Origin of the sequence: Cytobacillus oceanisediminis, from assembly GCF_004366035.1 — a bacterium.
Lineage (GTDB): Bacteria > Bacillota > Bacilli > Bacillales > Cytobacillaceae > Cytobacillus > Cytobacillus oceanisediminis_C.
This window is the reverse complement of sequence record NZ_SOEE01000012.1, coordinates 1-57671: the sequence shown is the minus strand read 5'-3', so window position 1 is coordinate 57671 and position 57671 is coordinate 1. Positions and strand designations below refer to the sequence as shown.

The window sequence follows — 57671 nt, the reverse complement described above, 5'->3', positions numbered from 1 at the left end:
TTTTTTACAAAAAAAGCTTGAGGAAACCCTTCCTCAAGCTTAGAAATTACTTTAACTTAAATGAACTCTTCAGCGATACAATCCTGTTAAAAACAGGTTTTTCTGCTGTTGTGTGTTTCGGGTCAACATTGAAATAGCCATGACGGAAAAATTGGAATTTATCCTGGGCTTTTACATCCTTCATGTTAGGTTCAATGAAACCATTAACAATTTCAAGTGAGTTCGGGTTCACATAGTCAAGGAACGTTTTTCCTTCAGCATCGTTTTCAGCAGCATCATCTGTGTCTGCCTCAGCGTTCCGATCGGCATCTTCGTCCAGAATCAATGGCTCGTATAAACGAAATTCAGCCGGAATGGCACTCTTTGCATCCACCCAATGAAGCGTGCCCTTCACTTTTCGGCCTGTAAAACCTGTTCCGCTCTTCGTTTCAGGGTCATATGTGCAATGCAGCTCAACAACATTGCCATCCTCATCCTTGATGACATCGTTGCACTTGATGAAGTATGCATGCTTTAAGCGTACTTCATTGCCAGGGAAGAGGCGGAAATATTTTTTCGGCGGATCTTCCATGAAATCGTCCTGTTCTACAAAAATCTCCCTCGAGAAAGGAATTTGACGCATGCCCATTTCCGGATTTTCCGGATTGATTTCCGCATCAAGCATTTCAGTCTGATCTTCCGGGTAGTTCGTGATCACAACCTTTAACGGACGAAGTACGCCCATTGTACGAGGGGCTTTCAATTTCAGGTCTTCGCGGACATAATGCTCAAGCATAGCTTCATCCACTACACCGGAACCTTTTGAAACACCCGTTTCTTTTACGAACTCGCGGATTGCTTCCGGAGTATAGCCCTTGCGTCTTAGACCGGAAATCGTAGGCATGCGCGGATCATCCCAGCCATCAACATAATTCTCTTCCACAAGCTGCTTCAGTTTTCTTTTGCTCATAACTGTATTAGAAATATTCAGGCGGCCAAACTCGATTTGCTGCGGTGTGCTTTCCATTTCACACTCTGAGACAACCCAGTTATATAGCGGACGCTGATCTTCAAACTCGGTTGTACATAAGGAATGGGTAACTCCTTCAATTGCATCCTCAAGCGGGTGGGCAAAAGCATACATCGGATAGATGCACCACGTATCACCCGTATTGTGGTGAGTTGCATGTGAAACACGATAGATAACCGGATCGCGCAAGTTCAGGTTCGGTGATGACATGTCGATCTTTGCTCTGAGAACTTTTGCTCCATTTTCAAATTCTCCATTCCGCATACGTTCAAATAAATCAAGATTCTCTTCAGCTGAACGGCTGCGGTATGGGCTTTCTTTTCCAGGCTCTGTCAGGGTTCCGCGGTATTGGCGGATCTCTTCCTGGCTTAAGTCATCCACATATGCTTTTCCTTTCTTGATTAAAAGAACTGCACGGTTATACATTTCCCCGAAATAATTCGAAGCAAAGTGAAGCTCCTCCCAGTCGTAGCCAAGCCATTTAACATCTTCTTTAATGGCATCCACAAATTCCTGATCTTCCTTTAGCGGATTCGTATCATCAAAACGGAGGTTCGTCCTGCCGTTAAAATCATCTGCCAGGCCGAAGTTGATGACAATCGATTTGGCATGTCCGATATGAAGATAACCGTTCGGCTCAGGCGGGAAACGGGTAATGACCTCTTTGCGCTTTCCCGACTCCAGATCCTCTTTAATAATCGTTCGTATAAAATTTGAATTGTTTTCCAAACCGGTATCAGCCTTTCTGTTTATGTAGTTAGTACTTATTTTAATAATATCGGGAAGGAAAATAAAGCGAAACTTCCCGTTGCTGCGCTCCTAAGGCTTGCTTTTTGTTTATAGGGCAATGCTGCTTTTTTCTTTATTCATTCTATCTATTATAAACAAGACGATGCTGGAAAAAAAGTTTTTATGAAGACTGGATGCGAAGTTTTACAAAAATGTTAAATACTTTCAAATAAGAAGGGATAGAGGGATGTGAAAAGAATATCTTTAATAGGAATTAATCTATTGAATGGAGGAAGGATCATGTCTGAAAAGTATCCGATTTTAGAAGGCGCGGAACCTTTTTATTTTGAGGGAAATGAGATTGGGATTCTGGTTTCGCATGGTTTTACCGGTTCAACTCAAAGTATGCGTCCGCTTGGGGAAGCTTATGCAAATGCAGGGTATACGGTCTGCGGTCCAAGGCTGATGGGACACGGCACTCATTATGAAGAAATGGAAACAACGACCTATCAGGATTGGATTCATTCTGTTGAAGAGGGCTATCAGTGGCTGAAAGAGCGCTGCAGTACGATATTCGTTACAGGTCTGTCGATGGGCGGCACCCTGACATTGTATATGGCCGAGAAATATCCGGAGATTAAGGGGATTATCCCGATTAATGCAGCTATTGAGATTTCTGATATGGCGGCAGCAGCCAGCCTGGAGGATGTCCGCTTCCTGGATGCAATTGGTTCAGACATTAAAAACCCTGATATAAAAGAGCTTGCCTATGAAAAGACACCGGTTAAATCGCTTGGTGAAATAACGGAACTGATGATGAAGGTCAAAGCCGATTTAAGAAAAGTGAATTGTCCTGCGCTGATTTTTGTCTCAAAAGAAGATCATGTAGTTCCGCCTTCCAATTCGCAGGAAATATACAGCAGCATTAAATCAGCTGCAAAGGAATTGGTCACCCTGGACAATAGCTATCATGTGGCAACATTGGATAACGATCAGGACATCATTATAGAAAGAACACTGCATTTTCTGCAGCGGGTACTGGAAACAAGCAGTCTGCAGGGGTGATGGGGGAGCTTAATCTGGCTCCTTTTTTTATTGACTTTAATTGAAGGTTTTCATTGTCTCAATAAAGTTCTATCCCTTGAAGTGATGCAAAATTCCCGTTCCTTTTTCCAATCAGTTATGGTAGTATTTAGTGATCCGAAATAATTAACTGATTTATTCTTTAGATAAAGGAAAGCGGGGGATGCAGATGGTAAAGGCTGTAAAAGAGACTTTGTGGACAAAGTCTTTCATTATGCTGATGGTCGGGAATTTATTTGTCTTTATGTCGTTTCAGATGCTGATTCCCACACTGCCTCCATATATAAAGTCCATAGGTGCAACTGGTCTTGAAATTGGGCTGGTTACAGCGCTGTTTTCGATTGGAGCCGTTCTGAGCAGGCCTTTCATCGGATTCATGCTTGAATATAGAGCAAGGAAGAAGCTGGTGCTGATTGGGGCAGCGGCACTTCTGGCCATAACGGTTATTTATCCGCTGTCAAGCGTGGTGATGATTTTTCTGCTGTTCCGGTTCATCCACGGACTCGCTTGGGGCTGGTCAACTACTGTGAATGGGACAGCAGCTGTGGATGTAGTGCCTAATTCCCGTCTTGGAGAGGGAATGGGTTACTATGGCCTCAGCGTTACGATCGGGATGATCATCGCTCCGAGTCTTGGTATCTATCTTTATCAGATTACCTCTTTTACCAATCTTATTTATATTTCGAGTATACTTGGCGTAATTGCCATTGGGCTCCTATCTATTGTTCGCTACGAAACACCTGAAGCTGTTCTGAAAACAAGGAAAGAGGATCTGAAATTCTCTTACTTAGGCTCTTTAATCGAAAAATCCAGCTGGTTTCCTGCCTTTATTACGATTATTGTGACATTTGGATATGGCTCCATCGTAACGTTCATCGTTATTTTTGGAGAAGAGCGCGGTATTGATCAGATTTTCCTTTTCTACCTGTTCAATGCAATTATGGCATCGCTTTCGAGGCCGATTGCCGGAAAATGGTTTGACCAGCGGGGGCCAAGGGGACTTGTACTGCTTTGCACGTTCCTGACCTTTGTCGGCATGTGGGTACTTTCTTTGGCTCACTCGAATTTGTTTATTATCATAAGCGGAATTTTGTTCGGAATTGGCTTTGGATCATTGATTCCTACTCTGCAGTCATGGACGCTATCAATGACACCATCCAACCGCAGGGGTGTGGCAAACGGAATGTTCTTCTCATCCATCGACCTTGGCATTGGGCTAAGCGGCCTTGTGTTTGGTGTGCTTGCACAGTTTGTGGAAACGGCAGCACTATTCCAAATATCAAGTGTGTTCCTGATTCTTGGCATGGCTGTTACAATCCTCTATGGCAGACGGCGCTCAGCTGCCCGGCCGCAGCAAGCCTCTTGATGAAGAATAAAAACTGGCAGGCATGAATATATATTTCTGTCTGCCAGTTTTTATTTTGATTGAGGTGGTATTAATATATAGAAGCTGGTTCTAACTATTAAGAATATTACACAGGAATACAGCAATGTTTCAAAAATGATAGAGAAATGAAATTTTTTGCAGAAAAATTTTTGTTACAATATAAGGATAAAGGATGAAAATTGGCGCATTATGCGTTTTTTTAAAGATAAGAAGGTAAATTCTGAAGTTAGATAACAGTCTAGCTCCAGGTGCCATCGGCTCGAGGTCATAAGCTTGTCTTGTTTCGGCTCCTAGGGACTCGAGGTCATAAGCCGCTCCCTTCCAGAAGGAAAAAACACCTTCTTACAGGGACCGTCTTATGCTAGTCGTCCCTGGGCAGTCGCCTCAACAGTTCTTTCAATCCGGCCAAAAGGTCAAAGAACAACCTTTCAGCCGGCTCGTCTTATGCTTGTCGCCGATAGGCGGGCGCCTTCCGCTTTTTTTATAAAGCATGCTGATAAAGCCTATGAAATTAGGGAATCAGCAGGCTATTCAATAAAACTCTTTTAAAAGCCGGCGCCTTTAGGCGTACTTTTAAAAATAGCACTGCGGGGGATCAAGATGACTTTAGAGAAGCAGCTAATCAGCAAAACCTTTTATGAGACCTTCATGGAATCTAATGAAAATGTGCATCCGATCAGGGTTTTGGGTGAACTGTATGTTGCTGAGCAGCAGAACGAAGTGCCCGATTTAACCAATATCCGTTTCGCCCAGGGTGAGGTGTATTTCCTTAACAAGGATTATGAAGCGGCCATTTTTAAATGGGAGAGCATTCCGAATGAATTGGGGCCATGGGCACAGAAAAATATGGCTGATGCCTATTTTGAATTGGATTTGCTTTCAAATGCAGAGGACTTTTACAAATCTATTGAGACAGATTCAGAAGTGCTAAAAACCGAGGTGCTCCTTCAGCTGTTTTCACTTTACATACAGCGCGGCAAGCTTGAAATGGCTGTTGAATCCATTAAGGAAGCGGTCCGATTAAATCCGGATTATCCGGATGTGACTGATCTGGCACGCGGATTCTTTGAAGAACACAGCGATTGGGGAAATGCGGTGGAGCTGGCTGTCAATGAAGCAATCAGGACGGAATCCCTATCCTGGTTTGAAGTTCTTCATTCGTATGTGGACCAGGGGCGGACAGCTAAAATGGAGCCAAACTATTTCAGTGAGGCGCTTTCGGTGTTATACCGTGTGGACCAGGCTCATTTTGAGAGTTTATCAGCCGCTCTGTGGAATAGCTACAAGAAATCAGATCTGTATTTCTCATGGCTGAAAGAATATAACCATCTTCTCCTTAATATGGAGCCAGGGCGCTCACATACATGGAGCCTGCTTTCCGAGCTTTACAAGGATACTTATTTTGAACTAATCAGCGGTAAGCATCTTATCAGGGACTTATCACACCTGATACCGAATCATATAACTAACTGGGTGAAAATAGCTTCACCTTCACATTCCCTTGTTTCGGCCTCAGCAGTGCTGGCCTGGAGCGAAATTTTCCCGTCTAATATTGATTCTTCAGCTGTCAGCGAGGCAGAAGGCCTTGTGAATCGCTCTGTCCGCTATCAGGATGGCTTGGAGGAAAGCTTCAAGCTATTTGAAAATGTCATGAAATGGGCGAAGGAAAAGGGCGTTCTGATGGGTGAACGCTTTGAATGGATGGTCCGTGAACTCCTTGATTTGGATGCAGGGCATTTGCTGATTGCCGGCGCGGCTTCAAATGGGAAATCCTCGTTTGTGAACACTCTTCTCGGTGAAGAGCTGATGGGGGATTCCACTTCTGCTTCAGTGCTGTTCAAGGATAGTGATGAAGCGGAAATTCATGCCGTTACGGACGAGGAAGTGCGGAGTATTTCTGACCTGGAGGACTTTAGGCAAAGCGCAGAAAAAAGCCAGCAGACGCTTATCCGCTGCAGAATGCCATTCGCCTTTTTACAGAATAATAGACTTGCTGTCATTGATACGCCAGGTCTTGCGGGGCAAAGCAAGTTCAGAAATGGTGTGTTCCAATATCTCCATTTCGCAGACAGCATGCTGTTTGTCCTGAATGCAGATTCGCCTCTGACAGATAAAGAGCTGGATCTTGCTGTAAGAATGAGAGAACAGGCTCCGGAATTGCCTATTCATTTCCTTCTCAGTAAAATGGACCGGATTCCAGACAGCCAGGATGCTATGGATCTTCTTGATGAAACTCAGTCCCGTGTTCATACCTACTTTCCAAAAGCAAAGGTGTTTGCTTTCTCCGCCTATTATGAAAGCGAAAGCCAGCTGAATGATTTAGCAGTCTTTATCAAGTCGATAATGGATGGACGGAACCGGAAAGAAGAGCGTACAGCAAAGGTTCTTTACTATATTAAAAAATCGATCAAATTCCTTCTTGAAAAGCGCGTTGAGATGGAAAACAGCTTGATTGATACTATTAAATGGAACGAAGAAATGGTAACAAAACTTAAGGGTGCTAACAATCAGCTGAGTGATATGGAAGAAGAAAAGATCCGGACAATTAAAAAGTCCTACAGCCAAATTAAAGATAAAATGAGACAGGATCTTGAGAAAAGGATTCCGGAACTGCTTCGGAATTGTTCAGAAATGGTGACAGAGGACAGTGATTTTGGAAAAATCCATACTGAACTCAATGACGAAATGAATAATCGGGTACATGAATATATTGAAGAGACTGTTTTGCCGGATTTCCATGTTTCCATTCAGGAATGGATTGCTGAAAGTGAAGGAGAGTTCAGAAGCAGCCAGGCATATCTGGATGAAATGAGCGAAAGCTTCAATGAGCTATATGATGGCGAAGAGAAAATCTCGCTGGACTGTGACTTCAGGGTTCTGGATGACTGGCGCCGCGACGCGGATCGAATGACGCGGGGAAGTGTTCAGCTGGATAAGGCAAACATTCTAAACCGCTTTTCTCCATCGCAGTTCCTGCTGAAGAGTGCAGGCAAGCTGCTTGGTGCGATCCAGCAGAATAAAGCCATGCTCCATAATAAATATAAACAGTTCATTGAACATGAAGACTATAGCGAGATCGCAGAATCCATCACCAATAAATTCATGCAGCAATTTGAACTTTTCGAGAAATCGCTTGAACGGGATATAAAAATGTTTTTCAGAAATCCGTTCGATGTATTGAATCATACGGTTGAAGAGACCTACAAGGACATTGCAGAAAATAAAGAAGCTTTAAGCGATATGCGCAAAAATCCTGAGATTTACCAGGATCCTCTGACACTATTTGACCTGAAGCTCCGCCAGTTTGAATGGATAACTTCAGCAGGGGAAAAAGTTAAGGAATATCGTTAAACATCAGGAAGGAGTTTTCCTTCCTTTTTTTTATGAAAAAAATAGAAAAGCAGGTTTGATTTATAACGGATAAGGGTAAAGAAGCTAGTCTATTAAAATCCTAAACTCATAAACGTGAACATGAACTTGAGAACGGAAACAAAGATAAAGAAATATTGGGGGAAAGAAGGAGAGAACAGGTGAGCTTTAAGAGAAAGCAAATAATGGGTTTGGGCCTAACCGTATTTTTTATGTTTATTCTAATGTTTGTCATTCTGTCTATGGTGAACGGAATGAAGGCAAATATGCTGGAAATTGTGGAGGATCGCTATTATAAGGTAAACCAGGCTACAGAGATCAGACAGCTTTTTTACCAGACAGATCAGCAGCTGCTGAGTGTGCTCACCGACATAGAATCGGCAGATCCAGCCATGACGGCTGAATTGATTGAGGCAAACCATGAAGGGATAAAAACCCGGATTTTTAAATTGGAAAATGAATTAAATAGACAGAAATCCAGCCTGCTATTAAAGGAAGTAGAACAGGCATATGAATCTTATGCCCAAATGCAAAACAGCTTCATTGGATTAATGGGAAGCGGAGATCTGGATTCCTTGGAAGATCTGTACAGGGATGAAAGGGAAAACCGAAACTCTCTTCTAGTAAAGCTGGCTGAATTTAAAGAATATCAGGAATCCATCATGGCTGATTCCCTGGAAAGTGCAAATGAAACGTATAGCCAGTTACTATCGACTTTGGTTGCTGCGGTTGCAATAGCCATTATTTTAATCATCGGAGTGACAGTTTGGGTGATTAGAAGTACAGGCAGAAGCATCAGCTTAATTATAAAAGGGATTAAGGATATTGATTATCAAGACCTTTCTTCCATTTCAAGGCTGAATATCGAAACAAAAGATGAGATTGGTGAAATCGCAATAGCCTTCAACTCTATGGCTGATTCACTCGAGAACTATTACGTAAAAGAACAGCGCTATTCGGCTGAAATCAGTGAGCAGAACTGGATTCAAAGCCAGTCTGCTGCATTAGTAAGCATTTATAGCCAGCATGTGACTATAGCAAATTTGGCAGATGATTTTATTTCCAGGCTTGCTCCTGCCGCCGGAGCCAATCTCGGAGTCTTTTACGTAAAAGATGACAGCGGAAGCAAACCTGTATTTAAAAAACAAGCTGCTTATGCCGATGGGGCGGAAGATGCGGGAAGAGACTTTTTCTTTGCTGGGGAAGGAATGGCAGGGCAAACAGTCAGGGATAAGAAAACAATATTCCTTCATGATGTTCCTGAGGACTACAAGGTCCTATCAACCGGTTTGGGAGATGTCAGGCCGAAAAGCATCATGATGGCACCCGTCATGCTCAAAGACGAGGTCGTTGCAGTTGTAGAATTGGCAAGTTTGAGGCAGTTCACTGATGTACAGATCAAGCTCCTGGAAAAAGTAATTGAAACATTAGGAATAGCCATTACGAATATTTCAGGAAGAATGGAGATCGAACGCTTATTGGCAGAATCTCAGGCACAGACAGAGGAACTGCAGGCACAGGCTGAAGAGCTGCAGTCCCAGTCGGAGGAGCTGCAGGCGCAATCTGAAGAAATGCAAAGTCAATCTGAAGAGCTGCGTATGATTAATGAACAGCTTGAAGAGCGCTCCAGAGATGCGGAAATGAAATCCGAAGAACTTCAGGCTGCCAAGGAAGAGCTGGAGGAAAAAGCAAAGCAGCTGAGTTTAAGCTCAAAATACAAGTCAGAATTCCTGGCAAATATGTCTCATGAGCTGCGCACGCCGCTTAACAGCATATTGCTTTTATCAGAGATGCTGACAGAAGACCCGGATCAAATGCTCACTGAGGAACAGAGGGAGTTTTCCAAAGTTATTCATACATCAGGACAGGATTTGCTTACCCTGATCAATGATATTCTGGACCTTTCAAAAGTAGAAGTAGGAAAATTGGAGATCAGTTTTGAGGAAGTCAATATGGGTGAAATGTCGCAGCGTATGAAGCAGCATTTTACACAAGTGGCAAAGCATAAAAACCTTGAGTTTACTGTAAGCTCTTCAGAAGAAGTGCCGCCTGTATTCAATACCGATGAGCAGCGGCTGCAGCAAATTGTGAAAAATCTCCTGTCAAATGCATTTAAATTTACGGAAGAAGGTTCAGTAGCAGTCACTTTTGAAAAAGCCGCACAGAGCGATTTCTTTGGTTTGCCGTTATCCACCTATACAGATGATTGGCTTAAAATAACAGTGCTGGATACAGGCATTGGCATTCCAGCAGAAAAGCAGCAGCTGATTTTTGAAGCCTTCCAGCAGGCCGATGGAGCCACGATGAGAAAATATGGCGGAACGGGCCTGGGATTGTCCATCTCCAAGGAATTTGCCCAGCTGCTCGGCGGCATTTGCAAAGTGGAGAGTGAAGAAGGAAAAGGAAGCCGTTTTACACTGGTCATTCCGAATTTGCCAAACGGCATGCCTGAAATTGAGGCAGGAACGCTTGCTTTTGAAGAAGCTGCAGTAACCGCTGAACCTCTGGAGGAAGTGTATGAGGCAGCAGAACCCCTAGCTGCTGAAGGAAATAGTGAAGCAGAGCATCAGCATACAGGTACTGAGCTTAAAGATAAAACAGTCATTGTCGTAGATGATGATCACAGAAATATATATGCGCTGAAAAATGCATTAAATAAAGAAGGCATGAATGTCCTTACAGCAGAAAACGGGATGCAATGTCTGGATTTACTAATGGGTACAGAAAAGATTGATATTGTGCTGATGGATATTATGATGCCGGTTATGGATGGTTATGAAACCATGAAGAGGCTTCGCGGGCTGGACAGGCATCAGGATGTTCCAATCATTGCCCTTACTGCCAAGGCAATGAAAGGCGATAGGGAAAAGTGCATGGAAGCGGGTGCAACAGATTATATCAGCAAGCCATTAAAACTGGACCAGCTGCTGTCCGTTATGAGGGTGTGGCTTTCATAGAAGGAACAGGAGGAGCGCCATTTCTAATGTACGGACAGAATGAGGAGCTTTCCCCGCAGCCATAATTTTATTCTCGAAAGTTGAGGAATGAATAGAATTGAAAAAGGAAGAATTAGAGATAGATTTACTTTTAAAGGCCATTTACGGTTTATCAGGGTATGATTTCCGGCAATATATGCGCTCTTCTATTGCAAGGAGGATCCAAAATCGCATTAGCAGGGATCGGCTGCCCAGCATAACAAGCCTCACAGAGAAGGTTATACATGAAGAAGGGTATCTGCAAAAGGTCCTGAGCGATTTTTCAATCAATGTTACCGAAATGTTCCGGGATCCTTCGTTTTTTAAAGCTTTTCGAAATGAGGTAGTCCCGATGCTCAGAGAATTGCCTGAGATCAGAATTTGGCATGCAGGCTGTTCGACTGGAGAGGAAGCCTATTCCATGTCTATTTTGATGGAAGAAGAAGGTCTGGGAGAACGAACTAAAATTTATGCCACAGACATCAATGAAAAAGTGTTAAAAAAAGCAGAGAGCGGAATGATCCCTCTGCAAAAAATGCAGCTCTACACAAAGAATTACATTATGGCAGGCGGAAAAAAATCATTTTCAGAATACTACACTACAGATTGTGAAGCAGCTTATTTAAAATCATCTCTGCTTAATCGAATGGTTTTTGCGCAGCATAATCTGGTGACCGATGGTTCTTTTAATGAATTTCATGTGATTATATGCCGCAATGTCATGATATATTTTAATACTGATCTGCAAAGCCATGTTTTTAATCTTTTCAATGAAAGCCTCAGCATGGGGGGAGTTCTGGGACTTGGAAGCAAGGAAGCGCTGAGGATGGAAGTGCCTGTATTTGAAGAAATCAACCTGCAGGAAAAGATTTTCAGGAAGACTGCTCCAGCATAAGAAAAGCGGAAGCCCCTTGCCCGCAAAGGAACGAAGATCATGAACGCCACGTCCTGTGGCAACGTCAGCATGACACGCATCATCCCAAAAGCTGCCGAAGCGTTCCTTATGGAGCTAAACAATATTTAAGGTTCAAAAATAATCACATTTTTATCTTTATATAAAAACAGAGTGCGGACCCTATTTGAGGGACTGTACTCTGTTTTTTTTGCAAAAATATTATGTATACACCCTAATCTGCCTGAACCAGAACAACACACATATCATCATCAGCGCTTGCCTGCTGCTGTTTAGTCAGAATCATATCGATTGGTTCTGCAGTTCTGGCTGCATTCCAATGGAAGGATGCGAAGCGCTGAAGGTATTCACAAGGGTTAAGATTATTCTGCTCCACTGCTTCTTCCACTCCGTCCGTAAACAGGAGCAGCTGGATGGAGTCTATATAGGGAATTGTTTCTTTTTGAATCGTAATATCTTCAAAAAAGCCTACTGCACACATATTGCTGGGTAAGCTGACCATTTCCTTCTTATCTGTTAGTGCGTATCCGGTTGGATGCCCGGCATTTACATACTCGACGGTTTTGTCTTTTTTATTAAGGACGAGGTAAATGGCTGTAAAATAATATGGAATCCGCTGATTGCGCTGATTAAGGGAATTCATCCACCGATTTAGTTCCTTCATGACGTATTCAGGATCGCTGCATGTTCTGATGGCATCCCTTAGAACAGAAGAGATAAACATGCATACAAGGGATGCTGAAATTCCGTGGCCCATCATGTCCAGCTGGATGGCAGCAAAGCGATGTTCATCGATTTGGTACCAGTAATACATGTCCCCTGCAAGTTTGTTGGCTGGGAGGTAGGAAGCTTTTAACAGTGTGTACTCATGATAAATCGGCTCGCTCAGCATGCTGGTCTGCACCTGCATGGATAAATCCAATTCATTCTTGATTTTATTTTCCTGCTCCTTATGCCAGTCCTTTTCATACTTAAGTCTTAATGCAGCACGAATCCGGGCAAGCAGTTCCGTTTTATTTATGGGCTTCATAACATAATCAGTTCCGCCCGCATCAAGAGCTTCTGCTACCTTATTTGAATCTTCCAATGCAGTTACAAAAATCACCGGTATATCCTTTAAATGTGGAATCTGCTGAAGCCGCCGGCATGCTTCAATTCCATCCATCTCCGGCATCATAATATCCATTAAGATAATGTCTGCTTTTATATCAGCTGAGAAAGGTGAATATCCCTGAAGATGCTGAAACATATCCTTTGCAGAAGAAAACGTTAAATGGTCTTTATACCCGGCGCGTTTTAATATATGCTGAATGACAAACAAATTGGCTTGATTATCGTCCACAACTAGGATTCCCATAGACTTTTTCCCTTCCCGTGTTTTTACGATTTAAATCTTTATATAAATATCCTTAACATATACCCCGTTTTGGAAAGGGAAAAACCATAATATTAATAGTTTTTTTGCTTTGGGCAATTCGGCAGAACGGGATAAAATAAAATGTTTCTTGTAAGCGTTTTCTTTTATTATTCTTAAATAATATTATGAAGCGATATAATCACACAAGTTAATCATATTTAATATATTTATATATTTTTGTGTGTTTTTATGGTGAACATATGTGTTTTCAGGATAGAATTTCTCTTGATTTCTATTCGGATAAGAGTAAAATAAAGATTAAATTTTCAGAGATTAGGAGATGTCAGGATGAAAGTCGTGAAGTTCGGAGGATCTTCTTTAGCATCCGGAAAGCAACTCGAAAAGGTTTTCAATATTGTAAATGCTGATCCAGAGCGGAAGATAATAGTCGTCTCGGCTCCTGGAAAGCGATTTTCAGCAGATAATAAGGTTACTGATTTATTAATTGCATGTGCAGAGAAACGGATTCTGGGAGAAGCAGCAGATGACTTGGCTGAAGCTGTATTGGATCGATATAGCCAAATCGCTGATGAATTAGAGCTGGGTCTGGACATTAAAGATATGATTAGGGAGGATCTTTTTACAAGGCTCTCCAGCGATACAGATGATCCTGAAGTTTTTATGGATCTAATCAAAGCGAGCGGAGAGGATAATAACGCTAAGCTTGTTGCAGCTTATTTTCAGCAGCAGGGAGTGGAAGCAAGGTATGTGAACCCGAAAGAAGCGGGATTGCTTGTAAGCCCGGAGCCTGGAAATGCACAGGTTCTTCCCGAGGCATATGAGAATCTATATTCCCTAAGGGAACAGGACGGGATTATCATTTTTCCAGGTTTCTTTGGGTATAGCAGGGATGGGCAGGTTTTCACATTTTCAAGGAGCGGATCGGATGTGACAGGTTCCATTTTGGCTGGAGCAGCCAAAGCGGACTTGTATGAAAATTTTACAGATGTGGATGCTGTTTATTCGGTAAATCCATTTATTGTGGAAAGTCCTAAAGAAATCAAAGAACTGACATACCGCGAAATGCGGGAGCTTTCCTATGCAGGTTTTACTGTCCTGCATGATGAAGCGCTAGTGCCGGCATTCAGGGCTGGAATTCCTGTGCAGATTAAAAATACGAATAATCCATCTGCTCCTGGCACGAGGATTGTGAACGAGCGCGATAACACAAACGGACCTGTGATCGGGATTGCCAGTGATCAGGGATTCTGCAGCATATACGTCGGCAAATACTTAATGAACAGGGAAGTCGGCTTCGGGAGGAAGCTGCTGACCATTTTGGAAGAGTATGGACTCAGCTATGAGCATACACCTTCAGGAATTGATGATATCTCCATTATTCTTCGGGAAAACCAATTTACTAATGGTGTGGAGGAAGAAATTCTGAGCCGCATTCAACATGAACTTCACGCGGATGAGGTGAAAATCCAGCATAGCCTGTCGCTTATCATGGTGGTTGGTGAGGGGATGCGCCAAAACATCGGAACAATGGCCCGGGCATCCAAGGCCCTCGCTAAAGCGAAAGTAAATATGGAAATGATCAATCAGGGCTCATCTGAAGTGAGCATGATGTTTGGCGTACAGGCAGTGGATGAAAAACGCGCGGTACAGGCGCTTTACAATGAGTTCTTTGCTGCGGCAGCAGTGGTGTGATAACTGTACAATAGTAATTTTGTTTATCCGAGGGGTTATTTATACGAAAGTATAATGATTTACCTGAAAGTAAAATATGCCTATATGCAAATTAGTGCAATAAAATTCCTATTCAGCAAGCTATGGCAAATAAATCAAACGTTTGATTGAAAAAGCTTGGGGCATTAGCCTCGAGCTTTATTTTTTTGGAATGAAAACTCTTAAGATAATCAAAATAAGAAGGAAACTTTTTCAATCTGGAAGGAGAAAAGGATATGAAGAAATTACTGATATTGGGAATAATGCTGCTGCTGCCGCTGAATACGCTGGCAGCTCCAGGCAATGCAGCTGCACAGAAACCGTGTATCACACAATCAGAGGTTAAGTTTGAAAATGAATTCCGCAGGTTATGGATGAACAATGTATTATGGACAAGCAATTATATTACAAGTGCCACAACAGCCGGTGCGGAGGATCAGAAGCAGGTTCTGGCAAGGCTTTTGAAAAATCAGGAGGAAATCGGGAATTCAATAAAGCCTTATTATGGAGATGCTGCAGGAAATAAGCTTACAGAGCTGCTTAAGGAGCATATTGTTATTGCCGGAGATATTGTTGAAGCTGCCAAAAGCGGGCAAGGCGCCAAAGTGAATCAGCTGAACAAAAAATGGCATCGCAATGCAGATGAGATTGCTGCTTTTCTAAGCGGAGCCAATCCGAATTTGCAAAATGAAGATGTAAAAAAATTGCTATACACGCACCTCGAATTGGTGACAGATGATTTAACAGCGAGCCTGGTTAAGGATTGGGATGCAAGAATTGTTTCAATTGATGATGGATTGTCGCATATTATCATAATGGCAGATGCCATTTCAAAAGCAGTTGTGAAGCAATTCCCGGACAAATTCAAAGGGTGAATACAAGAGGCTTCAGCATATGCTGGAGCTTCTCTTATTTTTCCTTTGACAAAGCAGCCTGTCTCATTATAAGCTATTTAGCGTGCTAAATAAATTAATGTAAATTTTTCACATATAGAAGGAGGGGTATCCGCTATGTCTGGGGATCAAAAGAAAAAGATGGTCATTTTAATGATCAATATGTTTATTGCGATCGGAAGCTTTGGGATTATTATTCCGATTTTGCCGGCTTATTTGGAATCCATTAATCAGGGTGGAACGGCAGCTGGCTTGATGATTGCCATTTTTGCGGGTGCCCAGCTGATTTTTTCACCCATTGCAGGGAAATGGGCAGACCAATACGGCCGAAGAAAGATGATTATTTACGGATTAGCTGGTTTGACATTATCCATGCTTGTCTTTTATGCAGTGGATTCCATTTGGCTGCTTTATTTTTCACGCGTAATCGGAGGCATTGGAGCAGCATTGCTGATTCCAGCTATTTTTGCTTACATTGCGGATATTACAACTATGGAGCAGCGTGCAAAAGGGAATGGCCTTGTCTCAGCTGCAATGTCACTTGGAATTGTGGTTGGACCTGGAATTGGCGGATTTTTGGCAGACTTCGGATTGAAAATGCCTTTTCTGATTTCAGCGCTTGTATCTCTAGTGGCAGTTATTTTTTCAATTGTGCTCCTCGAAGAAAGCAGCACATTGCAGACGGTGCCGGGAGAAATGCCTGACGAGGAACCAATGGTCAAGAAGCTGGCAATGTCTGTTAAGAAGCCATATTTTATTCCGCTTGTCATCACATTGGTGATGAGTTTTGGTTTAATGGCGTATGAATCAGTGCTGGGGCTGTACCTTGATAATGAGTTTGCTGCTACTCCGCAGGAAATTGCCATTATGGTGACTTCAACGGGGGTCATTAGTGTTATTGTTCAGCTATTTGTAGTCGATCGGGTGGTTAATAAATTCGGAGAAGGAAAGGTATTGAATATCTTTTTGGCTGTTGCGGCGTCAGGCTTCCTTGTATCGCTGTTTGCAGGAAGCTATGCACTTTTCTTTGTCATTTCGCTGATCATTTTCCTGGCCACTTCCATTCTGCGTCCGGTTTTAACCACGCTTATCTCAAAAATGGCTGGCAATGAGCAGGGATTTGCGATGGGGATGAATAATGCTTATATGAGCATTGGAAACGTGCTTGGCCCAACGATTGCCGGCGTACTTTACGATGTACGGATAACCTATCCGTTTGTGCTCGGTCTCGCCCTATTGATCGTTACATTGTTTATCACGATTGCCTGGCAAAAAAAGGAGCCGAAACCGAAAGCGGCTGTATAGAAAAAGGCTTGGAGACATTGTCTTCAGGTTTTTTTTATTTGCCCTTTATCCTATGCAAATGATATGGAAAAAAAATAGTTAAATTACAATTGTGGCAATTTTGTGAAAGAAACGCAGTTCGATTGACATAGTCTAAATAATGTATTATTCTGAAAATAACAAAAATATTGAGCGAATGACGGCTGCGGGAGAGAGCATTCAGTAGCCACCGAAGGAGCAAGCTTCAAAAATACCCTTGAAGCCAATCTCTCAGGTAGACAGAACCGCAGTCGGACGCATCTCTGGAGAGCGCGCAGGAATCCTGCGACACCAAAGGGGTTAAACTCTCAGGTAAAAGGACAGAGAAGGGGGATGAAGAAGCCGCCTTTTTTCTGTCCTTTTTATATGGATGGCAGCTTCGGGAAATGCAGATGGAGGAATCTATATGAATACAAATATCAATGCAAACAGGGCGACATTGCTGATATCCTGTCCTGAGAGGCCAGGCATAATCTCCACAGTCTCCAATTTCCTGCTGGAGCATAAGGCAAATATTGTCCATTTTGACCAGCATACAACCGATCCGCTGGCAGGCATCTTCTTTATGCGGATTGAATTCGATATGAACCATTTTGATGAGTCCTTTTCAAAACTGAAAGAGGATCTGCCTGAAATGGCCAGGGAATACTCAATGGAGTGGAAGCTGAGCGGCAAAGGCGAGCGCAAGCGGATGGCCATTTATGTCTCTAAGATGGATCACTGTCTGCTGGAGCTGTTATGGCGCTGGAAATCGAAGGAGCTTGAAGTGGATATTCCCCTGGTGATCAGCAATCATCCCGACATGAGGGAAGTGGTGGAAGGTTTCGGAATACCTTATCATCATGTTCCGATTACGCCTGACACGAAAGCTGAAGCTGAGCAAAAGTCTGTGGAGCTGCTGGATGGAAAAGTGGATTTCATTGTACTCGCAAGATATATGCAGATCCTTTCGCCCAGCTTTATATCCAAATTTCCAAACAGGATTATCAATATCCATCATAGCTTTCTGCCAGCCTTCGTGGGAGCCAATCCTTATGCACGGGCGTTTAACCGCGGAGTCAAGCTGATTGGGGCAACAGCTCATTATGTAACGAATGATTTGGATGAAGGCCCGATCATTGAGCAGGATGTCCAGCGGGTTAATCACCGCCACACTGCACAGGATCTCAAAATTGCAGGACGACATGTGGAAAGACAGGTCCTCGCCCAGGCAGTCGCCTGGCATGTGGAAAACAAAGTCATTGTGCATGGAAATAAGACGATTGTTTTTTAGGTGACAGACAGACACCATACTCTGTCAAAAAAATAGATCCAGCATCAAGGAGATTACAGACATCATGAGAGAAGGTGAACAGAAATGAAAAAGAAGAAATTATCAATGCTTGAAATGATTAAGGCAAATAAAGAAGAACTTTTAAAAGATAGCCGGGAGCTTGAAAAAATCGAAAAGAAAATAGACGATAAATATGCAAAAGCACAGTAAGAATGTACACCCGGCCTGGGAATAAAACAGGCCGGGTGTTTTTTTATGAAGCTGAGTTAAAAAGTGAAAATGGAGCGAGACGTATTAAGGATAAATGCCTGCGGGAAAAGCAGGAAATGAACGAAGGGAGCTAATGAGGATGAAGGGCATTGGAGGAGAGGCAAGAAGATGTGTAGGGAACTAATAAGGATGAAATAGTGTGCCCGGAAGAAGAGGAAAAGGGGACGAAGGAAACTAATCCTTCTTGATCGAAAGAATTAAAAACGCCCAGGGAGTCCCTGGGCGCCAACTTCTTATTTTTGTCTAAAGAAATCTGTGAAAGCATGATACATTTCCATTCCCTGATAAAAGAACAGACTGGAAGCTGTTAATGAAAATAAGCCAATCATTAAGAATCGAATCCACATTATTCGTTTCCTCCTTTAATTGTTTTGTTGGACAATTAAGGAGTGTGGATTACATAATTCGCCTCGTAGAAGATGGGGGTATAAAATATCTTTTTTCTGCGGGCGATGATGTGCAGGGCACTGTATACAAAAAGAATAATGGTTAGGTTTGTGATGGCTAAAGAAAGCAAACCCTGTGTGAAGATATATTTTTTAGGGTCATCTTTTAATAGAAAGCTCTCGTTAAAATCCGAAACCGTTACTGCTTTGCTTTGGTCCATAGGAATATCATTAAAATGGACACCAGGGTATTGGGTGATGAGGAAGGATAAAAATACAGACAGCATTAAAAGTGGCAGTAACTTCATTTTTTTCATTCCCTCACCCCTTTTCAATATTATAACTATCATCATAAACACTATTTATAGATTAGTAAACTAAAAGATTTTGACAGGATTCGTTAATCTTCTATGTATATATTGTAAAAATAGCTGGGACAAATGATACAGGGGCACAAAGGCATTTTGGCTGCAAGTCTGGATTATGGGTTGAATGAACAACCAAATCCTTACAAAGTCCTGATGAAATAGGCAGAGGTATTGTCATTCTCCTTTACATATCTTCATATTGCTTTAAAAATAGCCTCTTATAATCAACTGTGAATCCAGATTGAGTTAAGAGGTGAAGAAAAATGGGACATGAGAGATCGATTGATGATTTAATTAGGAAGTTTAATGAAGAGAACTTGAAGAGGGATATTGACCGCCGGAGCTTTCTATCTGGTGCAGGAAAAATAGCCGGTTTTTCGCTTGCACTGGCTTTGGCGCAGTCATTAGGGGCAGGTAATCTAACAGTTGATGCTGCTCCTAAGTTCAGCAAATATCCTTTTACCCTCGGTGTGGCATCAGGAGATCCGCTTTCGGACAGTGTGGTTTTATGGACAAGGCTTGCACCAGATCCGCTTAATGGAGGCGGGATGCCTCATCATGCGGTGCCAGTCAAATGGGAGGTTGCTGCAGATGAACACTTCCGAACAGTTGTTAAGCGCGGAACAGAAATGGCAGTGCCGGATTTGGCGCATTCCGTGCATGTGGAGGCAGAAGGCTTAATGCCGGACACTGTCTATTATTATCGTTTTAAAAGCGGCAATGAATTAAGCCCAATCGGCAAAACAAAGACGCTTCCGGCTGCGGGAGCCAAAGTTTCAGGGCTATCATTTGCATTTGCTTCATGCCAGCAGTATGAACATGGATTTTTTACAGCCTATCAGCATATGGCAAAGGAAAATCTGGATTTTGTTATTCACCTTGGCGACTACATATATGAATATGGACCAAATGAATATATTTCACCAACAGGAAACGTCCGCCATCATAGCGGGCCGGAAATTATCTCTATCGAAGATTATCGGAATCGCCATGCCCAGTACAAAACGGATCCGCATCTGAGAGAAGCGCATGCCGCTTTCCCTTGGGTAGTAACATGGGATGATCATGAAGTGGAAAATAACTATGCAGCAGGGATTCCAGAGAAAGGCCAGTCAGCTGAAGAGTTCATTAAACGCCGTGCTGCTGCTTATCAGGCTTACTATGAGCACATGCCGCTCCGATTATCTTCCATGCCAAATGGTGATGGTATGCAGCTGTATAGGGATTTCAGCTATGGCAGCCTAGCGTCATTCCTTGTGCTTGACTCCCGGCAATATCGGGATGACCAGGCAAATGGGGATGGCAGCAAGCCTCATACACCGGAGTCGCTTGATCCGAACCGCACTCTTCTTGGCAATCAACAGGAACAGTGGGTGGAAGGCAATCTAGCCAGCTCCAATGCGCATTGGAATGTACTTGCACAGCAGGTGTTCTTTGCCCAGAGAAATTTCGGGACAATTGCTTCGCCGAAGTTCAGCATGGATGCATGGGATGGTTACCCTGCTGCCCGAAAGCGTTTGGCTGATTTTGCTGTTTCAAACAATATCGGAAACCTGATTGTTCTGACTGGGGATGTTCATGCAAGCTGGGCTTCCAATATTCTAACAGACTATAATGATCCAAATGCAAAGCTAATTGGGGCCGAATTTGTCGGAACCTCTATCACATCAGGAGGAAACGGATCAGATGTGAGAGCGGATACGGAAAAGACGCTTGCAGAAAATCCGCATATTAAGTTCTTTAATAATTATAGAGGCTATGTCCGCTGCCGGGTAACACCAGAGCAATGGCGTGCAGATTATCGGGTTCTTCCTTTCGTAACAGAGCCTGGAGCTGATATTTCAACAAGAGCATCATTTGTTTTTGAAAAAGATCAGGCTGGCTTGAAGCAGGTATCGGCATCTGCTGTACCTCAGGGAGCTGGAATCTCTTCTGAGGTGGAAGAAGATCGCCATCAAGCTCACTCAAAGGCGCATGAAAAGCAGCTTAAGAAAAAGCGAGAAAAGGTATTACATTAATGGGACGGTGAGAAGATGATATCCAACATTGGCATTCCAGGCTTAATTCTGGTTCTTGTCATTGCCTTAATCATATTTGGGCCATCCAAGCTTCCCGAAATCGGGAGGGCATTTGGGCGGACCTTAACGGAGTTTAAAAGCGCGGCAAAGGATTTAGTTTCTGATGAGGGAAAGAATGAAGAGAAAAAGCCGGTACTTTCAGCTCTAAAAAAAGAAAAGTAGGGAATAAAAATACAGGCGAAGCGAATGAGCCTGTATTTTTATTGGGGACAATTTGTGAATGGTTTCACATATTGTTCATTTTTGAATAATCCACTGGAATGAAAGGTATTATATATTAATACTGTACTTATATTGTTTATCTAAAATGCCATCAGGGAGGCCCGATCATCATGAAAAAAATATTCCAGTTTTCATTAATAGCAGGGTTGGTCATGACGCCTTTTTTTGCAAACGCACATGTGAAATGGTTCACGAATGTGACGCCTCAAAAAGAAACGATTGAAAATATATTATCACCATTATTTATGGGACTGGCACTGACAGCTGCTATTGTACTTGCGATGCTGACATTGATTATCCCAAGGACAGCGCAATGGGGCAAGGTTAAAAAGCTGGATGACTGGCTCTCGGGATTCCGCAAATACAGCAGGCATATCCTTAAGTATGGTACAGCCGCGGCATTAATAATACAGGCGACGAATGGAACATTATTTGCGCCTGAATTTCATTTAACCAATACGATTGCAATGATTCTAACTTGGATAGCGATTGGCTTTCTGCTTATTCCGCATCACATCTCTACAAAGGCCGGAGCCGTTATTTTATTTGGGCTATTTGTGTACGTTACCCTACAGAATGGCATTTTCCATATGCTTGATTATGGATATTATGTTGCCATTATTGGAGTCTTGCTGGTCGGAAGCACAAAGCTTGAGCAGGTTGGCTTTCCATTCCTGTATTTAGGCACAGGTTTATCTTTATGCTGGGTAGCTGTTGAAAAATGGGTATATCCAAGCATGTCTCTCGATATTGTAGCCAATCATGGAGTTCCCACATTCGGCTTTGCACCGGCTGCATTCGTTGTTATGGCTGCCTTCATTGAGTTTGTTGTCGGTTACCTTCTAGTGGTAGGGATCCTTAATCGGGTAGTTGGCTTCGTGGTGACGGTTATTTTTATTACAACCACGATGCTGTTTGGAATGACAGAAGTAATCGGCCATTTTATGATCCATATTGTGCTGATTATCTTCATCATTGAAGGAGTGTCTTTCTATAACCCGCCTATTAAGCTTCATAAAACCAAGGCTGATCAATTTGTGTTTGTTTTCCTGAACTTTATTTTCGTCCTTGCGACCTTCATTCTGGTTTATTACAGATTTGCATAAGAGTTGACACCTTAAGAAAAATAGAATATGATTAGGGTATAGTTGAATAGTTTCTCCTAAAGGGGAGTAGCTTTTACAGCAGAGTCGTCATTTCGGAGTTAAGAGCTCCCGGCTTTGTTGGCAACCTTAACGTTGTTAGCAAGACCTTTGCCTGTTTCGGGTAAAGGTCTTTTTGTTTTTTTAAACCTTTACCGCTTGCTGGTAGAGGTTTTTTTATTGCCTGATATAGCTTGGCAATGGAAATCCTCAATCGACATAACTGCAGGGAAACAGTGCGAAGCTTTCAATACTTAATAAATAGAAAGAAAGGGGACCAAGATGAAAAAAGCTAAAGTATCATTTGCAGAATTAATTAAGAAAAACAAAGAAGAGCTGATGAGAGATCAAGAATTGCTGGCCAAAATTGAAAAACGTTTAGACGAAAAATACACAAAGGTGAAATAAGGGAGGGTGTTTAGATGGAATTATCATTAATACTTGAATATGGATGGGTATTGCTGCTGCTTGTGGCGCTGGAGGGTTTATTGGCTGCTGATAACGCGCTGGTGCTGGCGATTATGGTTAAGCACCTTCCGGAGGAGCAGAGGAAGAAGGCTTTATTTTACGGGTTGGCTGGAGCGTTTGTTTTCCGCTTTGGATCGTTATTTGCGATTTCATATTTAGTAGATGTATGGCAGGTTCAAGCCATTGGAGCACTATACCTTCTGTTTATCGCGGCTAATCACATATTAAGAAAATTCCTTGTGAAAAAAGGCGAGGAAGAAGCAGGAGTAACGAAAGAAAAGAAACAATCTGGTTTTTGGCTGACAGTATTTAAAGTTGAGCTGGCTGATATAGCTTTCGCTGTAGATTCCATTCTGGCAGCGGTAGCTCTCGCCGTGGCTCTTCCGGATTCAGGACTTGGCCATATAGGCGGACTTGACGGCGGAAAGTTCTTTGTCATCTTTGCAGGCGGTATGATCGGATTGATCATTATGCGTTTTGCTGCAAACCTCTTTGTGGATCTGCTTCACAGGAGACCTGGACTTGAGGTTGCAGCATTTGGTATTGTCGGCTGGGTTGGTGTCAAATTGGCTGTCTATACCATGTCCCATCCGGCGCTGGCGATCCTGCCTGAAGGATTTGCCAAGTCGACCGAATGGAAAGTTACTTTCTATGTAGTCTTAATTGGAATAGCACTAGCTGGATGGTTCCTTTCCAAGGAAAAACAGGAAGTGCCGGCTGAAGAAAAAGCAAGCTGAATCAAGCGGGGCGGAGTATATCCGCCTTTTTTTATGTAGATGATCATTCAATCAAACGTTTGATTGAATACCCATGAGCCCGGGGCTTGCCTGCCATTCAGTTTTCAGGATGCTCATTTCTATCAAGTTCCAATATATATTTCTAACTTTATTGGTCTGCCTAAGAAGTCCTTCTTTTTGGAACCCTGCCTGCTCGTAAATCTTAATAGCAGGCAAATTAAAATCGAAAACCCCGAGACTGACTCTATTTAATTTCAGCTCTTGGAACGCTAAGTTCAGGATTTGATGAATCATTTCTGAAGCATACCCTTTCCCCCGTGCTGCGGGGCAGATGAAAACCTTGCCGATCCTCGCAGTTTCGTTGATACGGTCAACTCTGCCAAGGGAAATGTGACCGACGATTTCATCGTTTGCCATAACTTTGTAGATATATTCCGAGCTGGTTTCCAGGTTTGCAGAGCTTATATACTTAGCAAGCTGCTCATGATTAAGGGGGAATTTAAAATGGGCACCGCTCCACTGAACCATTAATTCTGGTGTGCTGATCCAGCTGATGAGCAAATTGAAATCTTTTTCTGTAAAAGGTTCTAATTTTATCATGGGAATCTCCTTCTTATTATTAATCTGAATGGTTTTAATCTCAGTTGTTCAACCTTTTTCCCATGTTGTTAAATGACTTTATAAATGGGGAAATGGCTGTATCTATCGGCATGGTCTGTAAATAGCAGCAGGGCTTGAGGTTTATTTTCTTTATTGACCTCTATGCAGCACGTTACATGCGCCTGTAATAAACATTTGGATCCTCCTTTTCTATTGCTGTTTTTTACCTATTGCACAGAGTGCAGGAAAAATCCTTCTAATTATGCGTGAAATGAAAGTAATGAGTACATATTAATTTAAAGAACTATAAGGAAGGAGCGAATGAGTTGTCTAGAAAAGATGAGCAAAATAAGAAACAGACACAAGGCCCAAAAGAAGAGAGGGAACTTGTCAATGAGTTTGGAAAATATAAAGGGGATCAGCCGGTTCCGCAGCCTAAGGATTATGATGAGATAGAGTATTAAAAAAAGCAGGATAAGTCCTGCTTTTTTTATATTTAAGTCTCTGGCCTTAGATTATTTTAATGCTAAGGGAGCTTAATCCTCCTAGTATTATCCTCTAAACTATAGTTAAGAAAAGCAAGAAGGGGAAAATGTATGAATGGAAAAATTGAAGTTAGTTTTCATGGACTTATCATTTTAATAGCATTGTATACATTGTTTAATTATATGCCGACACTTTTGCCGGTTTATAAATGGATTATGATTGCAGGCATGGCTGTCATATTAGTGATGGACTTTTACTTTTTTGCTGCAGGCAAGTTATCCCGATTGAAATACAGCAGACTGGCACTGATTTATATGTTCAGTCTGCTGTTAATTGTTTTTATGACCTTTTATTTAACAAAGATACTTGTTCTGACTGATGCCTATGGGTTTGAGAGAATGCTGAGGGAATATGAAGCGGAGGGCAAGCTCATCTTTTTCTTGGTTTGCTTTTTACAGCCCATTCTTTTGCCGATTCCTGAAGCCGTAACACTGCCTGCCGGAAGTGCCGTTTTCGGTCCCGCTGCTGCTGCCTTTCTTGGATTCACAGGTACACTTTCGGGGATTATTGTTATGTTCTTGACTGCAAGGATAGGAGGATTAAAGCTTGTAGCTCGGTTTATTAATGAGCGGCATCTGATCAAATACCAAAAATACATGGAGAGAAATGAAAACACCATATTAATGCTGCTGTTTGTTATTCCGATATTGCCAGATGAGATCATTTGTGTTGGAGCAGGTATAGGTGGTGTTTCATTTAAAAAGTTCCTGGGAATTGCGTCTATTTCCAAAATGGCAACTTCCTTGCTGCTGGCATACTCACTTTCATGGGCCAATGCCTTATCTTTATCTGGCTCACAGCTTTTATTAGTCGTTTCGGCTGTGATAGGGGTATTCTACAGTGTATCTCACTTGTATAAAAAGAAGAAGAATAGGAACTATTAAGATTGTCTGTAACCTTTAATGGTTGTTTCTCCTATCTCTGTCAGCGAAACTATTCAGGCATCGATAGGATCACTCTAGATAGATGCGAAGATTCCCGATGCTTTGGCAACCAGCTGATCCTGGTCGTTATAAATCAGGCAGTCTGTGTGGTTGAGGGTGCGCCCTCTTTTCACAAGGTGAGCATTGGCGATAAGAAATTCACCTGTCGCACCCTTTAGGAAAGTGACCTTTAAATCAGCTGTTACTACGGATTGCATCTGGTTTTCATCCGGCTCGAAAATATTCCCCATCGCTACATCCGCAAGAGTGGAAATGATGCCTCCATGAACCAGCCCTGCGCTGTTAATAAAGAGCGGCTGGATTGGCAAAGTAACTTTCATTTTGCTTTCACTGACTCTTTCGTAATGGAATTTCAGAAAATCATCAAAAGGCTGTTTGATTTGCATTTTGTACACTCCAATTTCATTAAGTTAAAATATTTATTCACGATTTTTTGTGAAATCCCTGCTTATTGAGCTTAATTTGTATAGGAAAGGCTGCATTACTGCGAATTTATGATTTTATTACATGGTTTCTTAAAATCCAAAAAAGTGTTATTATTTTCAATAAATTCAAAAAAAGGCAGGGCTGGAATATGTCAAAAGTAGAGAATATTAGTTTCGCAGAAAACTTTCCTATTTCATTTAAGGAACTGGAAAAAGAAGCAGAGAAAGTGATGGGAGCTGGCGGATTTGGCTATGTCCAATCAGGAGCAGGCGGAGAAGAAACGCTGAAAAAGAATATCGAATCCTTTGCAAAATACTCAATTGTGCCGAGAATGCTTAGAGATGTATCAGTACCGGATACAAGTGTGAATTTATTTGGAAAAACATATCCTTATCCAGTTTTCCTGGCACCTATAGGAATGCAGCGCCTTGAACACAGTGAGGGAGAGCTTGCATCTGCCCGTGCAGCAGCTTCGTTTGGAATTCCTTTTATCCAGAGCACGGTATCCAGTTATTCCATTGAAGAAATCGCTGATGCAACAGGCACGAGTCCAAAATGGTTCCAATTATATTGGTCCAATTATGAAGATGCTGCGTTCAGTATGGTGCGCCGGGCGGAGGCATCAGGCTATGAAGCGATTGTGTTAACAGTAGATACGGTGATGATGGGGTGGAGGGAAGCTGATCTAAGAAACAATTTTTCACCTTTAAAGCTCGGCTATGGAAAAGCAAACTATGAGAGCGATCCAGTCTTTATGGCCACTCTCCATGACGGTGATGTAGTTCAGGGAATCCTTGATAATATCCATCATCCAACATTGAGCTGGGAGCATATTGCAAGGTTAAGAGAGAAAACAAGTCTGCCGATTCTATTAAAGGGTATTCTCCATCCGGAAGATGCCAGGCTGGCCGTTGAAAAGGGGATAGACGGAATCATAGTCTCCAATCATGGCGGCAGGCAGCTTGATGGAGTGATTGCGGCGATTGATGCGCTTGGACCGATCGTGAAGGAAGTCAAAGGACGAATTCCAGTATTGTTTGACAGCGGCATTCGCCGCGGTTCCGATGTGGTCAAAGCACTGGCATTAGGAGCCGACGCAGTTTGCCTGGGACGGCCGTATGTGTACGGTTTGGCGATTGGCGGGCAGGCTGGAGTTGAAAATGTGCTTGCCAACTTTATTGAAGAAACGAAAGTGTCGCTTTCTCTGGCAGGAGTGGGGAGTCTAAAGGAGCTGGCAGGTCTGCAGCTAATTAGATAGTTTCTCAGCAGAAATTGAAGAGCCCCTATTCCATTCCATCAAGAAATGTATTTAAGCAAAAAGAATGATGACAGCGACTGAATATTTTGTTAAGCTTGAGATAGCTTATCAAACTAAATATCTATGCAACTACTAGGGGTGCCCCGAATGTGCGGGCTGAGAGGAAAGCGCGTTATAGCTTTCTGACTCTTATGGACCTGATCTGGTTAATGCCAGCGGAGGGAAGTAGGATTTGACTATATGTCAATTCATATACTTAAACCAAGCCAGGTCCTTATGGGAATCTGGCTTTTTTGTATACATACTTCTCATCCTGATAAGCAATCAGGCGGCCATTTAGAAAGGAGGTTTAAATGAACAGAACCCGATTGTTAACTACGATGGCTTTATTTGTGGCAATTGGGACACTGGGATCCCATTTGCTCTGGTTTCCGGCAGGCATAGCCAAGGCCTATCCGGTCCAGCATGCGGTGAATGTATTGGCAGCGGTGACGCTTGGACCCCTGCCTGCAGCAGCTGTGGCATTTATGATTGGCCTGCTTCGTAATTTGCTTGGATTCGGGACGCTGCTTGCCTTTCCAGGCGGCATGATCGGTGCGTTTTTGGCAGGTGTGCTTTATTTGAAGTTCGGCCGGAAAATATGGGCTGCTGTTGGAGAAGTGGTAGGTACCGGCATAATCGGTGCATTGTTTGCAGTCCCTTTTGCAAAGGTTCTCATGGGGAGCGCAGCTGGGGCATTCTTCTTTGTGCCGCCATTCCTGGTCAGCAGCATTACCGGTGCGGCCATAGGCTGGATGGTTTTGGCGAAGGTTAAAGAGAAGAACTTGGTTCAGAATATGTGATGATTTTGGGCCTGAGAAGCTAGATGAGTAAGCAGATAAGAGGAGATCAGCATAGCAAGCTGATCTTATGAGCGATTTTCAAGAGTTATGGGCGAAATTTAAAATTCATGAGCGATTTTCAAGAGTTATGGGCGAAATTTAAAATTTATGAGCGATTTTCAAGAGTTATGGGCGAAATTTAAAATTTATGAGCGATTTTCAAGAGTTATGGGCGAAATTCGAAATTTATGAGCGATTTTCAAGAGTTATGGGCGAAATTCAAAATTTATGAGAGATTTTCAAGAGTTATGGGCGAAATTCAAATTTATGAGCGATTCTCAAGAGTTATGGGCGAAATTCAAAATTTATGAGCGATTTTCAACAGTTAAAAGCGAAATCCAAAACTTATGAGCGAAAAACGTCAAGTTAGAAAATCGGTAAAAAATTTAAAATAAGAAAACTGCTAGGGGCGCTACGGCTGAGATAAGGAGCTTTTCCTTTGTCCCTTGGAACCTGATCTGGATAATGCCAGCGCAGGGAAGCAGTGAGGACCTCGTTATATATCCTCATGCTTTTTCCCCGGCAGCTTCTGTAATTAATAAGGAGGCTATTTTTTATGACTTTTTCAGAGATTCTGCGCAAGGAAAATGAAGATTTGTTTCAGCTGATATTTGAGCACCCATTTGTCCAGGGTATCGGGAGAGGGGACGTGCCGAAAGAGGCACTGGCCCATTATATTAAAGCGGACTTTGAGTATTTGAATGCGTTCATGCATATTTATGGTATTGCCATTTCGAAGTCAGCAGAGCGTAAGGATATTGCTTATTTTAATCAGCAGATAGAATTCGTATTGAACAGCGAAGTACATCCCCACCATAATTTTTGCCAGCAGATTGGCGTGGGTTACGAAGCATTGCAGGGTTATCCGCTCCCTCCAACAGCTGATCATTATGTTAAGCATATGATGTATCATGCCCACACCGGCGGCATGGGTGAAATCCTTGCTGCATTATTGCCTTGTCCATGGACTTATTGGGAGATTGGGCTTGAGCTCATGAAGCAATATGAGCCAGATGAGAACCATCCGTTTTATCCATGGATCTCATTTTATGCAAATTTAAGGGTCGAAGCTGTGACCATGAATATGAGAAACCGTTTGGATGAGCTTGCTGATGCGGCATCACCGGAAGAAAGGCAGCGAATGAAGGATGCTTTCCGAAAAAGCTGCCAGCTGGAGCTTGGCTTCTGGGAGATGGCTTATACCTGCGAAGAGTGGCCGGCGGGCAATCCTGCAGCAGTAAGATAAGAAAAGCGCAAGCGCCTCGCTCAAAAAGGAACGCAGACTAAGAGCACCACGTCCTGTGGCAACGTCTGTGAATGACCCACATCCTCCCAAAAGCTGTCGCTTTCGGTCGTGCGATGTTTAAGCTGTCGAAGCCTTCCTTGTCCTGTGGGCCTCAAGCACAAGACGAGCCTCCCGGAAAGGCGTTCTTTGCCTTTTGGGTGGCTTGCCCAAAATGTGGAGGCGGCTGCTCAGGATCCGCAACTAGACAAGCTTGTGACCTTGAGGGGGTAGCCAGACAGTTATCGAAGTTCAAAATTTTATACTTTCTTATTTAATAAGAATAACGCCTGCACCTGCTTTATGGCAGTGCAGGCGTTTTTTCAAAATCCCATCTGTAATGAGCGGTAATAGGAGTCTTAAAAGAAGAGAGTTTTACTTCCGCTGCAAATGGTGTGGAGTTATGTATGACGTATGGAATGCCATCTTTTGTCCGTTTGTCAGAAATGATTGCAACATGGTCGAATTTAGGAGAAAGGAAAACCACGATGTCACCCGGCTGCCATTTCTGAAGGTTCTTAACATCTCCTGGAATCAGTTCTGTTGTTAATGACTTTGCGAAGCGGCTAAAAAAGACATTCTGGTTTGGCACCCTCCTGAAATCAATGTTTGGATCCGGACTGCCCTTCACTCTTGAATACAAGTCCGTATTCTCGGCAATATCCTGATCAATAAGATCCTTTATAGAAACATCAGCCCCCTGGAATCCCCTCCAAATCACATCTGTACAGACACCCTCGCCATCGGGCGGATAGCCCCCCGCATAGTAGGCACTTTTATATTGCGTACGCTGATCCACTTCTTTTCTGGCTGTCAGGACCATATCAAGCGGATCGGCAATGCCGTTTTGATTTGAATCGGCTTTTGAATAATCAGCAGGCACTGCTATTTTGGCAGCCAAAGGATTTTCAAAATGAATGCCGATGGAATCCAGAATGATTCCGCCTCGAAATAAAAGAATGAATAATAACAGTATTCCGATTATGGAAGCGCACACTCTTTTTATCATAGAAGCCTCCTCATTTATTTTAATGATTAGACGGTACCATTTTCCAATATGTTACATGGGGGTATGATAAGATTGTTATAAGAATATATAAAAGAGGGGATATCATGGCTCATCATATAGGGATATCGGGAAGTGTCATCTGGTCAGACAGCAAGCTGTTTCATGAACTTTTTAAACGTCATTTGCCGCATATTGAGATAGGCGAATTTCAAGATGAGGAATCCTTCCGTTGTTTTATTGAAATGCTGGGCAAAACAAACAAAAGCTTTGGTCTTCATTCGCCTCTTTTCCGGGGACAAAGCAAATACGATCTGCTGGAAAAGATCGGTATGAATCCGGAGGAAGCCTGGGTCCAATTTGAGACGGAAGTGGAAAGAATCTCCCGGCTTGGAGCTGAATACATATTGGTGCACTTCCATTACTTTAAAAAGGAAACCAGTGGGAATCCGGCAGAGATCATTGAGGAGGGACTCAAGAAACTCAGTGCGCTTCAAAGAAAATATGGGATTATGATTGTGTGTGAACCTAAATTGGGATTCAAGCAATCGCCAGCAGGGATTCATTATCTTGACCGCTTTCCTGTAGAGACATGGAAGAAATACGGACTTAGCCTCTGTGTCGATATAGGGGACTATATATTGGCCGCAGGCGAGGAGGCCATAAATTATATAGAAAAATGGTCCGAGTTTGTGAGAGTGGTTCATTTACATAATGTTGAATACCAGGGTGATAAATATATTTGGGTGCCTGTGCATCCATCTCATGAGAATGATAGCAGTCATCATAAAATTAAGAAGCTGATAGATTTTTTAGCTAAAGAATGCAAGGATGTATTTTTTGTCATGGAATACACTCCACACACGAACCCTCCGGAAAAGATGGTAGAAGAAGGAATCGGGTGGGCAATAGAGGTGATCGAGGAAGGATCTGTTAGTTAGGGAAGCAGGGCGCCTGCATAAATTTTGTGCAGGTTGAAAATGAAAGGTTAATGATATTACTTATTATAGTAAGTATGGGAAATACCTTGTATGTATACTAACATGTGAAATTATTCACAAAAAAAGAGGAGGTTAATTTATTCTTATGCTGAGATTAAAATTAAAAACGGCCCTGCAGGCTTCTATTCTTTTTACATTTGGTTTTTGGCTTCTCTTTTTCTTTTCTGAAGGGGGGCTGTTTTCTTTCTTCCTGATTATCATTTTTTTATACTGCCTTTTCGGAAATGTGATATACGGTGTTCCAGTGTCGCTGCTTTCTGAGCTTTTTACTAAAAATCTAGCAGTATGGCGGTTTCCAGCGGCGGCTTTTATACATACCTTTTTGGCTTCGCTCACTTATTTTATTATGGAAGGGTTTGCTTTTTACGTATTAATTGCTTCGGTGCTTTTCTTTTTAGTGGACGAGTGGCGGAAATGGGACCGCGAGATGCCAGGGGGCAGGAGGGTTGCCTTGAATACAGCAGGTCTTCTAGTCACTTTCCTGCTGCCAATGGGATCTTTTTGGATGCTCCAGCAGGCTGATCTGGAAGAAAAAACTCATGATCTTTACCTGATTCCAAAAGGGTATACAGGTCAGGTAAGAATTGTTCATGAAATAGAGAATGCCCCTAAGCCTGAGACAGAAGGGAAATACGATGTAGTTCGGGTGAATGATAGAGGATATGCCATTACCTCTTTACCGCAAAGTGAAGGATATATTGATGACTTGTACTATTATGTGGATGAAAAGGGGAAGCGTGAAGCGATATCAGAAAGCTGTATTTCACATGGCGGATCAGGCGGTGTACAGGGAGATGGATATGAATATTCGTATACCTATTTTTCGGTTGGCTGTGAGGACATGGATGACCAAGGAAATGGCCCTGGTATTGAGGATATTCTTTATGAAGAGGGTTTGATCAATCAAACGTTTGATTGAAATGGAAAACAGCCTGGAAATTCCAGGCTGTAATTTATTTATCGGGAGTCTTACTTCTAAAGCCCAGCAGATTGAAGTTTCACTTTAAAGTTGGGATAGCTCTTATGGAATGTACAGTTTCAGGCGTTTTTCTGCCGGTGCTTTTAATTGAAATGAAGATGGCATAGTCCAATGGGCAATAAACTTTTGCCAGATAGGATTCAATGTGTTTTCTTAGGCTTAGTATAGCTTCTTCATTATTAAGCTGTTCAGCAAGGTGCTTGTCATTAATGACAAGCACCAGATTTTTCTCAAGCAAATAGTCCAAATTAATTTCCTCTTGTCCGGGGAGTGAGGTATGGACCAGAATCGGAAGTTTCTTTTGCAGTGCTTCACTAATTGTAACTCCGCCCGGTTTGGTCAAAATAGCATCCGCTTTATTATATAGCTGGTTCATTTCAAAAGGGTCATCAATATATCCAATGGGCTCGATCTGCTTTGAATTAAGTGCTTGGAGTGAGCTATATAATTCGTCATTATTTCCGCAAAGGATCAGAAATCGAATATGGGGAACCTTCCGCATAGCGTCTATAAAATCACAGTTTACTAAGCCGCTGTTTCCTCCTGCAACCAGGATATGGCGTATCCGGTTATCTTTCTTAAATGGAACCGGGAGGTGATAGGCTGAATGAACCGGAATGCCCGTTACAAAAATTTGCTCATCAGGAATGTGGTGCTTTCTGATAAGCTTTTCCTTCGCCTCAGGATGAGGAACGAAATGAAAATCAATTCCGCGTTTTCCCCATATATCATTAATAAAAAAGTCCGTGTATACATTGACCACAGTGACGTCCCGGTATCGTCCCTTTTGCTTTAGTGAACTGATGATTCCAGATGGAAAGGAATGAGTGCAAAATATTAAATCCGGATTTTCTTCATCAAGAAACTTCTGCATCTTTCTTTCAAAGTAATAGGACAGAACCTGTAAATCAGGCTGCAATTTAAAAGGATGCTGTTTATACATAATGGTGTAATATAATGCCCTGTAAAGGAAAGGGGCACCCAGGAACCCTTTTAAATATATACCTGAGACCAGCTTTTCAAGCTTGTCACTGCAATAGGCAAGAAAGTCGACTACTTTGATTTCCGCATCAGGATATTGGCTTTGAATATTGTCCTGAAGTGTTTTGGCAACTTTGGAATGTCCTGTGGGGAATTGGAATAAAGGGAGCAGGAGAACTTTCATAATACCCTCCTTTCTATCACTTGAATTTATTTTTTGCATACTTAAAGAGCATGTAGATTACGAATACAAATAATAACACAATCCCCAGATATGGCACATATTCAGGATTTATATCAAATAAGCTTCCGGCAAAGTATCCCGCGGCAATTATAGGGAGCACCCAGCTAAGGGAGCCTGCTGCAGAATATAGAAGGTACTGATGAAAAGGAACTTTGGATATGCCGGCAAAGTAAGGACTTATCTGTCGTATTCCCGGCATATAAAAACCCGCAAAGATCATAAAACGATGATTCTCCAAGTATTTTTTCTGGGCGGTATTCCATCTTTTTTCCGTGATCCCAATATATCTGCCATATTTTTTGAGAAAAGGTGTACCTGCTTTTTTACCGATCCAATACGCTGAAAGCATCCCAAGCAGCACACCTGCTTCTGCACAGACTGCAGATTCGGCAAAGCTTAACTTGTGATTTCCAATTAACACGCCAATAAGAAATAATAGCGATTCTTCCGGAGCAGGAATGCCGACAATCCCGAAAAATAAAAATAAAAAGATAATCCAATACCCGTAGGACGAAATAAATTCAATAATTGTTTCAGTACTCATGTGTGATGCCCCTGATATCCTTCTTTTAAAGAAACAAAATGGATCCCTTTTAGTGCTGCCTGCTGCAAATACTGGTCCAGATGGCCAATCATATATTCAGGTGCATGGGGATCTGCGCCAAGAGTTTCACCACTGTCGTGGAGTAGAAAAATCCGGCCAGGCACGGTTTCATTTGCCAGCGACTCTGAAAGGGTGTCCCTGATATGCCGAATTTTCCAATCCTTGAAAATGCCCGACCACATAATAATCTTATACTTTCTAGCCATCCAGAGGGTAAATAAATTGAAGTGTCCCCATGGCGGACGATAGAAATAGACCTCTTCATTAATCGTTTCTTCAATAATTTTTTTTGTTTGCTCCAGCTGTCTTTTTAAACATCCCGGTGAAAGGAACCAGCTTGAGATATGCCGGTAATGATGGATGCCAATTGTATGTCCATCCTCCTGCATTCTTTTAAGCAGCAATGGATGCTTTGCTGCATTTTCCCCGACAACGAAAAAGGCTGCCTTTGCTTCATGCTTTTTTAAGACATCCAGAAGCCTCGCTGTATATTGTGGATCCGGTCCATCATCAAAGGTTAAAGCAATGGAATTTGGTTCGGATATTTCTTTTACAATTCCCCAATTCAGCGATCGTATGAGTACAGTGGGCAAAACTGCGTAACTAATAAATATAATCAGTACGGCGGTAAAAAAATAAATCATGCAAACTAGATCCTTTCCGGAGGTGTATCACTTATTTTCATTCCCCTTTTATAGTGAGGGTAACCTTAATGTTCAGAGTAAATGTAAGGAAAATTCCATTCATGTCTAAGGGTAGGATGGTTTTATCATATAAAAAATCTGAAGGAAGTCAATGGAGAGGACGGATATTAAAGAGGAAAGCAATGTCCAATTCAATCAAACGTTTGATTGAACTAACAAAACAAGCTGATGATTCAGCCTGTTTTGTTAAATCTATTATTAATCCATCGGTAATGTGTTATGGAGGTTTGGTGGTGCAGGCTTTAGCATAGGCTTGTCCCCCTCAGGCTTTGGATTGCTTACATATTTGTATTCTCCCTGGCCATCCAGAGCAGGGCCCTGTGCCCATCTGCCTGTGCTGCTTTCTTCGCCTGCTGATAGGTTGTAGAGTGTGTAAGAGATATCTGTGCGTTCTTTTTCACGAGGGAAGGTGCTGGGGACGAGCAGGCCTTCTTTTTCTTCAAGCTCCGCAATCGCAGCAGCCCATTGGTTTTGGTGGTAAGCGTCTCTGGCAATCAGAACTGAAAGCAGATCTTTAATGCCCTTATCATCAGTCATTTCATAGAGACGTGCAGCCTGCAGACGGCCCTGGGACTCTGCATTCAAGTTTGAACGGAAGTCTGCTAATAAATTTCCGCTGGCTGTAATATAAGTGCCCATCCAAGGGTTCCCTACACTGTCAGTCGGACGGGCACCAAGTCCGGAGACAATGGCATGCTGCGGGTTCATTCCGCCCATAATCGCTCCAACCACCGGATCCTTTGCTGCTTCTTCCTGCTGATTAACAGGGGCGTCGTCCATTAGTCTGGCAACCATTGTTGCGAGCATTTCCACATGTCCAATTTCTTCAGTCCCAATATCCAGCAGAAGGTCGCGATACTTTTCATTTCCACGAGTTGCCCAGCCCTGAAACATGTACTGCATGGCAACCGTCATTTCACCATATTGGCCGCCGATCAATTCCTGAAGCTTTTTGGCAAAAACGGGATCCGGACGTTCCGGCTTAGCTTCAAATTGCAATTCTTTTACATGAAAAAACATCTAAATTCCTCCTATGCTATAGATTTCCAAATATACACTGTATCTATTGCCCTGAAAAAAGCAGGAAGAAACATGGTTTTAAGAAATTAATATATTACTATTACATTTAAAAAGAAAAAAAGACGTGCGAACACATCTTTTTAATCAGCTATTTTTTTAACAGTAAATACATGAAATAAGGAGCACCGATCAGCGCAACCATAATGCCGGCTGGCAGGCCGTCAGGATCAACCAGGTTCCGGCCAAGCGTATCGGCGAATAAGAGAAGCCATCCTCCTAAAAGAATAGCAATCGGAATGAAAAGCTGGTTCCGCGGTCCAACAAGCGCTTTAGCCATGTGCGGTGCAATTAAGCCGATAAAGGCGATTCCGCCGGTCACCGACACAGCTGAAGCGGCCAATGCAACGGCTGTAAGCAGAAGGATGATCCGTTCTTTTTCAATGGATACTCCTATTCCGATGGCGACAGGCTCGCTTAAGCTTAATAGATTCAAACGGTTTGCTTTATATAAAGTAAATGGGATCAGCAGAAGAAGCCAGGGGAGGAGTGCCCAAATGAACGGCCAATCTGTTCCCCAGATATTCCCTGATAGCCATTTAGCTATAAAGTCGACTTTCTCTCTTTCTGCTGAAGAAATCAGGACAATCATGACACCGGAAAGCGCCATGGAAAATCCCACCCCGACCAACACCATCTTTACAGGCTGAAGCCCCTCGCTTTTTTTATAGGAAAAAGCATAGATGAGGATTGCAGTAAGTAAAGCGCCGAAAAATGCGCATAAAGGCAGCATGTATATGAAAGTCCCAGCTTCAATCGGAAAGAACAGAAAGAAAACCGCTATAGCAACCCCGGCACCGGAGTTTATGCCAATGATGCCTGGATCTGCCAGGTCATTGCGTGTAATCCCTTGTAAAATAGCACCGGATAATGCGAGTGCCATGCCGGCCAAGACAGTGATAAATACACGCGGCAGCCGAATGGAGAATAACACAAATTCTTCTTTAAATGTGCCCTGTCCCATAATAGTCGGGATCAATCGGTCATATGAAAGGGAGGCGTAGCCTAATCCCATTCCAATCACAATGGTAACAATAATGAGTGCTGATAAAACAGCCATTAAAATTCGCTGTTTTTTTACTAACTCTGGCTGAATCATGAGAACGCCTTACCTCCTTTATGAACAATAAACAGGAAGAAAGGAAGCCCCATAACAGCGATAATAGCTGCTGCCGGTGTTTCGTAAGGAGCATTGATGGTTCTCCCGAGTGTATCGGCCAGAAGCATAAAAGCAGCTCCTGTCAGGGCAGACATAGGAAGAATAAAACGGTAATCTGTACCTACAATAGCACGGACAATATGAGGCACCATCAGCCCGATAAAAGCCATATTTCCAACGAGTGCCACTGATGCGCCAGCAAGCAGGGTCACTAAGATGAATAGGATGGTCTTAATCTGAGATGTATTCTGCCCCAGGCCTACTGCCACTTCCTCATTTAAGCTTAAGATAGTCAGCTGCTTGGACAGAAAAAGCGAAACAAGAATGCCAATGGAAATAACCGGGACAATTACTTGCAGCTGGCTCCAGGATGTGCCGATGATTCCGCCTGCCGTCCACATGCTGACATCTTTTGATATTTTAAAATAGATGCCGACTCCTTCGGCTATTGCGAAAAGGAAGGCGGAAACCGCGGCACCGGCCAATACGATCCGAATTGGAGAAAACCCTCCTTTTTTCATGGCGCCAATGCCGAAAACCAGCCCAGCTCCGACCGCTGCACCGATAAAACAGGCGAAGAGAATCCCTATGTAATTTGCTGAAGGAATGAGCACAAGAGTTAATGCAAGTGCGGCATTTGCTCCAGCCGTTAATCCGAGTAAGCCTGGGTCTGCAAGAGGGTTTCTTGTCATTCCCTGCATAATGGCCCCGGAAATGCTAAGTGCAGCTCCAACGAAGACCGCAGCAATTTCACGCGGCAGCCGGATTTCACGAATAATCGAAATTTTTTCTCCAGAAGCATTGGAAGCAAGCGCCAGCCAAACATCTCTGACCGTGACATCCGCAGCTCCAAACACACACGCAGCCACAAACATGCCGGCAAAGATAACAAAGCCTGCGGCGAGTTTATAGATAAATGGAATGAAGGGTTGAGCATCTTTTGTCATTGTACTCTCATCTTTCTTTATGGGATCAGAACTGCCTTAAACTTCGAAAACTGTCTAGTTCCAGCTGACAGGCGGGAGCCTTGCGCTGTTCTTATAATAACAGAATTGATAAGGCGCTTCCGCTTTTCTAAATAGGAAAGAGGAATTCCTCAAAATAAGAATCCCTCCTGCATTATTACTTTCCTAAAAATGATTCTTTAAAGAACTCCAGCTGTGCATCAAGTGTGATAGGATCACTGAAGGAAGCACCATTGCCTTCCATTTCAAAGACGCGGTTATTTTTTACAGCAGGGATATTTTTGTACGTATTCGTTTCCTGGAACGAATGGTCAGCGTCAGAGTATTTGCTCAGAATAATGTAATCTCCGGAATATTCAGGAAGAACTTCTGTGGAAATAGCGTAATACCCATCTTTAAGAGCCATTTCCTTCACTTTTTCAGGCATTTTTAAGTCCATTGCCTGGTACAGGATTTCAGTTCCGCGTGCCCAGTTATCGCCAAACACATAAAGCTGTTTATCAAAGATTTCAAAAACAGAAACGGTTGCATCTTCGCCAATTTTCGCACGGATGTCTTCACCAGCTGCTTCAGCACGCTGTTTAAAGTCTGCTACCCATTTCTTTGCTTCTTCTTCTTTATTAAGAAGCTTGCCGATTTCCTCATGCTGTGACAGATAATCTAATTTACCCCATGTATAAGTTACTGTTGGTGCAATTTCCTTAAGTTTATCGTAGTTTTTTACAGTAGATAATGCAATGATCAGGTCTGGTTCTAATTCTATTATTTTTTCAAGGTTATCTTCAGATACTTCTTCAGCATCTTTCAATTCTTCTTCAAAACGGGGGTTATTCTTGGACCATGTGTCCACACCGACGATATTTACACCTAATTGCATTACATTTCCTGTAAACCCGGAAAGGAGGACGACTCTCTTAGGATCAGCCGGTACTTCAACCGGCCCGGTTTCAGATTCATAAGTAAAGGTGCCTGATTTTTTATCTTCTTTTGGTTCTGCTTCTTTTGATTCTCCTTGCTCTGTATTGCCGCAGGCGCTAATAAGCAGAAGCAGCAAGATCGTAAACGGGATCAATAGTTTCTTCATGTTGATTTTCTCCTTTTAGTAAATTATAAGTAATACACATTGGCTTGTTTGTGCGGGGATCGCGTCCGATGACTGCATCAATATTGAACACTTTCCTTAAGACATCTTGTGTAATGACTTCCTCATAGCTTCCTGATTTAACAATTTCACCATCTTTTAATGCAACGATATGGTCAGCAAAACGGGCTGCCTGGTTTAAATCATGAAGGACCATTACAATGGTGCGTTCCTGTTCCTGGTTCAGCTTTTGGAGAAGCTCAAGAACCTCAAGCTGATGGGCCATATCCAAGTAAGTGGTTGGTTCATCAAGGAAAATGATGTCTGTTTCCTGAGCAAGAGCCATTGCGATCCAGACCCTCTGTCGCTGGCCGCCGGAAAGGGCATCAACCGGACGAAATTTGAAATCCTTGATCCCAGTAACGTCAAGAGCCCAATCAATGACTTCATAGTCCCTTTTCGTTAATCTGCCAAATCCTTTCTGATAAGGAAAGCGACCGTATGAGACCAGTTCGCCCACTGTTAAACCGCTTGCACTTTCGGGTGTTTGCGGCAAAATCGCCATTTTCTTGGCGAGGATCTTTGTATTTTCCTTTGAAATGTTCTCGCCGTCCAAAATGACAGTGCCTGATTGATGAGAAATGATTCGTGTAATCGCTTTTAAAAGGGTTGATTTTCCGCAGCCATTCGGGCCGATGATAGTCGTGATCTTCTTATCGGGAATCTGGACACTTAGGTCTTTTACAATCAAGCGTTCACTATATCCAATGTTCAAGCCATCTGTATATAGGCGGACCATTATGTAACCTCCGTTTAGTTGAGAATATATTTTACTGATAATGATTATCAGTATCGGTTCTTTTTTACTATAAGTCTATCTGATTTTTATGTCAATAGTATTTTAAAGGAAAAGTATTCAGAAAAAATTTCATTGTCAAAGGAGTAGAAAGGTCGTATAGTTGAAATGAGAATGATAATCAATAGTAATTGGTTATAGGAGTGAACGGAAAATGAAAAATGCTGAAGTGTTTGATGTGACGGTTATTGGAGGCGGACCTGCGGGTCTTTATTCTACTTTCTACAGCGGATTAAGGAAAATGAAAACAAAGCTGATTGAGTTTCAGCCAATGCTTGGCGGTAAAGTTCATGTATATCCGGAGAAAATGATCTGGGATGTGGGCGGCCTGACCCCGACACCAGGGGCAAAACTGATTGAACAGCTGGTGGAGCAGGGACTAACGTTTAATCCAACGGTTGTTCTTAATGAAAAGGTAGAATCCATTGCCAAAAATGAAGATGGTCTATTTGTCTTAAAAGGCTCTTCTGGAGAAGAACACTATTCGAAAACCGTCATTGTCGCTGTTGGAAGCGGAATTTTAAAGCCGCAAAAACTGAAGATAGAAGGGGCAGAGCGTTTTGAAGTTTCCAATCTGAATTATACGGTCAAATCGCTTAAACATTTTAAAGATAAGACTGTAATTGTTTCGGGCGGAGGAAATTCTGCAGTAGACTGGGCAAATGAATTGGAACCCGTTGCCAAGCAGGTATACATCACATGCAGGAGAGATGCTTTGACTGGGCATGAAGCACAGGTATCACAGCTTATGAATAGTTCGGTTATCTGCATTAACCATACGTCCATCACAAAATTAATTGCCGGCGGAAATCATGAGGAAATTGAACAGGTGGAATTGACGAATAATGAAACAGGGGAAGTTTCTTATCTGCAGATTGATGAAGTAGTAATTAATCATGGCTATGAACAGGATACGGAACTCTTAAAAAATAGCAATCTGAATATTGAAATGCTCGAAGATTTCTATATTGCAGGCAATGCTAACAGCGAAACGTCGGTTGAAGGGCTATATGCTGCAGGGGACATCCTTAAGCATGACGGCAAACTTCACTTAATTGCCGGGGCATTCCAGGATGCTGCCAATGCAGTAAACAAAGCGAAGCAGTATATTGAACCGGATGCTGCCGCAGCTGCGATGGTTTCTTCCCATAATGATGTCTTTAAAAAACGGAATCGGGAATTGGTGAAGCAGCTTGTGCACTAGGGTAAAAACTAAGCGCACATAAATTTTTTTATCCGCACATAAAACTGGGTAATGCACACAGAAAAAATTTTATCCGGACATAAAATAAGTCTATCCGCACTTAAACTGAAAAAATGCCTGGAATTAAGGCGGAATATCAGTGAAAAACCGGCCCACACGATGTGGACCGGTTTTTTTTACGTACTGATCTTTTCTTTTACCTGAATTTCTGTCCTAATTTGCCTGAATTTAGCAAAGAATGCTGCCGTCATGATCAGCGACAGTATTCCAAAGATCACGACCATTAACTGAAGGCCGACTGCATCCAGCAGGAATCCAGTCAGAAGCAGGACAATCTGAAAAGTTACACGGTCAAGCATGTTTCGGAAGGAGAAGAATCTTCCGTGAAATTCCTTGGGCACTCTTGTTTGGAAAATGGTGGCGGCAGTCGGGAAGAAACAGCCGACCGCAAATCCAAAAATAAAGAAAGCCAAGATGGATAGAACAGGCACATCTGCAAAGTACAGAAGCAGCTGTGATAGTCCGATGATGAAGGAGAAGAAAAACAGGATCGCATAAGGCGAACGTTTTTGGCTGAGTTGTTTGACAATGAATGCGCCAAGCATGAAGCCGAGTCCTTCTGCCGTATAGATTAAGCCTTTAATGGATGAGCTGTCTTGAAGCTCACTGATATTAATGACCATTAAGTTAAATCCGCCAAGGAACAGAAGCGGAACCAAGGTAAGGATCAATGTCATAAACACAATGGGCAGACCTTGAATAATTGGGAATACTTCCTTGAATCCTCCGCCGCCTTTCGCTGATTTTCTTCCTGTGCTTTCCTTTGAGAAGGATTCTTCAAAATCCATAAAAAAGGTGATTATAAAGAGAATTAGATAGGCCACAAGCGAAGCGATGTAAAGCATTGATAATGGCAAGATAACTAACAAAACGCCAGCTAAAGCAGTACCTAATATTCTGGAAAGAGTGGACACATTCATATGGACTCCATTCAGCTGCAGCAGGTCCTTATCTTCCACAACCAGCGGGATGGCAGCCTGTAGAGCTGGAAAATAGAAGGCTGCTGAGATTTGCAGGAATACCAGAAAAATAACCATCCACCAGACTGACCCGGTTTGTATGGCAATTAACATAAAAACAACGCTCAATGCCCGGGCGAAGCCAGAAGCCAGCATGACCGTTTTCTTGCTGATTTGGTCAGTTATTCTTCCTGCCCAGGGTCCCACAGCAATCCCTGCCAGCAATCCGCCAGCCAAAATAAGCGACTTTAGAAAATCTGAGGGAACCTTTTCCTGCATAAATTCTAGATTCCCTATTATACCGAGCCACAAGCCCAGCCCTGCTATAAACTCCCCGGTTAATAAAATCCATACATTTTTATTTTTCCACATACTTAGGCCCCGTTTTCTGATTAATTCGATAATCTAAAGATACTATAAACCAAGGAAATAATGAATCTATTTTTTAAGATAGTTGAAAATGAAAATCGTTATCAATTATAATAACAGAAAAGAAGCAGGGGAGGAACAGATATGTTTATTCAATTAAAAACAATTATGGTGAAAGAAGGCCATTCAAATAAGTTAATCGAGCGCTTTGCAGGGGAAGGAATAATCGAAGAGCAGCCCGGATTTATTGATTTGAATGTTTTAAAGAAGAAACAGCGCAGCGGGGACGAAGAAGTGGCCGTCATGATTCGCTGGGAATCGGAAGAAGCCTGGAAGGCGTGGGAAACAAGTGATGTACATATTGCTGGGCACAAGGCAAACCGCGGCAAGCCGAAGCCGGAATATATTATTGATAGCCGTCAGGATGTCTATCATTCATTGGGCCAGAAGCAATACCGTGAGCCAGCTGAAGTTAAATAAAGTGCAATGCCCATTCATAAAGGGATTTTTGAATGGGCATTTTTTTATGTGTTTGCTATCTATTAAGCTTTCAGTCCCGTGCCTTTCCAGGTGCAGCAGGGAGGGCATAGTTTCATTATTTGAAGGAGCGGTAGATTACAGGATGTTCTTAAGAGACTTCGAATTTAATGGAAATGGATGCTTCTCTGGAAATGGTTTGGACTAAATGTGAAAGACATACTGACAAAAGACAGCAAGGAAATTATGAGAGTTTTTGAGTCTGAGAAAGCCGTATAACAGACAGAAAAAAGTCAATCAAACGTTTGATTGATTTAGGTTGCAGTATGATTTCTCCTAAATGAAAAGATACGGGGAATAGTATCCTGCATCTCGAAAATCACATGGAAGAGAACAATCAAAAAAAGCTTTAAGGATGTTTTAATCACCTTAAGGCTTTTTCGATTGCTTCTGCTGCTGATTCTATGTGGCGGAAATTTTTCTTTATATTTGTTTCTGTGTAGGTAATTTCAAAAGAATGATTGTTTTTCAAGTAACATACAGATAAAACCTGCTGTTTGTCATTTGAAAAGGTCTGAGTGATTTCAGAGTCACAATAATATTTCAATGTTTCAAGCATGTTAAGTGTGTGATCTATTGACATAGTCTTTAGCCTCCTTTTGGATTGGCATGACTAACTGAGATCTTAATTCCATTATAAGGAATCCACTATCATGTTTATATGGATAATTTGTCACATTTTATCATAAGATTCGGTTTTAAAGGGGCTGGAATCAAGATCAGCAGTAAAATGGCCAGTCTTTGATAGACTGGCCACTTCTTATGCAAGCTGCTGCTCGGCAAATTCACGATATAGATCATGTGATTGTGTCAATTCGGAATGTGTGCCAATGCCTGTGACCCGTCCTTTTTCAATGAAAACAATTTGGTCTGCGTCAACAATTGTGGAAAGGCGGTGGGCGATGACGAAAGTTGTCCGGCCTTCCATTAGGCGGGTAAGGGCCTGCTGGACGATGCCTTCAGATTGGCTGTCAAGGCTGGCGGTAGCTTCGTCCATCATCAATATTTTAGGGTCGCGCAGGAAAGCCCGCGCTATAGCAATACGCTGCCGTTGTCCTCCGGAAAGCTTCACCCCCCGCTCACCAACTTCTGTGTCAAGCCCCTTCGGAAAATCAGCGATGAATTGGTCAGCGTATGCCATTTTCGCAACTTCCCATAATTTCTCATCTGCAATGCTTTTGGAATTTTCCAGCCCATAGCATAAATTCTCACGGATCGTACCTGCCATCATGGCACTTTCCTGTGAAACATAGCCAATTTGGCTGCGCCAGGATTTAAGGGATATCTGCTGGATGTGTGTATCGCCAATTTTAATTTCACCATTAGTTGGCTCGTAAAATCGTTCAAGCAAACCAAACAGAGTGGTTTTTCCGCTTCCGCTTGGACCTGCCAGTGCAATCATCTGACCTGGCTGGGCTTCCAGTGAGATATTTTCCAGAACACTCTCTTCTGCGCTATAGGAGAATGAGACGTTATCGATTAAAATCGGTTTGCTGCTGATATCCAATTCGATGCCGTCTTGCCCATCTTCTAATGGCTCCTCCAAAATTTCTATGATCCGCTCTGTGGCGCCTTTTGCTTTTTGCAGCTGAGTAAAAAACATCGCAAATGAGGTGATTGGCATAATAATCTGGAATAAGTACAGCAAAAAGGCTACAAGAGAACCCGTTGACATCGTTCCGCTGGCCACACGCATGCCTCCATAGGCGATGATCATGACAATAACAACCATCATAATCAGGTACATAGTCGGGCCAATCATTGCAAAAATGCGGGCTTCCCGCAAACCGAAGCCAAGCAGTTTGTCGATGCCATCCAATCCTTTTTCTTCTTCATTTTGTTCTGCGGTAGAAGACTTCATTAAGCGGATTTCACCAAGTGTTTGGGTAATGTTTCCGGTAAAGATGGCAGTTTCATCTTGAAGGCCCCGAGATATTTTTGCCATCTTTCGGCCGAGTGGAATCATGATTGCCAGTGTAATAGGAACAGAAGTGAGCATGAGCAGTGTCATTTTCCAGTCCATCACAAGCAGGATAATAATTGCACCGATAATACTGATAATCCCGGTAATAAATTGTGGAAAGTGATTGGTAATCAGCTCCCTGACAATGCTAGTATCATTAACTACGCGGCTGACTGTCCGGCCGCTGGATTGCTTATCAAAATAACTGACCGGCAGCCTTATGAGCTTCATCCACATCCGGTCCCGAAGCCGTGCCACCACTTTTTGGCCTACATAGCTGAGCAGGTAGATGGAGATTCCGCTGATGATGGCCTGGACGATAAAGGCTGCCCCAATTCCGATTATGAGCGGAACGCTTAAAGATTCAACAGAAAAACCGTCCACCAGATTTTTGGTCAGCAGCGGTACGAGAAGGCCAGTTAAGGTGGTTAAAATGCTGGCTGTTAAACCAATGATGAGGGCAGTCTTTGGAATTTTTGTTGATAGTATGAGTGAAATGAATGGTTTAAGGCTGGTTTGCTTTTTATCCATTTTGTGTGCTCCTGTCTCTTATATATCGATATCATTATATAACATTGAAACTTCCATTACCTGTTATGCACCTTAACGCCTATCCGATGAATAGGATGTGTTAAAAACCCAAAAAGGATGGATAGCCGTGGCAATCAACTTTCCGGTAGGCATCAAAACGATGACAATCAGGACCGGGCCCACCAAAGTCGTTTATTATCCCCGTGTGACAGGAATGCAAAATAAGCAGCTGCAGCATGTTATCAACAGTACCATTGTCCGAGAAAACCAGCAGCTCATTAACGAGCAGACAGGCAATATGGATACAACCGTGGTTGATTTGTATGGATACTATGAGATTAAAAGTAATCAGCGAGACGTCCTGAGCTTGTCTTTATCCAATTACGTGTATCATTATCATGCGGCACATGGTATGACAGTTATAAAATCCCTGACGTTTGATCTGCAAAAGGGGAAGCAGGTTTCCTTAAAGGATTTATTTAAGCCGGGCAGTAATTATGTAAAACGCCTGTCTGAGCTGATCTCAGTTCAAATTAAACAGCGTGACATTCCGCTGCTTGTAGACTTCAAAGGCATTAGGCCTGACCAGGACTTTTATATAGCAGACAAAGCTCTGATCATCTATTTCCAGCTCTATGAAATAACGCCTTATGCTTATGGATTCCCGATGTTTCCGATATCCGTTTATGCACTGCAGGATATTATTGATGAAAATGGGCCGCTGGGGAGGATGGCGGTGAATTAAAGTCAAAAGGAAAGGGAAGGTTCTTATGAAAAAGCATTACAAGCATTACAGCTTAACAAGACAATTCCATCTGCCATTGTTGCTAAAAAGATTTTAGATAATCTAATTGAAGCCAACAAGGAGTATAGGCTGACACTTGAGAAGAAATATAAAGAAGGCTCATTGGTACACTGATAGAATGTAAGGGCTCAGGCTATGTCTGTGCTCTTTTTCTATTTCGATCAAACGTTTGATTGGAAGCTGTCGCCTTTCAAATTGCGATTGTACCAGGGCACTTAACAAAAAAGACTGAACCTAATGCCATTCGGACAGCAGAAGCAGGGATTAAGTCTGAGCTTCCAACTTAGAGTAGAATACATTGGCCGACTTTGAAGAAATGGGATAGCCCAATAGAAAAACCGCTCCTGCCAAAGGCAGTAAGCGGTTTTAGATTAAAAATTAATTACGGATCAGATAGTCAAACGCACCTAGAGCTGCCGTCGCACCAGATCCCATGGAGATAATGATTTGCTTGTAGGCACTGTCTGTACAGTCTCCTGCAGCAAATACACCAGGGATGTTTGTGGCACCGTGCTTGTCCACAACGATTTCGCCGAAGCGAGTACGCTCGATCTGGTCGCCTAACCAATCTGTGTTAGGAACCAGGCCGATTTGGACGAATACACCCTGCAGTTCAACATGGTGTAGTTTTTCTGTCTCACGATCCATGTATGAAATACCATTTACTTTATCAGTTCCGGTAATTTCAGTTGTCTGAGCATTTGTGACAACCGTTACGTTTGGAAGGCTGTTCAGACGTTCCTGCAGAACGGCATCTGCTTTCAATTCAGGATTGAATTCGATAACCGTTACATGATTAACAATCCCTGCAAGGTCAATGGCTGCTTCAATACCGGAGTTGCCTCCGCCGATAACAGCTACGTCTTTGCCTTCAAATAATGGGCCATCACAGTGAGGGCAGTAAGCAACCCCTTTGTTTTTGAACTCTGCTTCACCTGGCACGTTGACATTTCTCCAGCGTGCACCAGTTGAAAGGATGACTGATTTACTTTTCAGAACAGCACCGTTTTCAAGTTCAATTTCAACAAGGTCCTTCTTTTCAAGTCTCTTTGCACGCTGCAGATTCATGACATCGATGCCATAATCTTTCACGTGTTCTTCAAGGCTTGCAACAAGCTTAGGGCCTTCTGTATGCTTCACACTGATAAAGTTTTCGATGCCTAAAGTATCCATTACCTGGCCGCCAAAGCGTTCAGCAACGATGCCGGTGCGGATGCCTTTGCGTGCAGCATAGATTGCCGCGCTTGATCCCGCAGGGCCGCCTCCAATGACAAGCACATCATAAGGATCCTTATCTGCAAACTCTGATGCGTCAGGGCCTGTTCCCATTTTCGCCAGAATTTCTTCAAGGGACATACGGCCGCTGCCGAATGATTCGCCATTAAGAAGAACTGTCGGCACTGCCATAATTTCTTTAGCATCTACTTCTTCTTTGTAAGCAGCACCATCGATCATTGTGTGTGAAATATTAGGGTTAAGAACACTCATGACGTTAAGAGCCTGTACTACATCAGGGCAGTTGTGGCAGCTTAAGCTGACATAAGTTTCAAAACGATATTCGCCCTCAACCTTCTTCACCTGGTCGATGACTTTCTGATCAACCTTAGGTGCCCTTCCGCTAACTTGAAGCAGAGCAAGCACTAAGGAAGTAAATTCATGTCCAAGAGGAATGCCGGCAAAGGTAATGCCAGTATCTTCACCTGGACGATTTACACTAAAGCTTGGCGTCCTTTGTAATTCAGTGCGCTCAACTTTAATGTGGGAGGACATATTGGCTAGCTCATCTACCAAAGCCAGCATGTCGCTGGATACTTTATCTGATCCAGCGCTGACTTTTAGAAGGATGTCGCCCTCCATCATCTGAAGATATTGAGCTAATTGTGCTTTTATATCTGCATCAAGTAACATGATTATCGTGCTCCTTAGATTTTACCTACTAGATCAAGGCTTGGCTTAAGTGTTTCAGATCCTTCTTTCCACTTAGCCGGGCAAACTTCACCTGGGTTGTTGCGTACATATTGAGCTGCTTTAAGCTTGCTTACAACCTGGCTTGCGTCACGGCCAATTCCGCCAGCGTTGATTTCAACAGTTTGGATGATGCCATCTGGATCGATGATGAATGTTCCGCGTTCTGCCAGTCCATCTTCTTCGTTCAGAACTTCGAAGTTGCGGGAAATTCTCTGGTTAGGGTCACCAATCATAACGTATTCAATCTTGTTGATTGTTTCAGAGTTATCGTGCCATGCTTTATGAGTGAAGTGAGTATCAGTTGATACAGAATAAACTTCTGCTCCCATATCTTTTAAAGTTGCATATTCATTTTGAAGGTCTTCTAGCTCAGTAGGGCATACGAATGTGAAGTCTGCTGGGTAGAAGCATACTACGCTCCATTTTCCTTTGAAGTTTTCTTCAGTAACATCGATGAAATCACCGTTATGGTAAGCTTTTGCTGCGAATGGTAGTACTTCTGAACCGATTAATGCCATGATAAAATTCCTCCTTAAATGGTTGAGTGATATGATTATTAATTAAATAGCGAACTATTTAATAATAATTCTAATTCGGTAATAATTATCATATACGATATATTTTTTGTCAAGGGAAAAGCTGTGAAATTTTGATCCTTTTCGGTTGAAGGGCGGAAACTTTAATGACAGGATAAGACACCAAAGTTTAATTACGCTTTTTTTAGGGTCAAATCAGTACGGAATGGAACTTTCAAAACAGCCTTGATCTCCTTGAATACAGTATAACTCTTCCTTGTTTTAATTACCCTTTTTTTGCCTGTATCAATCTCAACTAATATGAGATTTAAGTTTATAATTGAGAATGTGTTTAAGCAGTTGGATAAAACGGCGGCCAATGATCAGGCACTGGTCCACATTAACTTATTATTCCCTCTTTGGGTAAAAACAATCGATATGGCAGTAAAAAGAGTTCAATCAAACGTTTGATTAAATAAAGTAAAAAAATTACCTGTTTTTTACAGAAATACCTTGCAATACAATATAGTGATAGGTATAGTAAGTATATATCTTGTATTGCAAGGTATTTAACTGCAGGTGATTATCTTGTAATACAAGGTAGTGGAGGGAGTAAGGTCAATGTCAGAAACCACGCAAATGCTAAAAGGAATTCTGGACGGTTGTTTATTAGCCATAATTAAAGAAGGGGAGATATATGGGTATGAATTGGCGGCGAAATTGGAGTCATATGGATTTCGCTCATTGAGCGAAGGCACCATTTATCCGCTGCTTCTGCGTATGCAAAAAGAAGGGCTGATCAGTGCCACTTTGCGAAAGTCAACAGCTGGACCTAAACGAAAATATTACACATTAACTGAAAAAGGCGAGCGGGAGCTGAAGCTGTTTATAGGGCGCTGGGAACAGGTAAGTTCATCTGTTGATAATGTATTGAATAAAAGGGGGATATGAAGAATGGTCTCAAAGGAGTCTGAACAGTTTTTGACAGAGCTTCGTTTTTACCTGATGTCAAAAGGGAAAAATGATGATGAAATAAATGAAATAACAGAAGAGCTTGAAGTGCATTTAATGGAAGCTGAAGCCGATGGGAAGGATGTGTCTTATATTATCGGGGATAGCCCAAAGCAATATATGAAAAGCATCGGAGAATCAATGAGTACCGATTATCGTCAGATGGCGGGGCTGGTGCCGCTGATGATCCTTTTGCTTGGAGCTTATGTCAGCATAGGTCCTGCAATTGAAGGGAACTTTTCTTTATCCAAAGGAACACTTTGGATCGCTATCACCGCAGGAGTAATTGCAGTCGGAGGTTATGGTGTTCTGATTTTCAGAGTGCTTCCTAAATTTCTTCATTCCAAGTGGAGTGCAGTTCTTCTTTTAGGAGCTGGCGTTGCTGTAACAGGCTTAATGGTTATGTTGTTGCTTTGGAATCAGAAACAGGGTTTTGAACCGGTTTTTACAGCAACACCCTTTCAGAATAATGTAATTGTGGCAGTTTGTGCGGTTATATTTATTGTTTCTGCTATTTATACAAAAACATGGTTTACGGTTATAATTCCTCTGTGTATATCTGTGGGACCTATTGCCAATCGGTTTATTCCACAGGATGTGAATGAAGATCCAACATATATCTTATATACTGTTATAGCATTCGTTATTATAGCGGCGGTCATGATATTCGTATTCATGGCTAAACGGAAAAAAATGCTTAACAATGGAGGAAAATGAAATGTCTAGCTTGCCAAATTGCCCGAAATGCAGTTCAGAGTATACGTACGAGGACGGGCTGCTCTTTGTATGTCCTGTGTGTGCATATGAGTGGACAGCTGAATCCGAAACCAACAGTCTTGAAGACGAAAAGGTGATTAAGGATTCTAATGGAAATGTACTAACTGATGGAGATACAGTATCAGTCATTAAAGATCTTAAAGTGAAAGGCACTTCTTCTGTTATTAAGATTGGAACCAAGGTGAAAAATATTCGCCTCGTCGGTGGGGACCATGATATTGACTGTAAGATCGATGGCTTTGGAGCCATGAAGCTGAAGTCGGAGTTTGTGAAGAAAGTGTAACGAAAAAGGGCCTATCCTTCCAGGGATGGGCCCTTTTTAAATCAGTTCTGGCATATCCTTTAGAGGGCTCTAAAATAGTAGTGGAAAGGTCACCACCTCTGGTTTATGATAAAGAAAGAATATTAAGAATTTCTCAATATAGGTGGGAGCCTCCTTGATACTATTAGACTACATTGTTAATCTCTCCATTTTTTCATTATTGGTCAGTGTGCCTTTAATTCTACGCTCGTTTATCAGTCATAAACCGCTTAAGGATCTGCATCTTTTGGGCGGCCTGTATGCAGGAATTATTTCTGCCATTCTTGTGGGTATATCTTTTAAGGAGCAGGGTTATTCCTATGATATTCGTTACGCCATTCTGATTTTGGTATTTTCCTATTTGGGGCCAGGAGCAGGGTTTATTACCGGAATAATTGCCCTTGTATCAAGGCTGGTAATCAGTGAGAATTGGCTGCCAGCCATAATAGGATTATCGCTTATTTTGATTGCTTTTACAGTCGTACATAGATATAGCCGCCACCTTAAGGCGGTTAGAAAAACGGCCATATTATATGGTGTATATTGTGTCATTTATATTATAACGGTACCGATCATTTTTAACGTTTTTAGGGACAGCCCTATTTTTCATCTGCAATATATTCTGTTTGTGGGGCTTGGTGTCATTGTTGGGAGTTTGCTGATTGAATCCTATGAACGATTAATACGAATCATCACAGAAAAAAAACGGATGGAAAAGACGCTGGAAGAAAGTGAGTCTAAATACCGGCTGATCGCTGAAAATACATCAGACTTAATTGCGGTGATGGACAGGGATCGCAGTTTGAGTTATTTATCTCCGTCTCATGAGTTTGCATTAGGATGTGAAGCAGCGGAACTGCAAAATATGGAAGTGGATTTTGTTATTCATCCAGATGAAGCGGAAAATTTTCAGGCAGGCATAGAAAGGATATTCGAAAATAATGAGCGAATGGCAATGGAGTTTCGCCTAAAACACAGAGAAGGCCATTGGATTGAATTTGAGTCACGGTGTATGCCGGTTGAGGGCGAAAATGGTGTAATCGAGCATGTTGTCATGATCAGCAGGGATATTTCTGAGCGGAAAAAAGCAGAGGAATTTCTTTTGCAGTCTGAGAAACTATCGATTGTCGGGGAGCTCGCAGCCGGGGTTGCTCATGAAATCAGAAACCCGCTTACAACCATCAAAGGGTTCCTGCAGCTTTATAAGAGCGGCAATAGCCAAATAAATGGATTGCTGCTTAGTGAATTGGCGCGAATTGAAAATATTACCACTGAAATGCTTACGCTTGGAAAACCGCAGGCCATTCAAATGGACACGGCTAAGTTAACGGAAATTATAGAGAATACAGTCGAGTTATTATCCCCGCAGGCAAATATGAACGGTATCCAGTTCAAGCTGAATTTTGCAGATGGTGATTTTTTGATATCATGTGAAAAAAATCAAATCAAGCAGGTTTTTTTGAATATCATAAAAAACGCCATGGAGGCTATGGAAAAAGGAGGGGATATTGAGATTTCCCTCAAGGATAATAATGAAGGGGAATGCATTGTCTCCTTTCAGGATCAGGGGTGCGGAATACCTGACGAATTTCTGCCGAGACTTGGAGAACCTTTTTATACATTAAAAGAAAAAGGGACTGGTCTGGGACTTATGATTTGCCATAAGATCATTAAGCAGCATCATGGCAGCATCGTATATCAAAGCAAGATTGGTGAAGGTACTTTAATAGAGATCACATTGCCGCTTTTAAGGCAGACAATTCGTTAAACAAATAAAAGGGGATGAGGAGCTTGCAGCTCCTCGTCTCTTTTATTTAAAAATCAAAGTTGTCAGGATCTGGTCCAACGCGTAAATGTTCATCTAAGGAATCAATCAATTCCATGTCCTGCTGAGATAGTTCAAAATCAAATAAATCTGCATTTTCTTTGATGCGATGAGGTTTTGTTGACTTAGGGATGACAATAATACTGTTTTGCAGGTGCCACCTTAGGACAATTTGTGCAATGGATTTTCCATGTTTTTCAGCCAGTTTCTTCAGAATCTCATTTTCAAATAATCCGCCCTGCATTAGTGGAGCCCACGCTTCAATGTGCATATCATATTTGGCTGCAAAGGCGCGGAGATCAGTTTGGGCCAATTTAGGATGCAATTCAATTTGATTAATCATTGGTTTGATCTCAGCTGTTTTCAATAGACTTTCTAAATGGCGGATTTGAAAGTTGCTGACGCCGATGGTTTTGATTTTACCTTCTTTATATAAGTCTTCCAGTGCTCTCCAGGTTTCTGTGTATTTTCCCTCCACAGGCCAATGGATCAAATAAAGGTCAAGATATTCAAGTCCCATTTTCTCCAATGAGGTGTTAAACGCCTTGAGTGCTGCTTCATAGCCCTGGTCGGAATTCCAGACTTTTGAAGTGATAAAGAGTTCTTCTCTATTAATGCCAGACTGGCGGATGGCTTCTCCCACCCATTCCTCGTTGCCGTAGATGGAAGCTGTATCGATGCTTCTATATCCAATTTCAATTGCTGATTTAACAGCGGTTATTAGCTCTTCTTCCTTTTCCACTTTAAATACGCCAAGTCCAACCTTGGGCATTTTAACTCCATTTGCAAGTACTGCAGTACTAGATAAAGATAGATTATTCATATAAGACACTCCTTAATTAGTTTGTTTGCTTTGTTTCTCAAGTTTTTTTAGCCATCCCGTCAGAAATACGGCCCCAAGCACCATTACTCCGCCAATCCACGGTGTGTGAATTAAGCCGATAGAGTTGACGATCAGTCCGCCAACAAATGAGCCGATAGCAATTCCGATGTTAAAAGCCGCGATATTTAATGCTGAAGCAACATTGACAGCAGAAGGGACATATTTCTCAGCCAGGTTCACCACCAGAATTTGAAGGCCCGGCACATTCATGAAAGCAAATAAGCCCATTAGGAAAATAGCAGCAAGACCAAGAATTTTAAAAGGTGCTGCAAAGGTAAGCACGCCAAGAATAATGGCTTGCAGAGTGAACATCCAAAACAATGCATTTAATGGATCCTTGTCAGAAGCCTTTCCGCCAAGGACATTGCCTATTGCCACGGCCACTCCGTAAGCAAGCAGAATGATGCTGACCCATTTTGGACTAAATCCTGTTACATCTTCGAGAAGCGGAGTCAGGTAGGTAAAAGCAACGAACGTTCCGCCATATCCCAATGCGGTTATGCTAAAAGCTAAAAGCAGTTTTCCGCTGCTTAGAATTTTCAGCTGTTCACTGAACTTAGAAGCTGGTGCTTGTTTAAGGTTTTTGGGAACAAGAATGGCGCTGGCGATAATTCCAATTACTCCAAGCAGCGCTACTCCCGAGAATGTGGCTCTCCAGCCAAATGTCTGCCCGATAAACGTTCCGAGAGGTACACCTGTTACGGTTGCGACAGTCAAACCAGTGAACATAAAGGCTATTGCGCTGGCGCGTTTGTTCTCAGGAACTAAATCAGCGGCAATGGTCGAGCCGATTGAGAAAAAGATGCCGTGTGAAAAAGCTGTAATGAATCGTGCAGCCAGCAAAAGTGAAAAAGAGGTGGACAGGGCTGCAACGGAATTTCCGATGATAAACAAAATCATTAATGACATGAGCAGAGACTTTCTGTTCATTTTACTGGTCAAAGCAGTTAGTACAGGTGCGCCAATGGCAACTCCCATGGCATAGCCGGAAATCAATAAACCGGCCAATGTAATGGAAATTCCTAAATCACCTGAAATGGTCGACAGCAGCCCAACAGGCACAAACTCTGTGGTGCCAATTCCGAATGCGCTGATTGCGAGTGCAAGCAGGGCAGGAGTGCCGCCTTTTTCTTTTTGTGCATTTATAGCAATAGAACTCATTGGCAATGAATCCTCCTTATATTTAAAGTATGGGGTGGAGCAAAGACATCATAGCCAGGCGCCTTGGTCATTCAGTCTTAATGAAAGATATTATGGAGCATTCCAAACATGGTGAATAGTACGTACTTTAAAGTAATGCAGGCACTAGAAAGTAACTTATGGTCAATTTCACCATTTTGTTTTATGCTTCCTTATGCTATTATGGATGGCATAATTCAAAATGAACAGTACGTACTTTAAAGTAATGTAGGTACTTTTTTGTGCCTATCAAACAGAGGGGGGAAGGAGTTTGGCTTACAATATTCCGGTGGAAGCTACATTAGATGTGATTGGCGGTAAGTGGAAAGTTGTAATCATGTGTCATTTAATTAAAGGTGAAAAGCGAACTAGCGAGCTTAAGCGGCTAATGCCTGGGATTACACAAAAAATGCTGACTCAGCAGCTGCGCGAGCTTGAAGCGGATGGCGTTGTAAACCGTGCTGTTTTTGATCAAGTTCCTCCTAAGGTTGTCTATTCATTAACAGATTACGGATGGTCACTCCGCCCAATTCTGGATGCAATGTGCAATTGGGGGGAAGGACATATTGAATTAACAGGCGGAGAGCTTTTAGAACAATAAAAAAACAAAGACTCGTGTGCTTAAGGCAAACGAGTCTTTTTTATTTGACAGAGCTATTTAGTCTTTATCTGTTCTCGAATACTCTCAAGCTCCTCAAGCGATAATGAGCCAAGTGATTTCTTTATTTCTTCCTCGATTTGTTTCTTGTTATTTTCCCTATATCGATCCCACCATTCCCGAAGGCCTTCCGTATTTGCAAGCAAATACTCGATATCGATTTCTTCCACCTCATCATCCGATAGGTAATTCAAAACAGCAGCTAACATCCGATTCAGCCTGCTGACTTCATTTTCACTTTTTTCATTTGTACTTGGTGCTTTTTCTGAAATATCATTTTTGCTCGCATCATCCCTGCCTTCTGCGGCTGCTTTCTTAGGCATAAAACCCCTTCTTTCTATTGCAAATAAGATTTGCAATTAGTATTGCCTTAAAAAATTTAATAAAAAACTGAACGATATTTATTAGTAAACGTCTCATACGTAAAGTCGCTGCAAAGGGGTGCTGAATAATGAAAGAACGTGAGATTGATTTTAATACAGATGTAAATCTAAAGGGAACAGTAAGCTTTCCGAAAGAGTCAGAAGGAAAGCTTCCTCTTGTTGTTATATTTCATGGCTCAGGTCCAGTTGACAGGGATGGCAATGCGAAGGTTATGCAGATGAATGCTTATAAGATGCTTGCTGAGTTTTTTTCCTCCATTGGGGTGGCGGTTCTCAGATATGATAAGCGGGGAGCAGGAATGAGCGGCGGTAATTTTTATGAAACAGGAATGTGGGATTTAGTTAATGATGGGATAGCCGCTGTGAAGGAGGCGCAAGAGCTGCCGGAAATCAATCCTGAAAGAATTTTTCTGCTGGGTCATAGCGAAGGGTGCTCTTTAATTCCTCCTATTAATAGGCAGGCAGATGCTGCGGGTATCATCCTGCTTGCCGGTCACGCGGATAATGTAAGAAAGGCCTCTGAATTACAAGCAAGATTGCTGGAAGAGGAAGTTAAAGAGATGAAGGGGGTTAATGGTGTTCTTCTTCGTTTTTTAAAAGTTCATAAAACTGCTGCTTCCAAACAAAGAAAGGTGTTTGATGAGGTGATGGAATCGGAAGAGCCGGTGATGAAAAAAGGATTTAAAAGATTAATGCCAAGTGGGCACGAGAGCATTTTCAATATAATATGAAAGAAGATTTGGCCGCGATTACATGCCCGGTTCTTGCAATTACCGGTAAGAAGGATGTTCAAGTAAATCCTGAACATGTGCATCTTTTTGCTGAAAAAGTGAATGGCCCAGCTGAGGGCTATAATGTCCCGAAGATGAACCATCTCCTTAGAGACCAGGAAGAAGAAACTTCAATGATAAAGCTGAAGTCAATTTATAAAGGAAGTCTTTCAAAGCCACTGAGCGCTGAAATGCTGAACATTATTGAAGATTGGGCTAAAAGGTATATTCTTTAAAGAAGAGAAACTGTATGTGCGCAGTATGTGAGAAAAATTTATTGTGCATGCATTTTTTTTTTTTTTTTAAAAGGTATTGACTCTTACGCCTAAATTATTGTAAGATAGTTTTTGTCGCTTAGAGGTATTCAAACAGCGACGGCAAAAATAAGTTACAAACTGTTTGAACATCAAACAGAAAAAAGTAAAAAAAGATTGTTGACTTCTTTAAGAGATGATGGTAAGATAAATTTCGTTGTCACTTCGAAAGAAGTTATCGCATTAGTTCTTTGAAAACTAAACAAAACAGAAACGTCAACGTTAATTCTTTAGTCTTTTTTGAAAAGACAACTTATGAGCTTAATCAACTCTTATATGGAGAGTTTGATCCTGGCTCAGGACGAACGCTGGCGGCGTGCCTAATACATGCAAGTCGAGCGGACAGATGGGA

General features: G+C 42.3%; 54 protein-coding genes, 1 rRNA gene, 1 pseudogene and 3 riboswitches. Of the genes and pseudogenes, 34 read left to right on the top strand and 22 right to left on the bottom strand.

Going from position 1 to position 57671, the window contains the following annotated elements; all coding sequences use genetic code 11:
* Nucleotides 1-46 precede the first annotated feature (46 nt).
* Nucleotides 47-1738: a glutamine--tRNA ligase/YqeY domain fusion protein gene (locus tag DFO72_RS24440; RefSeq protein ID WP_113884894.1), complete on the bottom strand. Its 1692-nt coding sequence runs from the start codon at nucleotides 1736-1738 to the stop codon at nucleotides 47-49.
* 300 nt (nucleotides 1739-2038) lie between these two features.
* Between DFO72_RS24440 and DFO72_RS24435 the strand changes: the two genes are divergently transcribed.
* From DFO72_RS24435 to DFO72_RS24415, 5 genes are all read left to right on the top strand, one after another.
* Nucleotides 2039-2803: an alpha/beta hydrolase gene (locus tag DFO72_RS24435; protein WP_113884893.1), complete on the top strand. Its 765-nt coding sequence runs from the start codon at nucleotides 2039-2041 to the stop codon at nucleotides 2801-2803.
* A 181-nt stretch (nucleotides 2804-2984) separates the two neighbouring features.
* On the top strand, nucleotides 2985-4187 hold the full coding sequence (locus DFO72_RS24430; RefSeq protein ID WP_113884892.1) for an MFS transporter: 1203 nt from the start codon (nucleotides 2985-2987) through the stop codon (nucleotides 4185-4187).
* Nucleotides 4188-4808: 621 nt separating this feature from the next.
* The gene (locus DFO72_RS24425; protein WP_113884891.1) at nucleotides 4809-7559 is read left to right on the top strand and encodes a dynamin family protein; all 2751 of its coding nucleotides are present in this window, start codon (nucleotides 4809-4811) and stop codon (nucleotides 7557-7559) included.
* A gap of 179 nt (nucleotides 7560-7738) precedes the next feature.
* Nucleotides 7739-10534, top strand: coding sequence for a response regulator (locus DFO72_RS24420; protein WP_113884890.1), 2796 nt, complete (start codon nucleotides 7739-7741; stop codon nucleotides 10532-10534).
* 97 nt (nucleotides 10535-10631) lie between these two features.
* Complete coding sequence (locus DFO72_RS24415) at nucleotides 10632-11447, top strand: CheR family methyltransferase (RefSeq protein WP_113884889.1); 816 nt, start codon at nucleotides 10632-10634, stop codon at nucleotides 11445-11447.
* A 232-nt stretch (nucleotides 11448-11679) separates the two neighbouring features.
* Here DFO72_RS24415 and DFO72_RS24410 read toward each other — a convergent pair whose 3' ends face one another.
* The gene (locus DFO72_RS24410) at nucleotides 11680-12822 is read right to left on the bottom strand and encodes a fused response regulator/phosphatase (RefSeq protein WP_113884888.1); all 1143 of its coding nucleotides are present in this window, start codon (nucleotides 12820-12822) and stop codon (nucleotides 11680-11682) included.
* A gap of 348 nt (nucleotides 12823-13170) precedes the next feature.
* Between DFO72_RS24410 and DFO72_RS24405 the strand changes: the two genes are divergently transcribed.
* From DFO72_RS24405 to DFO72_RS24385, 5 genes are all read left to right on the top strand, one after another.
* Complete coding sequence (locus DFO72_RS24405) at nucleotides 13171-14535, top strand: aspartate kinase (RefSeq protein ID WP_113884887.1); 1365 nt, start codon at nucleotides 13171-13173, stop codon at nucleotides 14533-14535.
* A gap of 254 nt (nucleotides 14536-14789) precedes the next feature.
* Nucleotides 14790-15428, top strand: coding sequence for a glycosyltransferase (locus tag DFO72_RS24400; protein WP_113884886.1), 639 nt, complete (start codon nucleotides 14790-14792; stop codon nucleotides 15426-15428).
* A gap of 135 nt (nucleotides 15429-15563) precedes the next feature.
* Nucleotides 15564-16751 carry an MFS transporter gene (locus tag DFO72_RS24395; protein ID WP_113884885.1) on the top strand — a complete coding sequence of 396 codons (1188 nt, stop codon included), beginning with the start codon at nucleotides 15564-15566 and terminating at the stop codon, nucleotides 16749-16751.
* A gap of 175 nt (nucleotides 16752-16926) precedes the next feature.
* Nucleotides 16927-17027, top strand: a riboswitch (glycine riboswitch).
* A gap of 148 nt (nucleotides 17028-17175) precedes the next feature.
* Nucleotides 17176-18042 carry a formyltetrahydrofolate deformylase gene (purU, locus tag DFO72_RS24390; protein WP_113884884.1) on the top strand — a complete coding sequence of 289 codons (867 nt, stop codon included), beginning with the start codon at nucleotides 17176-17178 and terminating at the stop codon, nucleotides 18040-18042.
* A gap of 84 nt (nucleotides 18043-18126) precedes the next feature.
* Nucleotides 18127-18252 carry an FbpB family small basic protein gene (locus DFO72_RS24385; RefSeq protein ID WP_019380090.1) on the top strand — a complete coding sequence of 42 codons (126 nt, stop codon included), beginning with the start codon at nucleotides 18127-18129 and terminating at the stop codon, nucleotides 18250-18252.
* Between the two features lie 442 nt (nucleotides 18253-18694).
* Here DFO72_RS24385 and DFO72_RS24380 read toward each other — a convergent pair whose 3' ends face one another.
* Nucleotides 18695-19015: a hypothetical protein gene (locus DFO72_RS24380; protein ID WP_113884883.1), complete on the bottom strand. Its 321-nt coding sequence runs from the start codon at nucleotides 19013-19015 to the stop codon at nucleotides 18695-18697.
* A gap of 314 nt (nucleotides 19016-19329) precedes the next feature.
* Between DFO72_RS24380 and DFO72_RS24375 the strand changes: the two genes are divergently transcribed.
* The 5 genes from DFO72_RS24375 (at nucleotide 19330) to DFO72_RS24355 (ending at nucleotide 23713) form a co-directional block, all read left to right on the top strand.
* Complete coding sequence (locus DFO72_RS24375; protein ID WP_113884882.1) at nucleotides 19330-21084, top strand: alkaline phosphatase D family protein; 1755 nt, start codon at nucleotides 19330-19332, stop codon at nucleotides 21082-21084.
* 15 nt (nucleotides 21085-21099) lie between these two features.
* The gene (locus DFO72_RS24370) at nucleotides 21100-21306 is read left to right on the top strand and encodes a twin-arginine translocase TatA/TatE family subunit (RefSeq protein ID WP_076258303.1); all 207 of its coding nucleotides are present in this window, start codon (nucleotides 21100-21102) and stop codon (nucleotides 21304-21306) included.
* A gap of 170 nt (nucleotides 21307-21476) precedes the next feature.
* Nucleotides 21477-22472: a hypothetical protein gene (locus DFO72_RS24365; protein WP_113884881.1), complete on the top strand. Its 996-nt coding sequence runs from the start codon at nucleotides 21477-21479 to the stop codon at nucleotides 22470-22472.
* A 318-nt stretch (nucleotides 22473-22790) separates the two neighbouring features.
* Complete coding sequence (locus tag DFO72_RS24360) at nucleotides 22791-22916, top strand: FbpB family small basic protein (protein WP_113884880.1); 126 nt, start codon at nucleotides 22791-22793, stop codon at nucleotides 22914-22916.
* 14 nt (nucleotides 22917-22930) lie between these two features.
* Entirely contained in the window at nucleotides 22931-23713 is a 783-nt protein-coding gene (locus DFO72_RS24355) for a TerC family protein (RefSeq protein ID WP_113884879.1), read from the top strand.
* Nucleotides 23714-23764: 51 nt separating this feature from the next.
* On the opposite strand, the gene DFO72_RS24350 is transcribed toward DFO72_RS24355, so the two are convergent.
* Nucleotides 23765-24313, bottom strand: a complete 549-nt coding sequence (locus tag DFO72_RS24350; protein WP_113884878.1) for a GNAT family N-acetyltransferase — start codon at nucleotides 24311-24313, stop codon at nucleotides 23765-23767.
* Between the two features lie 326 nt (nucleotides 24314-24639).
* Here DFO72_RS24350 and DFO72_RS29705 point away from each other — a divergent pair, with 326 nt between their 5' ends.
* Nucleotides 24640-24777, top strand: a complete 138-nt coding sequence (locus tag DFO72_RS29705) for a hypothetical protein (RefSeq protein ID WP_163144854.1) — start codon at nucleotides 24640-24642, stop codon at nucleotides 24775-24777.
* A 132-nt stretch (nucleotides 24778-24909) separates the two neighbouring features.
* Entirely contained in the window at nucleotides 24910-25743 is an 834-nt protein-coding gene (locus tag DFO72_RS24345; RefSeq protein ID WP_113884877.1) for a TVP38/TMEM64 family protein, read from the top strand.
* Nucleotides 25744-25817: 74 nt separating this feature from the next.
* Here the strand turns inward: DFO72_RS24345 and DFO72_RS24340 are convergent, their stop codons facing one another.
* Nucleotides 25818-26189 (bottom strand): PaaI family thioesterase, encoded by a 372-nt coding sequence (locus DFO72_RS24340; protein ID WP_113884876.1) that lies wholly within the window; start codon nucleotides 26187-26189, stop codon nucleotides 25818-25820.
* 188 nt (nucleotides 26190-26377) lie between these two features.
* Here DFO72_RS24340 and DFO72_RS24335 point away from each other — a divergent pair, with 188 nt between their 5' ends.
* From DFO72_RS24335 to tenA, 3 genes are all read left to right on the top strand, one after another.
* Nucleotides 26378-27487 carry an alpha-hydroxy-acid oxidizing protein gene (locus DFO72_RS24335; RefSeq protein WP_113884875.1) on the top strand — a complete coding sequence of 370 codons (1110 nt, stop codon included), beginning with the start codon at nucleotides 26378-26380 and terminating at the stop codon, nucleotides 27485-27487.
* A gap of 124 nt (nucleotides 27488-27611) precedes the next feature.
* Nucleotides 27612-27728, top strand: a riboswitch (TPP riboswitch).
* Nucleotides 27729-27840: 112 nt separating this feature from the next.
* Nucleotides 27841-28329, top strand: a complete 489-nt coding sequence (gene thiW / locus DFO72_RS24330; RefSeq protein ID WP_113884874.1) for an energy coupling factor transporter S component ThiW — start codon at nucleotides 27841-27843, stop codon at nucleotides 28327-28329.
* A gap of 434 nt (nucleotides 28330-28763) precedes the next feature.
* A riboswitch (TPP riboswitch) is annotated at nucleotides 28764-28865 on the top strand.
* A gap of 59 nt (nucleotides 28866-28924) precedes the next feature.
* A complete protein-coding gene (gene tenA / locus DFO72_RS24325; RefSeq protein WP_113884873.1) occupies nucleotides 28925-29614 on the top strand; it encodes a thiaminase II in 690 nt (229 codons plus the stop codon).
* Nucleotides 29615-29951: 337 nt separating this feature from the next.
* Here the strand turns inward: tenA and DFO72_RS24320 are convergent, their stop codons facing one another.
* Nucleotides 29952-30659 (bottom strand): DUF1287 domain-containing protein, encoded by a 708-nt coding sequence (locus DFO72_RS24320; protein ID WP_113884872.1) that lies wholly within the window; start codon nucleotides 30657-30659, stop codon nucleotides 29952-29954.
* A gap of 104 nt (nucleotides 30660-30763) precedes the next feature.
* Between DFO72_RS24320 and DFO72_RS24315 the strand changes: the two genes are divergently transcribed.
* Together DFO72_RS24315 and DFO72_RS24310 are read left to right on the top strand one after the other, a co-directional pair.
* A complete protein-coding gene (locus DFO72_RS24315) occupies nucleotides 30764-31597 on the top strand; it encodes a TIM barrel protein (protein WP_113884871.1) in 834 nt (277 codons plus the stop codon).
* A 145-nt stretch (nucleotides 31598-31742) separates the two neighbouring features.
* Nucleotides 31743-32576, top strand: a complete 834-nt coding sequence (locus DFO72_RS24310; RefSeq protein ID WP_113884870.1) for a DUF6843 domain-containing protein — start codon at nucleotides 31743-31745, stop codon at nucleotides 32574-32576.
* Nucleotides 32577-32655: 79 nt separating this feature from the next.
* Here DFO72_RS24310 and DFO72_RS24305 read toward each other — a convergent pair whose 3' ends face one another.
* The 8 genes from DFO72_RS24305 to DFO72_RS24270 form a co-directional block, all read right to left on the bottom strand.
* A complete protein-coding gene (locus DFO72_RS24305; RefSeq protein WP_113884869.1) occupies nucleotides 32656-33801 on the bottom strand; it encodes an MGDG synthase family glycosyltransferase in 1146 nt (381 codons plus the stop codon).
* A 16-nt stretch (nucleotides 33802-33817) separates the two neighbouring features.
* Nucleotides 33818-34405 (bottom strand): DedA family protein, encoded by a 588-nt coding sequence (locus DFO72_RS24300; RefSeq protein ID WP_113884868.1) that lies wholly within the window; start codon nucleotides 34403-34405, stop codon nucleotides 33818-33820.
* Entirely contained in the window at nucleotides 34402-35109 is a 708-nt protein-coding gene (locus tag DFO72_RS24295; protein ID WP_113884867.1) for a polysaccharide deacetylase family protein, read from the bottom strand. The genes DFO72_RS24300 and DFO72_RS24295 overlap by 4 nt, the downstream gene beginning before the upstream one ends.
* Nucleotides 35110-35367: 258 nt before the next feature.
* Entirely contained in the window at nucleotides 35368-36189 is an 822-nt protein-coding gene (locus tag DFO72_RS24290) for a manganese catalase family protein (RefSeq protein ID WP_113884866.1), read from the bottom strand.
* Nucleotides 36190-36337: 148 nt separating this feature from the next.
* The gene (locus DFO72_RS24285; RefSeq protein ID WP_113884865.1) at nucleotides 36338-37345 is read right to left on the bottom strand and encodes a FecCD family ABC transporter permease; all 1008 of its coding nucleotides are present in this window, start codon (nucleotides 37343-37345) and stop codon (nucleotides 36338-36340) included.
* Complete coding sequence (locus tag DFO72_RS24280) at nucleotides 37342-38352, bottom strand: FecCD family ABC transporter permease (protein WP_113884864.1); 1011 nt, start codon at nucleotides 38350-38352, stop codon at nucleotides 37342-37344. Before DFO72_RS24280 ends, DFO72_RS24285 begins: the two co-directional genes overlap by 4 nt.
* Before the next feature lie 175 nt (nucleotides 38353-38527).
* Nucleotides 38528-39454 (bottom strand): iron-hydroxamate ABC transporter substrate-binding protein, encoded by a 927-nt coding sequence (locus tag DFO72_RS24275; RefSeq protein WP_113884863.1) that lies wholly within the window; start codon nucleotides 39452-39454, stop codon nucleotides 38528-38530.
* A complete protein-coding gene (locus DFO72_RS24270; RefSeq protein ID WP_113884862.1) occupies nucleotides 39405-40250 on the bottom strand; it encodes an ABC transporter ATP-binding protein in 846 nt (281 codons plus the stop codon). Before DFO72_RS24270 ends, DFO72_RS24275 begins: the two co-directional genes overlap by 50 nt.
* Nucleotides 40251-40461: 211 nt before the next feature.
* Between DFO72_RS24270 and DFO72_RS24265 the strand changes: the two genes are divergently transcribed.
* A complete protein-coding gene (locus DFO72_RS24265) occupies nucleotides 40462-41511 on the top strand; it encodes an NAD(P)/FAD-dependent oxidoreductase (RefSeq protein WP_113884861.1) in 1050 nt (349 codons plus the stop codon).
* Between the two features lie 176 nt (nucleotides 41512-41687).
* Here the strand turns inward: DFO72_RS24265 and DFO72_RS24260 are convergent, their stop codons facing one another.
* A complete protein-coding gene (locus tag DFO72_RS24260) occupies nucleotides 41688-42902 on the bottom strand; it encodes an MFS transporter (RefSeq protein WP_113884860.1) in 1215 nt (404 codons plus the stop codon).
* Nucleotides 42903-43043: 141 nt separating this feature from the next.
* Between DFO72_RS24260 and DFO72_RS24255 the strand changes: the two genes are divergently transcribed.
* On the top strand, nucleotides 43044-43379 hold the full coding sequence (locus DFO72_RS24255) for an antibiotic biosynthesis monooxygenase family protein (protein WP_113884859.1): 336 nt from the start codon (nucleotides 43044-43046) through the stop codon (nucleotides 43377-43379).
* A 421-nt stretch (nucleotides 43380-43800) separates the two neighbouring features.
* On the opposite strand, the gene DFO72_RS24245 is transcribed toward DFO72_RS24255, so the two are convergent.
* Together DFO72_RS24245 and DFO72_RS24240 are read right to left on the bottom strand one after the other, a co-directional pair.
* A complete protein-coding gene (locus DFO72_RS24245) occupies nucleotides 43801-44019 on the bottom strand; it encodes a hypothetical protein (RefSeq protein WP_009335878.1) in 219 nt (72 codons plus the stop codon).
* A gap of 177 nt (nucleotides 44020-44196) precedes the next feature.
* Nucleotides 44197-45930, bottom strand: coding sequence for an ABC transporter ATP-binding protein (locus DFO72_RS24240; protein WP_113884858.1), 1734 nt, complete (start codon nucleotides 45928-45930; stop codon nucleotides 44197-44199).
* A 127-nt stretch (nucleotides 45931-46057) separates the two neighbouring features.
* Between DFO72_RS24240 and DFO72_RS24235 the strand changes: the two genes are divergently transcribed.
* Both DFO72_RS24235 and DFO72_RS30180 read left to right on the top strand, forming a co-directional pair.
* Nucleotides 46058-46675: a DUF3298 and DUF4163 domain-containing protein gene (locus DFO72_RS24235; RefSeq protein WP_181782398.1), complete on the top strand. Its 618-nt coding sequence runs from the start codon at nucleotides 46058-46060 to the stop codon at nucleotides 46673-46675.
* A gap of 15 nt (nucleotides 46676-46690) precedes the next feature.
* Nucleotides 46691-46849 (top strand): annotated as a pseudogene (locus DFO72_RS30180) (6-phospho-alpha-glucosidase); the annotation flags it as partial.
* A gap of 264 nt (nucleotides 46850-47113) precedes the next feature.
* Here the strand turns inward: DFO72_RS30180 and ahpF are convergent.
* Both ahpF and ahpC read right to left on the bottom strand, forming a co-directional pair.
* The gene (ahpF, locus tag DFO72_RS24225; RefSeq protein WP_113884857.1) at nucleotides 47114-48643 is read right to left on the bottom strand and encodes an alkyl hydroperoxide reductase subunit F; all 1530 of its coding nucleotides are present in this window, start codon (nucleotides 48641-48643) and stop codon (nucleotides 47114-47116) included.
* A 14-nt stretch (nucleotides 48644-48657) separates the two neighbouring features.
* Complete coding sequence (ahpC, locus tag DFO72_RS24220; RefSeq protein ID WP_009335870.1) at nucleotides 48658-49221, bottom strand: alkyl hydroperoxide reductase subunit C; 564 nt, start codon at nucleotides 49219-49221, stop codon at nucleotides 48658-48660.
* A 618-nt stretch (nucleotides 49222-49839) separates the two neighbouring features.
* On the opposite strand from ahpC, the gene DFO72_RS24215 reads away from it, so the two are divergent.
* From DFO72_RS24215 to DFO72_RS24200, 4 genes are all read left to right on the top strand, one after another.
* Complete coding sequence (locus DFO72_RS24215) at nucleotides 49840-50169, top strand: PadR family transcriptional regulator (protein ID WP_113884856.1); 330 nt, start codon at nucleotides 49840-49842, stop codon at nucleotides 50167-50169.
* Between the two features lie 3 nt (nucleotides 50170-50172).
* Entirely contained in the window at nucleotides 50173-50946 is a 774-nt protein-coding gene (locus DFO72_RS24210) for a hypothetical protein (RefSeq protein WP_113884855.1), read from the top strand.
* Between the two features lies 1 nt (nucleotide 50947).
* Entirely contained in the window at nucleotides 50948-51289 is a 342-nt protein-coding gene (locus tag DFO72_RS24205) for a zinc ribbon domain-containing protein YjdM (protein ID WP_113884854.1), read from the top strand.
* Between the two features lie 154 nt (nucleotides 51290-51443).
* Entirely contained in the window at nucleotides 51444-53075 is a 1632-nt protein-coding gene (locus DFO72_RS24200) for an ATP-binding protein (protein WP_113884853.1), read from the top strand.
* Between the two features lie 46 nt (nucleotides 53076-53121).
* Here DFO72_RS24200 and DFO72_RS24195 read toward each other — a convergent pair whose 3' ends face one another.
* Both DFO72_RS24195 and DFO72_RS24190 read right to left on the bottom strand, forming a co-directional pair.
* Nucleotides 53122-53955, bottom strand: coding sequence for an aldo/keto reductase (locus DFO72_RS24195; protein ID WP_113884852.1), 834 nt, complete (start codon nucleotides 53953-53955; stop codon nucleotides 53122-53124).
* Between the two features lie 12 nt (nucleotides 53956-53967).
* On the bottom strand, nucleotides 53968-55176 hold the full coding sequence (locus tag DFO72_RS24190) for an MFS transporter (protein WP_113884851.1): 1209 nt from the start codon (nucleotides 55174-55176) through the stop codon (nucleotides 53968-53970).
* A gap of 289 nt (nucleotides 55177-55465) precedes the next feature.
* On the opposite strand from DFO72_RS24190, the gene DFO72_RS24185 reads away from it, so the two are divergent.
* Nucleotides 55466-55795: a winged helix-turn-helix transcriptional regulator gene (locus DFO72_RS24185; protein WP_113884850.1), complete on the top strand. Its 330-nt coding sequence runs from the start codon at nucleotides 55466-55468 to the stop codon at nucleotides 55793-55795.
* A gap of 53 nt (nucleotides 55796-55848) precedes the next feature.
* On the opposite strand, the gene DFO72_RS24180 is transcribed toward DFO72_RS24185, so the two are convergent.
* Nucleotides 55849-56175: a hypothetical protein gene (locus tag DFO72_RS24180; RefSeq protein ID WP_113884849.1), complete on the bottom strand. Its 327-nt coding sequence runs from the start codon at nucleotides 56173-56175 to the stop codon at nucleotides 55849-55851.
* 128 nt (nucleotides 56176-56303) lie between these two features.
* Between DFO72_RS24180 and DFO72_RS24175 the strand changes: the two genes are divergently transcribed.
* From DFO72_RS24175 to DFO72_RS24170, 3 genes are all read left to right on the top strand, one after another.
* Nucleotides 56304-56966, top strand: a complete 663-nt coding sequence (locus tag DFO72_RS24175) for an alpha/beta hydrolase family protein (protein WP_243856269.1) — start codon at nucleotides 56304-56306, stop codon at nucleotides 56964-56966.
* The gene (locus tag DFO72_RS30175; protein WP_243856268.1) at nucleotides 56963-57241 is read left to right on the top strand and encodes an alpha/beta hydrolase; all 279 of its coding nucleotides are present in this window, start codon (nucleotides 56963-56965) and stop codon (nucleotides 57239-57241) included. The genes DFO72_RS24175 and DFO72_RS30175 overlap by 4 nt, the downstream gene beginning before the upstream one ends.
* Before the next feature lie 351 nt (nucleotides 57242-57592).
* A 16S ribosomal RNA gene (locus tag DFO72_RS24170) occupies nucleotides 57593-57671 on the top strand; the annotation flags it as partial.

Coding starts and splice junctions, on each gene's coding strand:
- thiW (WP_113884874.1), top strand. CDS start 27,841: ATGAACAGAACCCGATTGTTAACTACGATGGCTTTATTTGTGGCAATT.
- DFO72_RS24375 (WP_113884882.1), top strand. CDS start 19,330: ATGGGACATGAGAGATCGATTGATGATTTAATTAGGAAGTTTAATGAA.
- DFO72_RS24345 (WP_113884877.1), top strand. CDS start 24,910: ATGAATGGAAAAATTGAAGTTAGTTTTCATGGACTTATCATTTTAATA.
- DFO72_RS24245 (WP_009335878.1), bottom strand. CDS start 44,019: ATGTCAATAGATCACACACTTAACATGCTTGAAACATTGAAATATTAT.
- DFO72_RS24405 (WP_113884887.1), top strand. CDS start 13,171: ATGAAAGTCGTGAAGTTCGGAGGATCTTCTTTAGCATCCGGAAAGCAA.
- ahpF (WP_113884857.1), bottom strand. CDS start 48,643: ATGTTACTTGATGCAGATATAAAAGCACAATTAGCTCAATATCTTCAG.
- DFO72_RS24320 (WP_113884872.1), bottom strand. CDS start 30,659: ATGATAAAAAGAGTGTGCGCTTCCATAATCGGAATACTGTTATTATTC.
- DFO72_RS24365 (WP_113884881.1), top strand. CDS start 21,477: ATGAAAAAAATATTCCAGTTTTCATTAATAGCAGGGTTGGTCATGACG.
- purU (WP_113884884.1), top strand. CDS start 17,176: ATGAATACAAATATCAATGCAAACAGGGCGACATTGCTGATATCCTGT.
- DFO72_RS24205 (WP_113884854.1), top strand. CDS start 50,948: ATGTCTAGCTTGCCAAATTGCCCGAAATGCAGTTCAGAGTATACGTAC.
- DFO72_RS24215 (WP_113884856.1), top strand. CDS start 49,840: ATGTCAGAAACCACGCAAATGCTAAAAGGAATTCTGGACGGTTGTTTA.
- DFO72_RS30175 (WP_243856268.1), top strand. CDS start 56,963: ATGAAAGAAGATTTGGCCGCGATTACATGCCCGGTTCTTGCAATTACC.
- DFO72_RS24270 (WP_113884862.1), bottom strand. CDS start 40,250: ATGGTCCGCCTATATACAGATGGCTTGAACATTGGATATAGTGAACGC.
- DFO72_RS24435 (WP_113884893.1), top strand. CDS start 2,039: ATGTCTGAAAAGTATCCGATTTTAGAAGGCGCGGAACCTTTTTATTTT.
- DFO72_RS24260 (WP_113884860.1), bottom strand. CDS start 42,902: ATGTGGAAAAATAAAAATGTATGGATTTTATTAACCGGGGAGTTTATA.
- DFO72_RS24400 (WP_113884886.1), top strand. CDS start 14,790: ATGAAGAAATTACTGATATTGGGAATAATGCTGCTGCTGCCGCTGAAT.
- ahpC (WP_009335870.1), bottom strand. CDS start 49,221: ATGGCATTAATCGGTTCAGAAGTACTACCATTCGCAGCAAAAGCTTAC.
- DFO72_RS24360 (WP_113884880.1), top strand. CDS start 22,791: ATGAAAAAAGCTAAAGTATCATTTGCAGAATTAATTAAGAAAAACAAA.
- DFO72_RS24240 (WP_113884858.1), bottom strand. CDS start 45,930: ATGGATAAAAAGCAAACCAGCCTTAAACCATTCATTTCACTCATACTA.
- DFO72_RS24350 (WP_113884878.1), bottom strand. CDS start 24,313: ATGATAAAATTAGAACCTTTTACAGAAAAAGATTTCAATTTGCTCATC.
- DFO72_RS24175 (WP_243856269.1), top strand. CDS start 56,304: ATGAAAGAACGTGAGATTGATTTTAATACAGATGTAAATCTAAAGGGA.
- DFO72_RS24210 (WP_113884855.1), top strand. CDS start 50,173: ATGGTCTCAAAGGAGTCTGAACAGTTTTTGACAGAGCTTCGTTTTTAC.
- DFO72_RS24190 (WP_113884851.1), bottom strand. CDS start 55,176: ATGAGTTCTATTGCTATAAATGCACAAAAAGAAAAAGGCGGCACTCCT.
- DFO72_RS24310 (WP_113884870.1), top strand. CDS start 31,743: ATGCTGAGATTAAAATTAAAAACGGCCCTGCAGGCTTCTATTCTTTTT.
- DFO72_RS24315 (WP_113884871.1), top strand. CDS start 30,764: ATGGCTCATCATATAGGGATATCGGGAAGTGTCATCTGGTCAGACAGC.
- DFO72_RS24340 (WP_113884876.1), bottom strand. CDS start 26,189: ATGCAAATCAAACAGCCTTTTGATGATTTTCTGAAATTCCATTACGAA.
- DFO72_RS24255 (WP_113884859.1), top strand. CDS start 43,044: ATGTTTATTCAATTAAAAACAATTATGGTGAAAGAAGGCCATTCAAAT.
- DFO72_RS24290 (WP_113884866.1), bottom strand. CDS start 36,189: ATGTTTTTTCATGTAAAAGAATTGCAATTTGAAGCTAAGCCGGAACGT.
- DFO72_RS24195 (WP_113884852.1), bottom strand. CDS start 53,955: ATGAATAATCTATCTTTATCTAGTACTGCAGTACTTGCAAATGGAGTT.
- tenA (WP_113884873.1), top strand. CDS start 28,925: ATGACTTTTTCAGAGATTCTGCGCAAGGAAAATGAAGATTTGTTTCAG.
- DFO72_RS24380 (WP_113884883.1), bottom strand. CDS start 19,015: ATGAAAAAAATGAAGTTACTGCCACTTTTAATGCTGTCTGTATTTTTA.
- DFO72_RS24295 (WP_113884867.1), bottom strand. CDS start 35,109: ATGATTTATTTTTTTACCGCCGTACTGATTATATTTATTAGTTACGCA.
- DFO72_RS24385 (WP_019380090.1), top strand. CDS start 18,127: ATGAAAAAGAAGAAATTATCAATGCTTGAAATGATTAAGGCAAATAAA.
- DFO72_RS24425 (WP_113884891.1), top strand. CDS start 4,809: ATGACTTTAGAGAAGCAGCTAATCAGCAAAACCTTTTATGAGACCTTC.
- DFO72_RS24285 (WP_113884865.1), bottom strand. CDS start 37,345: ATGATTCAGCCAGAGTTAGTAAAAAAACAGCGAATTTTAATGGCTGTT.
- DFO72_RS24275 (WP_113884863.1), bottom strand. CDS start 39,454: ATGAAGAAACTATTGATCCCGTTTACGATCTTGCTGCTTCTGCTTATT.
- DFO72_RS24355 (WP_113884879.1), top strand. CDS start 22,931: ATGGAATTATCATTAATACTTGAATATGGATGGGTATTGCTGCTGCTT.
- DFO72_RS24370 (WP_076258303.1), top strand. CDS start 21,100: ATGATATCCAACATTGGCATTCCAGGCTTAATTCTGGTTCTTGTCATT.
- DFO72_RS24395 (WP_113884885.1), top strand. CDS start 15,564: ATGTCTGGGGATCAAAAGAAAAAGATGGTCATTTTAATGATCAATATG.
- DFO72_RS24280 (WP_113884864.1), bottom strand. CDS start 38,352: ATGACAAAAGATGCTCAACCCTTCATTCCATTTATCTATAAACTCGCC.
- DFO72_RS24305 (WP_113884869.1), bottom strand. CDS start 33,801: ATGAAAGTTCTCCTGCTCCCTTTATTCCAATTCCCCACAGGACATTCC.
- DFO72_RS24180 (WP_113884849.1), bottom strand. CDS start 56,175: ATGCCTAAGAAAGCAGCCGCAGAAGGCAGGGATGATGCGAGCAAAAAT.
- DFO72_RS24300 (WP_113884868.1), bottom strand. CDS start 34,405: ATGAGTACTGAAACAATTATTGAATTTATTTCGTCCTACGGGTATTGG.
- DFO72_RS24265 (WP_113884861.1), top strand. CDS start 40,462: ATGAAAAATGCTGAAGTGTTTGATGTGACGGTTATTGGAGGCGGACCT.
- DFO72_RS24410 (WP_113884888.1), bottom strand. CDS start 12,822: ATGGGAATCCTAGTTGTGGACGATAATCAAGCCAATTTGTTTGTCATT.
- DFO72_RS24335 (WP_113884875.1), top strand. CDS start 26,378: ATGTCAAAAGTAGAGAATATTAGTTTCGCAGAAAACTTTCCTATTTCA.
- DFO72_RS24430 (WP_113884892.1), top strand. CDS start 2,985: ATGCAGATGGTAAAGGCTGTAAAAGAGACTTTGTGGACAAAGTCTTTC.